The sequence below is a fragment of the Brenneria sp. g21c3 genome (genome assembly GCF_040240345.1).
Taxonomy (GTDB): domain Bacteria; phylum Pseudomonadota; class Gammaproteobacteria; order Enterobacterales; family Enterobacteriaceae; genus Brenneria.
Genome location: NZ_JBEIAB010000004.1, coordinates 403,700 through 454,331, shown reverse-complemented (window position 1 = coordinate 454,331; position 50,632 = coordinate 403,700). Strand labels below are relative to the sequence as shown.

The window sequence follows — 50,632 nt, the reverse complement described above, 5'->3', positions numbered from 1 at the left end:
GCAGCCGCGCGTAGAAATTGCCCCCTTCCGCCGTCTCGCCTGACGAATCCTCGCCGCTTTCCCCGTCCAGCGTCAGGTAGTGGTCGCCGTAACGGTACACCTGACCGTAAGCGCCCTCCCCGCCGCCGGTCACGTCCGCCTCGGTCTGCAAGCCCTCTCCCGCCTGCCGGTAGTTGTAATCCTTCACCCGCACCGACTGGCTGACCACCTGGTGCGTCGAGTTCAGCCCCCATACCGACTCCACCCCGTTGTCGTTCATCCCCGACGGGCTGCGCAGCGGCAATCGCACGTCAAACTGGTAGAACTGCTGGTCGTCGGCGAACACCACCACCTCCCGCTTCAGCCGCGCGTCCATCTCGAAGCGATACCAGATGCCCACCTCCGCCAGCAGCCGCTCGATAAACGCCCGGTCGCTCTCCTGCCACTGCATCACCTGCTCGCGTTGCGGGTAGCGGTTGCGCAGGCGGAACTCGAACTGCCAGCCTTCGAACTGATGCTGTTGGCGCAATATCTGCTCGACTATCTCCGGCACCGACTGATGCTGGTATATCGCCGGGCGGCCGGCATTGCCCAGCAGCGCCAGATGCGGCTCCAGCGTCAGCCGGTAACGCACTTCGTCCGCCGAGGCCGACAGCCGCTGAAACTGCGTCACCACCCCATGCACCGCACGCGGCGGCGTGGCGTCAGGCAGCGTGATGCCGCCCAACTGCCTGCCCGGCGGATTGAAGGTAAAGCTGGCGTCCTGCAACAGCATCTCGCCGGGGGCGATATCGCGGCCGCTGGTAAAGGTTATCTGGTAGCAGTAGGTCTGGCTCAGCCCCTCGGTGGCGGTAAAGGACTCCACGTCCAGGTCGGCGCAGCCAAAGACGGACAGTTGATAACGGGCGAGCGTGGCGGTTAACGAAGAAAAAGACGAGGGTATGGCGTAATTGCGCTCCATGCGGTTTCCTTTTTATGTCCATTGAGAAATTTTATGGCGCGCATTATGCAGAAAATATGATCAGATCGGCAAGACATTTTCGGCAGGAAAGTTTAAAAAAATTAACTTAAAATCATATTGTTATAATTAAAATAATATCATTTATCATTATTTCAAAATAAAGAATTAAATAGCGCGCCGCGTTTCCCCGTTTTAATTGCAACGCATAGCGGTATTACGATTAAACGACCGATCGGCAAAGGGGCGTCGCGAGTGGGATTCCCCATCGCGATCCGCCCGGTCGTCGAAGGTAAAAGAGATAAATCAGGCTTGATGCGACAGGGCCGGCAAATAATCAGCGGTTTCTTCGGCACGGAAGCAATGCGCCGTGAGATTCGGCAGCGGCGATCGAGGCGTTATAGCGTTCGAGGCGTTTTATTGAGAGGGCGTCGCTGGAAAGGCGTGTGGGGCGAATTCACCGGTCATGATGCCGGCGATCGCAGCATGCCGATGATTATTTTTTCGCGTCTTTGCGCGCCAACGCGCCGCTGAGAAACAGTTGGACGCCATTGTTGACCATCTGCTTGATTTTCGCGCGCGTGAAACGCGGCAGCTCGCGCTGATAGAGCAGCGCATCGGTTTCGGCTTTAACCAGCGCGGTAAACTGCATGGCCAGCAGCATCGGATCGCCGTCAATCAACTCTCCTTTTTGCACCGCCTCGGCCATCGTCTGGGCCAGCTGTTCCATACTTTGCCGAATGCCGGATTCGCGAAACAGGATCCCGATGTCCGAATGGCCGGCCTCGCCCACCACCACGCGGTAAATTTGCAGCGCCTGATTATCGCCGGTCAGAACCTGGAGCATGCGCTCGCCGAATCGGGTGAGTTTTTGTTCGATGGAAAGATCTTCACTGCCCGGTTTGGTCAGTTCGGCGGCGGCGTCCGCCAGAAAGCTGGCGCTGTAAGTACGCACCACTGTTTCAAATAATTCTTCTTTCGAGCTGAAATAGTTGTAAAGCGTCGCCTTGGAGCCGCCGACCCGCTTCGCCACTTCGTTCATTGACGCGCGCTCATACCCTATTTCCTGGAAAAGCTGCGAGGCCGCGGTAATGATGGCCTGTCGCCGTTCTTCTGTTAATGTTCTCATGCCGCCTCTTCGGGGTTGCCAAAATTCCTGTAGCGCAGAAAAATGGAATGTTAATAACTAAACAGTATGGTTTCCTGACCAAGTATGCCACAGTTGCCCTGCCAAGGCTAAGACGCCCTTCACACTACGGCGCGGCCGGCCCGCCGGCATTGTCGCCAAGGCGCTTCTCCCCGGCTGATGAATCGCATGCGCAATACGATAGTCTGGAAAAATACCCAGCAGCGTCTACACTAAATTGCAATGGTGTTCACAGTCAGGTTGAGGTTATTGGGTTATACATGCTCGTTTGCAGAGCGAATTATCAACGATTTTAGTTAACAAAAACGGTGTTACCCCGCTCATTCGCCGCCTGTTTTGTTATGCGGCGAATTTCCTCCTCTACCGTGGCATCAGACACTCCTCGCGCGATTGCGATTCATGAACTTTACGGGTGACGCGCCCACCGCGGCGGCGTGACGACAGCTCACGCAGATCATGCGGTTTGCGCGCCCGTGCAGTGAGAACACTAAGCAGACAGGAGAACGCGTTTGACCACCATTGCAACGGACAACACGACGCCGCACGCACGCCCTCTGCCCGTTCCCGACGGCAGACGCTGCGCTTTCTTTTTCGATGTCGACGGCACGCTGGCGGAAATCCGGCCGCAGCCGGACGCCGTTACACTTCTTTCCTCGGTTCGCGCCGATTTGCAGGCGCTCTCCGCAGTCTGCCGCGGCGCGCTGGCGCTGGTATCGGGCCGCCCCATCGAACAGCTCGACAAACTGACCGCGCCGCTCAAACTGCCGCTGGCCGGCGTACATGGCGCCGAACGACGCGACGGCGCGGGCAACCTGCACCGCGTCGCGCTGCCGCTGGACGTGGCGGTTCCCCTGCGACACATGCTGGAGCATGGAATGCGCGCGATGCCGGGCGCCTTGCTGGAAGCCAAAGGCATGGCTTTCGCCCTGCACTATCGCCAGGCGATGCCGTATCGGCAACGGATATTAGCGCTGGCGGAATCCGCCGTGGCGCGCTTTCCTCTACTTACGCTGCAACCCGGCAAATGCGTGGTGGAGATAAAACCGCGCGGCGCGGATAAAGGCGCGGCGATTCACGCTTTTATGCGGGAAGCGCCCTTCAGCGGCCGCATGCCGGTTTTTGTCGGCGACGACCTGACGGATGAGCAAGGATTTCAGGCGGTAAACGCCATGCAGGGCATTTCCGTCAAGGTCGGAGACGGTTCAGGCCATGCCCGCTACCGTCTCGCACAGGTAGCGGACGTTCACCGCTGGCTTGAACAGATCCTATTACAACGACAGCAAGATAACGTCGGTAAGGAGTTAAGGTGATGAGTCGTCTGATTGTCGTATCTAACCGTATCGCTAATCCCGATAAATCGAAGTCCAGCGCCGGCGGGTTGGCCGTAGGCATTCTGGATGCGCTGAAAACCACCGGGGGATTGTGGTTTGGCTGGAATGGAGAAATAAGTGAAATATCCGGCGAAGATGAGGATGATCTGAATTTGCAGGAAATGGACGGCATCACTTATGCCTCGGTTCCGCTTAATCAAAACGATTACGATCTTTATTACTGTCAGTTTTCCAACGCCGTCATCTGGCCGGCATTCCATTATCGTATCGATCTGGTGCAATTTCAGCGTGAAGCCTGGGAGGGTTACTGTCGGGTCAATGCGCTGCTGGCGAAGCGGCTACAGCCGTTGATTAAGCCAGACGATACTCTGTGGATCCATGACTATCATTTACTGCCGTTCGCCGCCGCGCTGCGCAAACTCGGCGTGAATAACCGCATCGGCTTCTTCCTGCATATCCCTTTTCCTACCCCGGAAATTTTCAATGCGCTGCCCACCCATCAGGATCTGCTGAAAATGTTGTGCGCATACGATCTGCTCGGATTCCAAACGGAAAACGACCGGATGGCGTTCCTCGACAACCTCGGCCAGTTGACGGCATTGCAGCCGATCGGGGCAAAGACCCATCGCGCTTTCGACCATACGTTTATGACGGAAGTCTATCCGATAGGCATCGCGCCGGACAGCATTCAGGAAATGGCGGCCGGCCCGCTGCCGCCTAAAATCGCCGTGATGAAAAACGAGCTGGGCGATGCGCAAAACATCATTTCCTGCGAACGGCTGGATTACACCAAAGGCCTGCCGGAACGTTTCCTGGCGTATGAAGCCTTGCTGGAGCACTACCCGCAGCATCGCGGCAAGGTTCGCTATTCGCAAATCGCCCCGACCTCGCGCGGGGATGTGCCGGCCTATCAGGATCTCCGCCATCAGTTGGAGATGGAGGTCGGCAGAATCAACGGCAAATACGGCTCGCTGAACAGCACGCCGCTCTATTACCTCAACCAGCATTTCGATCGCCGGCTGCTGATGAAAATATTTCGTCTGGCGGATGTCGGGCTGGTCACGCCGCTGCGCGACGGCATGAACCTGGTGGCGAAAGAGTATGTGGCAGCGCAGGACCCGGACGATCCCGGCGTGCTGGTGCTGTCGCGCTTTGCCGGCGCGGCCAATGAGATGACCGCCGCGTTCATCGTCAACCCGTACGATCGCGACGACGTCGCGGCGGCGCTGAATAAGGCGCTGACCATGCCGCGCGCCGAGCGGATCTCCCGTTACAACGACCTGATGGCGCTGCTGCGCAAAAACGATATCGCGAATTGGTGCGAAAGTTATCTGAAAGATCTGCGCGCCATCGCGCCGCATAGCGCCGGGTCCGACGCTATCGCCAATGAGACGACGTTATAACGACGACCTGGTGTCAGCCGGCGTCATAGATAATCTATGCTGAGGTTTGTCGCACATGTTCAACTCGAAATCACAGGCTGCCGAACCCGTGGAATCCGGCAGCGACGAAAATCGCATCTCAGAAATCGAACCTTTTGAATTAATACTGGATAAAATGCTCGAGGCGGAGCCGGAACCGGAAATGATCGAAGGCTTGCCGCCTTCCGATGCGTTAACGCCCGCCGATCGTTATCTGGAGTTGTTCGCACACGTTCAGTCTTCGCGTATTTTCGCGGACAGCAAAACCTTTCCCGACTGCGCGCCCAAAATCGATCCGCTGGATATTCTCATCCGCTATCGCCGGGTGAGAAAGCACCCCGCCTTCGACCTGAAGCAGTTCATCAAGGCGCATTTCTGGCTGCCGGAAAGCCAGGGCAACGACTACATCTCCGATCCGCGGCACTCTCTCAAAGAGCATATCGATAATCTGTGGAGCGTGTTGACGCGCGAACCGCAGGACCACATTCCCTGGTCGTCGTTGTTGCCGCTGCCGCAGGCCTATATCGTGCCGGGCGGACGCTTCGGCGAGACCTACTACTGGGACTCCTATTTCACCATGCTGGGGTTGGCGGAGAGCGGACGCAACGATCTGCTGCGTTGTATGGCGGATAATTTCGCCTGGATGATTGAAACCTACGGACACATCCCCAACGGCAACCGCACTTATTATCTCAGCCGCTCGCAACCGCCGGTATTCGCGCTGATGGTGGAACTGTTCGAAGAAGACGGCGTGCGCGGCGCTCGCCGTTATCTGACGCACCTGTTGCAGGAGTACGCTTTCTGGATGGACGGCGCCGAATCGCTGGCGCTGAATCAGGCCTATCGCCACGTAGTGCGGATGCCGGACGGCACGCTGCTGAACCGCTATTGGGACGACAGAGACACCCCGCGCGACGAATCCTGGCTGGAGGATGTGGAAACCGCGCGACATTCCGGCCGTCCGGCGAATGAGGTTTACCGGGATCTGCGGGCAGGCGCCGCCTCCGGGTGGGACTACTCCTCGCGCTGGCTGCGTGATGCGCATCGTCTCGCCAGTATTCGCACCACCCAGTTTATCCCGGTGGATCTCAACGCGTTTCTTTACAAGCTGGAGAGCGTCATCGCCAATATCTCCGTTCTGCAAGGAGACAAAGAGACGGAGGCGCTATTTCGCCGGAAAGCGGAAGCGCGGCGCGCGGCCGTGACCCGCTACCTGTGGGATGAAGAAGCCGGCGGTTTTCGCGATTACGACTGGCATCGCCAGCAGATGGCGCTCTTTTCCGCCGCCAGCATCGTGCCGCTTTATGTGGGGCTCGCCACCCATGAACAGGCCGCCAGGCTGGCGGAGACGGTGCGCGCGCGGCTGCTCACGCCGGGCGGGCTGATGACCACCGAGTACGAAACCAATGAACAGTGGGATAAACCCAACGGCTGGGCGCCGCTGCAATGGATGGCCATTCAAGGTTTTAAAATGTACGGCCATGACGCGCTGGGCGATGAAATCGCCCGTAACTGGCTAAAAACGGTGAATATCTTTTACCGGCAGCACCACAAGCTGATTGAAAAATATCATATCGCCGACGGCACGCCGCTCGAAGGCCGCGGGGGCGAATACCCGCTTCAGGATGGCTTCGGCTGGACCAACGGCGTGGTGCGTCGGCTGATCGGCCTGTACGGCGAGACGTTCGAATAACGCGGCGCGTCGCCTGGCGCGGCTTTCGCGCCGGGCTAAATTCCGCCGGGCTTCCCTGCGCGGCATGGGTGACATAAAATACCCCTTCGTCGCTGGTTCCACGCCCATATCGTACACCCCTGAAACCGCTTTTCCGGCCGGATGGATGTTTCGCTAATGGAGAAACCGGCAAGAAGCGCAAAAGCGTTAAGGTGAAAATGGTATGAGGGGAACATGGTAAAATCGCTTTTCGCCGTGATTATCGGCGGCTCCGCAGGGTGCGTTATCCGCTGGCTACTGTCCGTTCGCTTAAACAGCCTGTTTCCGAACCTGCCGCCCGGGACGCTGATCGTCAATCTGCTGGGCGGTTTGATCATCGGCGCCGCGCTGGCCTATTTCCTGCGGCAACCGCAACTCGATCCCGCCTGGAAACTGCTGATCACCACGGGACTGTGCGGCGGAATGACCACCTTTTCCACCTTCTCCGCCGAGCTATTTTCCCTGCTGCAATCCGGCAACTATGCGTGGGCCGTGACCTCGGTTTTAGTGCATGTTCTGGGCTCGCTGCTGATGACCGCCGTCGGTTTCTTTCTCGTCACGCTGCTTTAGCGGCGCCGACGCCAAAGCGCATAAATTTGGCGCAGCGCCTGACATAGGCTGATGGTGCGAAAAATATCGCGCATCATTGACACATCGGCGCGCAGGCCGCGCAGCCATCCCATTTTCGTCGCTTTATAGGGACTGCTGACGCGGGGCCACCTCACCACCTTCAGCCGGATATCCTCGTCGATCCAAAGAGTATTGAGCCAGACCTCAAGCCCGAAATGCGGCAAATCCCGTAATGCCTGTAAACGGGTCTCGACCAGCGCACGGGCGAAAACGCGCTCGCCGGAAATGTAATCCAGGCCGATCGCCCGCCAGACCAGCGGACTGTTGCCGCGTAAACTGAGGGTGGCGTCGGCCTGCCCCAATTTAACCGGTTGTATCAGCGCGGTGATATCGTGAGCCGTCAGCCCGACAAGGTCGGCGTCGAGCAACAGCAAATGGCTGCCGGCGGCGGCGGCCACGCCTTCGGCGACGGCGCGGCTTTTGCCCTGATTATGCGGCAGCCGGATGACTTGCACGCCGTCACGCTGCGCCACGCCGGCGGTATCGTCGCCGGAGTGATCGTCGACGACGATAATTTCGGCCAGCAACGGATGCCCGGCGACCGCATCAAGCACGGCGCCGATACGCCGGGCCTCGTTATAGGCGGGGATGATGCAACTGAACGTCGCCGCTATTTGCTCCGCTTCAGCCACACCATCCCTCCGGCAAGCAGCAACACCAGCAAGACTAACGAGGTCACGGCGATCCAGTCGTCCACCTGCGCGGCGAAATGGCCGAAAGCGTAGCCGATGGCGACAAAGAAAAGGCTTTTCGGAATGGTGGCCAGCGTGTTGTAAAACAGGAACGGGCGCAGGCGCATGCGGGCCATCCCGGCCGCCAGCAGGACGGCGGCGCCGGCGGAATGGGTGAGCTTGCCGAACGCCAGTATTTTCCCGCCCCGGGTTTCAAAATTGCTGCCCATTTTCTGCAATCTGGCCTGACTAAGTCCGAAGCGGCTTAACCAGCGCGGCGGGACGCCATCCGCCTTGATGGCCCAGCGTCCCAGCGCATAAAACCCGAGATCGCCCACCAGATCGGCCAGGATGACGACGATGCAGACCGCCGTCAGATTAAAATAGTCAAGACGCGCCAGATAAGCGGCGATCACCGTGACGATCGGCCCCTCCAGCACGGCCAGCGGCGTCAGCAACAGCAGGCCGTGTTGGGCTATCAACCCTTCGATAGTTTGCAACTCAAACATCAGATTACCGTCTCTTTACTTATCACGCGGCTGCTGCTCCACTCACGATTGCCCGCTGCTTACCACGTTGCCTCGCCAGACGATACTGCGCCCGAACCAGCACCCTAACCACAGCGCGGGCAACAGGATATCGCGAATCAACATCGCCAGCACATCGCGCGGCCGATGCGGCCAGCCCAGCAAACGCGCCATGCCCCACTCCGCGCCGTACCACAACACTAGCAGAACAGGCGGCCAAATCCAGGATATTATCCCCGCGGCGGCCAGCCAGAGGGCGCAGCCTAACGCCGGCAGCGAGCCCAGCACTATCTCCGGAATAAATAACGCCAAAAAGCCGAAACGCCGGATACGCGCCCAGCGCAACTGCCGGTCCCAAACCGCGGCGAAGCTGCGCCGGCCAATCGGTTGAGGATAAGGCCGGGGCGGCAGGCGAACCTTCAGCCCCGCGCCGCGCACCAGTTTGGTTGATGCCACATCCTCGGCCAGTTCGTTCCCCAGCGCGATCAAACCGCCGCCTTTTTCCAGCACATCGCGCCGCCAGAATAACGTCTTGCCCTGAGCGAAGCCCTGTCCGGCGATGTCGGCCAGGAACTGCCAGCGCGCCTGATGCGTATTCAGCATGGCCGCCTCGACCGCCCCCCACAGGTTTTCCGGCCGGATCCCGACCGCGGGCGAGCTGACGAGCCCGGTTCGGTCGTCGGCGGAGGAAATCAGCGAACGCAGATAATCGGCGGGCAGCAACAGATTGCTGTCCGACATCGCCACCCAACTGGCGCTGCTGGCCTGCCAGGCCTTGTACAGATTGTTAATCTTCGGATTGCCGCTCACTTTGTCATCGCCGATGAGCAATCGCGCCGACCGTTCGGGGTATTCGCCGATCAGTTTTTCCACCAGCGGGATCACCGGGTCTTGCCGGGAAGCCACGCAAAAGAGGATTTCGTAATCGGGGTAATCTTGCAGAAAACAAGAGCGCAGCGTCTCTTCTTCAAACCGATCCTGTCCGCACAGCGGACGGGCCAGCGTAATAAACGGATAGGCGCGGACGGATGTTTTCACCGGACGCCGCAATCGCCACAGCGCCAGACAGAGGGAGATAAACTGAATGGCCGTCAGAATGGAGCAAATTGCGACAAGCGTAACGTTTATCACTGTCATGCAAGGCTATTCCCACTCAGTTTGGCGCCGAACGGCCGACGGTATCGCAGCCGCGGGAAAAGGTGCGAGAGCACAAAACCTCGGTATCGCCGATCAATTTCTAGACAAACACAGGGTGACATAGCGTCCTCCGGAAAATAGCGCCAATTTACAGGCAGTAACCTTTGTGCCGATAACAACCGTGTGGCTTGCCGGGCATAATTGCCGATTCAGGTCTGTCTTTAAGCTTAGCCGCTCTACAGCCTTTACACGTTATATACCCGACATCTTTCAATTTTTTGACTTAATTGGCCGCCGATCGCCGCCATCCGTCGGCGATTTATTCTGGAGAATTTTTCTTAACAGAATCTTAAGACGCTGAGCGGGCCGAGGTTCCTCGTAGTGCGGAGGTCGACGTCCGCAATCAAGGCGCAAGCGGATGTTCAGGGAAGCATCACTTTAATTTGAACTGACGCTCTTTCGCCCACTTCCTTAATCTGCCGCAGGCATTGGCGTAAGGCGACGAGGTATTAAATGAAATCATTCGGCCCATGGTCCACTTGCCGTACCATGATTTTCCATACAGCTCTTCATCGCTACGCGCCGCGATAAGTTCGACGATGCGGTTTTTTTCCGCTTTCAGGGCTTCGATGCGCTGCGCGTAATCTGATTTTTCGAAGTCCGCATAAAACTTTTGCGCCAGCAGACCGAGCTGATTCCACTTGTAGCCTGTTTCGGGGAAGTCTACCGGTTGGCCGCTTTCGTCTCGCGTAATCCACTTTACAACCAGTTTATTCCAGCCCAGTAAATAGGAAACGAGATCGCCGACGCTCATTATGGTGTCTTTAGCGTGTCCCGGCATTGACTTACCCTCCGCGAGCGCCGGCGGAATAATATCGAGATAGCCGATTAATTTATTGAAAGTTTTATCAATTTCAGAAAGCAATTCAGTTTTGGTTTGCGGTACGGCCACAAGAACTCCCTCTCAGTTGATGAAAAGAGGCGCCTGACCGGCACCCCCAAGGTTATTATAATGAGAAACCATTATATACCCGCCGGAAAGTCTCGGCGTCGCATCGCGACGGCAAGCGTCATTAAAACGGTCAGACAGGCCGCAGCGAGAAAACAGGCGGCATAGCCAAACTGCTGAGCTATCATGCCGCCGACGCTCCCCGCCAGGATGGCGATACCGGCATCCGCACACTGAAACAACGTGAAATCCACGCCGGCCTGCAAAGAGGAAGATAAACGCATCAACACGGAATAAACGCAAACCAGCGCGCATGCGGTGACCATAAACTGCGCCACCGTCAACCCCATTAACAGACCCAGCGTTATATCAGACGGCGCGAGCCATAAGCTAAGCGCGACAAGCGACAGCATCACGCCTTGCAACGTATAAGCGATCCACAGCGCCCGCCACAGCCCCCAGTAGTGAATCAAGAGGCCGCCGCCCAGCGTTCCCGCCGCCCCAGCGGCGATACTGCCGCCTCCCAGCAGCCAGCCCAGAGAAGTCATACTCAGGCCGTGATCGAGCAGCAACGGCGCGGACAGCGGCATCACCACGCGCAATCCGGCATTGAGGCATACGATCAGCAGCAGGCCGAAGCGGGTGGCGTCGCGCGTCAGGGCATAACGCAAGCTGGGACGATGGCAAGCGTTATCGGGACGATCCGGTTCGCGCACACGCCAAAGCGGCGCGGTCAACGCCAGGATCATCAGCGCCAGCAGCATCGCGGCCGCCGGCCAGCCGTAACGCCCGGTCAGCAGCAAGAACACGCCGCCGCCCAGCATCATTCCCACGTAACTGCCGCCGACCTGCGCCACATTTCCCCAACCATATCCGCTGCCGGCCAGTTGATCCACGCAGAAACCGTCACAGGCGATATCAATGGTCGCCGCCACCAGCCCGGCCATCATAAACAGCGCAAAGAGCCAGATAATCTCCGTCGTCTGAAAAGGATGCGAACGATTCAAATAACCAGACAACGCGGCAAGCAGCAACAGTAATACCAGCGCGGTTTGTCCGCCGAGAATAAGCGAACGGGAACGGCGTCGCGCAAGCCCGATCGGCAAACGCCGGCGCTCGATTAACGGCGCCCAGATAAACTTTAGCGCCCACGGCAACATAAACAGCGTAGAGGCGCCGATTAACGTGAGGGAACCGCCAGTTGAACGCACCAATGCGGGAATGGATTGCATCGCCAGCGTCGAAACCAGCGTTTGCGTGACGTAAATGCCGACGATGGCAAACACGACGCCGCCAGTCGTTAACCTATTTTCTTTGAGATCGTGACGTTGTCCGACACGCATATTACCGGCTCCTTATTTCTTCTTCACGCTGAGCCATTCCTGGCGCACGCCGGTTTGCGACGCGGCGGCATGCCGGAAATAAACTCGACGCTGACATGGATGGGTGTTAATAATAATTATTCTCAACATCATCTCTACCCAATTTGGTTTGCTTTCTGCCCGCATTGGTGCGCGCTAAAGGAAATAACGTCATGCACAATTCGATAAACCTCCCTGTCGCGCCGGAAATATCGGTACGCAACCTATTGGCCGGGCCGCCAGAGCCGCAGTTCACCACGGCAGCGGAATACGATCTATTGCGCTACCCGCTCCATGAAGGCATCGACATCTTGCTCTGGCGGGTGAATTTTTCACGTCCGCTCTCCATGAGGCTGCACGACGATTTGGGCAGAATCGACTTCTCCTGCGTACTTAAGGGAACATCACGCTATTTACTGAGCGACGCTCGCGCGGAAAGCGAATATCTGCTGCGACAGGGCAGTAATTGCATCAGTCATCTTCCTGATTGCCATGGAATATCTTCGTACATGGATAAATTCGAAAGCGTCAGTATTTCCTTTCAACCCGATGTACTGGCGAATTGGGTGCCGGAGATGGATCGCGCTTTGCGGCGGCAAATCGATACTCAGCGTTGTTGCCAGCGGCGTGCTTGCAATGCGGAAATGCAGGCCACAGCGCACATGTTGGCGGAAGCGCTGAACCGAATGCGATCCTCGCCCGCCGGCGACAACGCGCGCGCCCCGCTCTGGCTGCTGGGGCAAAGCATGGTGTTGCTCAGTTTGATCCTGGATGCACATCGCGAAAAAGGGCGAAATGACTGCCGATTGAGCCATTGCGACCGCCAGAAACTGATGCGGGCGAAAGATCTGTTGCTCGCCGACTTAGCCCAGGCGCCGACCATCGCCGAACTGGCGCGCGAAACCGGACTTAGCCTCTTAAAAATCAAGCGGGGTTTTCGATTACTGTTCAACAACAGCGTTTACGGCCTCTTCCAGGCCGAACGCATGCAGGAGGCCAAACGTCGCCTGTCTGCCGGCGATATACCGGTAATGATCGTGGCGGCCGATCTGGGCTACACCAACGCCAGCCATTTCACCGCCGCCTTTCAAAAACAATTCGGCGTCAACCCTTCCGCCTTTAAACGCCGTTTTTAAGCGCGTCATACCCTGATGGAAACCGAAGCGGGTTGAAATAAACCCGTTTCGGGTAGCGGCTCACTTGCAAATAATTATCATTTAAAGCCCGGCTTAAGCCCCGTTTTCCGCGGGCTTTTCTTATTTCTCGCGCTTTCAGGGATATACCATGCAAATCAAACGACTCTATCCACTTGCTCTCGGCGGATTGTTGATCGCCCCCTGGGCGCTGGCGCAAACGGCGTCCGATGGCGACGATATTCTGGTCGTCGCCGCCAGCAAGCAGTCGCCCTATTCCGCTTCGGCGCGGAATGTCTCTTCCACGGCGGCGACGGCCGCGGAATTAAAAGACGCCAACGTCACCGGCACCAGGAAACTCGGTCGAGTGCTGCCCGGCCTGAACGTGGAAAACAGCGGCACGCTGTTGTTTCCTATTATTACCTTGCGCGGCGTATCCTCGGCGCAGGACTTTTATAACCCGGCGGTAACGCTGTACGTGGACGGCATTCCGCAACTCGCCACCAATACCATACAGGCGTTGACCGATGTGCAGAATGTTGAAATGCTGCGCGGCCCGCAGGGTACGTTGTACGGCAAAAGCGCGCAAGGCGGGATCGTCAATATCGTCACCCAGCAACCCGATAGTACGCCTCGCGGCTATATCGAAGGCGGCATCGGCAGCCGGGATAGCTACCGCGGCAAGATCAATCTCAGCGGCCCGATTCAGGACGGCTTGTTGTACGGCGGCGTTACGCTGCTGCGGCAGGCGGACAACGGCGCGCTCATTAATCCGTCAACCGGCAGCGACGATTTAGGCGGCGCGCGCACCCGCGCAGGCAACGTTCGTCTGCGGCTCGCCCCGGACGGCCAGCCGTGGGAAGCGGGCGTCTCAGTGACGGAAGACTGTACGCGCGCCACGCAGGATAGCTACCTGTCGTTCAACGACGTGAAAGGACGTACGTTGAATATCGCCGACGGCATGCCCGACCCTTATTTGCGCCGCTGTACCCACAGTCAGGCGCTGAGCGGCAAATACGCCGCCGATAACTGGCTATTCAGCCTGGTTGGCGCCTGGCAACAGCAAAACTATGACCGGACGTTTCCCAACGGCACGCTCATCGCCAATATGCCGGAGCGCTGGAATCAAGATGTGCAGGAACTCAGGGCCGCTACGCAAGGCGACGAACGCGCCGTAGACATGGTGTTCGGTCTCTACCGCCAGAATACCCGGCAGAAAATCGACCTGGCATACGACATGCCGACCACGAACTATATGCGGACCCATTCCTACACGGCATCCGAAACGCTGGCGGCGTACGGCGATTTGACCTGGCATATGACCGAGCGCGTCGATCTGGGCGGCGGACTGCGCGTTTCCCACGACAAATCCAGCACCCGATACCACGGCGTGGTGATGGGTTCCGCCTTCGGCGACGGCAATGACGCAGATGACGACCGGGTACTGGGGCAGATCTCCGCCGGTTATCTGCTGGCCGACGGCTGGCGCGTCTATACCCGCATCGCGCAGGGCTATAAGCCGACAGGCTTCAATATCATTCCAACGGCCAAGCTGGCGGCGCAGCCCTATGCGGCGGAAAAATCCATCAACTATGAGCTCGGATCCCGCTATGAAACGGGCGACCTTCAGCTACAAGGCGCGGTGTTTTATACGCGTACCCGGAATATGCAACTCTATTCCGGCGCTATAGGTATGCAGACGATCGACAACGCCGGCAGCGCCGATGCCGGCGGCATCGAACTGAGCGCCAAATGGCGGTTTATTCCGGGATGGTCATGGGATATCGACGGCAACTTGATTCGCTCCGAATTCACCGGCGATAGCGAACTCTATCAGGATAAGAAAGTGCCGTTCGTACCGCGTTACGGCGCCGGAACCAGCATCAACGGCATTATCGATACCCAATACGGCGCGCTGATGCCACGCCTCGCCGTCAAGCTGACCGGGCCGCATTACTTCGACGGCGATAATCTTCTGCGTCAAGGCGCCTACGCCACCACGGATTTGCGGCTGGGTTGGCAGGCCACCGATCGGCTGAACATCGCCATGTATGTCGATAACCTCTTCGATCGCCGTTATCGCACCTACGCCTACGCCAGCAGCGGCACAGGCTTTGCGCAGGTGAATGAAGGCCGCACCGTCGGCGTGGACGTACGCGTCGATCTATTCTGACAGGCGAAAACAGGGAGTGATTAAATCTTCGCTCAATGGGTTGGTCGGTTTATAAACGGCTGTGCAAACGCGCGCCGATGTCGCCGACCTGACGTCCGGCCGTTTATGTTGAGAACACAATATAGTAGCGAAAAATGTTATTAGCCTGCCTGTCATCACGATGTTATTACTCAGAAATAGGAGTACGAACTCATTGATACAGGAGAAATACCATGTCACACGCAGAAGACGGCGCCATCGGATTACCCGCGCTCGAAGCCCGACTAAAACAAGATCTTGAATGGCTGGAGCAACCGGGGAAACGCTGGCTGCCGGCGAAGGAACACGCCGGAAAGCCGGTAAAGGATGTGGTGATTATCGGCGCCGGGATGTCGGGGCTGGCCGCGGCATTCGCACTGCGGTTGCAAGGCATTGATGCGGTGCTGTACGACAAAGCGCCGGAAGATTACGAAGGGCCGTGGGCGACCACCGCCCGCATGGAAACGCTGCGTTCACCCAAACATTTGACCGGGCCGGCGCTGGATCTGCCGGCGCTGACGTTCCGCGCCTGGTATGAAGCGCAATTCGGCCTGCGCGCCTGGAATGAACTGGACAAAATTCCGCGTCTGCAATGGGCGGACTACCTGCGCTGGTATCGCCGCGTGCTGGCGTTGGACGTGCGCAATGATCATACGCTGACGGACCTGAACCTGCAAAACGGCCGCCAGGTTGAACTCACCTTTCAACATCAGGGACAGCAGGATACGGTCGCCGCGCGTAAAGTCATTCTGGCCACCGGCATGGATGCGTTCGGCGGCCCGTCTATCCCTGATTTTGTCGCTGAGTTGCCCAAACGTTATTGGGCGCACTCGGAGGAACCCATCGATTTCGCCGCGCTGGCCGGACGCCGGGTTGCGGTGGTCGGCGGCAGCGCGACAGCCATGGACGTCTCCGCCACCGCGTTGGAAGCGGGCGCCGCCGGCGTGGAGATCTTGATTCGCCGTCCCGACTTTCCGCGCTACAACCGTTCAAAAGCGTTGGGCAATCCCGGCCTGGAAAACGGCTACTTCAACCTGCCGGATGCCTGGAAGTGGCGGGTAGCGCACGCTATCGCCAGTGAGCAGATCGCGCCGCCGCACGGCAGCACGCTGCGCGTGTCGCGCCATCCCAACGCCTGGTTCAATTTCAACTCGCCGGTACAACGCGTCGAGCCGCAAGGCGACGGGATCGTGGTTCACACGCCGCAAGGCGAAGTGCCGGCGGATTTTCTCATCCTGGCGACGGGCTACCGGCTGGACTGGGGCGCGCGTCCCGAATTCCACTCATTAGTCGGTCAGATAAAAACCTGGCGGGATGTCTGGCAGCCGCCGGCCGATCAGCAAAACGAGCAATTGGCCGGCTATCCCTATTTAAGCGCCGACCTCGCCTTTCAGCCGAAGCATGCCGATGCGCCGCCGGCGCTGACGCGCCTGCACTGCTTCAGTTATCCGGCCCACTTGAGCCACGGGCATGTGGTCGGGCTGATCCCCGGCATCAGCCGCGGCGCTCAGATACTGGCGCGGGAGATTGCCGGACAACTGTACGCTGAAGATAGCGAATACCATTATCAGGCCATCCTCGACTACAACGATCCCGAACTGCTTGGCGATGAATGGCAGCCCGCCATTCCCTATGCCTGGCGCCAACGCTGACGGAGGGTAGGATGGCGAAAGAGCAAGGCCGGCGGCCGATCGCCCTGGTCACCGGCGGCACCAGCGGCATCGGGCTGGCGATCGTCGGCGATCTGGCGCGCGATCATCAGGTTTACGCAATAGGCCGCCGCCGGGCGGAAACGGCGCCGCTGGCCGGCCACCCGAACGTAATTTCGGTCAGTCTGGATTTACGCGACGGCGCGGCGGTCGCCGCCTGGGTCGCCACCCTGCCCCGGCTGGATACGCTGGTGCATTCCGCCGCCGTTGCACGACCATTTTCCGTCGCGACGGCCACGCCGGAGATCTGGCGCCAGCATTTCGATATCAATCTGTTCGGCCCGGCCGAGCTGACGCGCCTGACCCTGCCCGCGCTGCGCGCCAGTCAGGGGCGCATCATCTTTATCAACTCCGGTTCCGGCACGCGCCCGCAGGCCGGAAACAGCGTCTATTCCGCCAGCAAATTCGCGCTGCATGCGCTGGCGGAAGCGCTGCGCAACGAGGAGCGCGCCCATGGGGTCAGGGTCGCGACCCTGTATCCGGGGCCGACGGACACGCCGATGAACCGCCCCGAAGACGGCGACGACCCGCTGGCGCGAAGTTCGCCGCATTCCGTCGCCAAAGCGGTGCGTCTGGTTATCGATACCGATGAAGATTCGCAAATCACCGAAATCGTGGTGCGCCCGCGCCGCGATCCGGCCGGTCGTTAAATCAAAAGGGGCGACGCCCGGCCGTTGCCCCTGATCACACCGATGTGTTGCGGTTCGATCCGTTCGTCAACATTTGGTTATCTCGTTGATTGAAATCGCATAACCTAACCTGTTTTTATTATTTCCGCCTCGCAAACGGTACGCCGACAATCATGGTCATCCCAACAGGCGCTTAACAGAAAGGAGCCCACAGATGACCGCAGCATCACGCATCAAAGCCCTGCTGGCGGGAGAACGATTGGCGCGCCCCGCCATATCCGGCTGGCGGCATCTGCCGCTGGTCGATCGCGATCCCGCCGCGTTTATCCGCAAAACAATTTCCCTTACCGACGAAAACCGCTGGGATTTCATCAAGGTGATGTCGAACGGCCACTATCTGGCCGAGGCTTACGGCGCCGATATCCTTTTCCCCGACGACCCCACCCAGTGGTCCGGCGTATTTCGCCGCTATCCGATAGCGCACGCCGACGACCTGGCGACGCTGCCGGTGCTGGATCGGCATAACCCGGTATTGGCGCGGGAAGTCGATATCGTCCGTGGTCTGGCCCGACACTATCAGGGCAGCGTTCCGCTGCTGCCCACCCTGTTCACGCCGCTGACCTGGATACAGGAAATGACGCAATCCACGCAGCCTGGCCCCACCCTGGCGTTTATCCGCCGCCACCCGGCGGCCTTGCGCCGGGCGCTGGACGCCTTGCTGCAAACCAACCTGAACTTTCTTGACGCGCTGTTGCAAGTCGGCATCGACGGTGTTTTTCTCGCCACCCAGTACGCCCGCGCCGATCTGCTGTCCGAGGCGGAATACCAGACGTTCTGCCGCTCCTACGACGAAGCCATCCTTAAGCATATCAAGGGCAAAACCTGGTTCAACATCCTGCATATCCACGGCGAAAGCCAGCTGTTGTTCGAGCCGTGCCTCGACTACGACGTCCAGGCGTTCAACTGGGAGAACGTGCCGGAATCCGTGGAGCCTGCCGGGCGCGTCGGCGTGGCGCAGATACGCGCCTTGACCGATAAAATCCTGATCGCCGGCATCGATCAACATCGGGATTTTCATTACGGCAACGGCGAGCGGCCGGCCGTCAAAGCGCGTTTGCAGCAGCGCCTGCGCCAGATCCGCGCAGAGAGCGGCGATCGCGGTTTCATTTTCGCGCCCGGCTGCGCACTGCCGCTTGACGTAGACGACAGTCTGTTCACTCTGCTCGCCGAGATCGGCCGGGAGCAGGAGGCGCGCTGAAATATCGCGCCCGCGCTTCCGCCGGCAGGCATCGTATTGCCAGCGCCGGCGCAGGCGCCCTGTTTTCTAACAAAAATTTCGCATAATCAATATCACTATTGTTCTTTGCTGTTTACGTTCTCCTGTGAAAATATCACCGATAGGTTTTGGACGGCTAGCCGTCCGCCTGATTACGCCTTTCATATGCTGACCGCATGATTCGCCAACAATAACGACAGGAAAAAATACCGATGCTGATTTCTTATCCCAGGCAGACGATACGCACCCTGGTCTCACTGGCATTACTGGGACTCAGCGGCGCCGCGCTTGCCGCCGACGGTACGCCGAAAACCGGCGGTACATTGATTTATCTTGAACAACAGGCTCACACCAATCTTTATCCGCCCGCCGGGGGATTCTATCCCAACGGGGGGATACTGAACCAAATCACCGACAAGCTGACATGGCAGAATCCCGAGACGCTACAGATAGAGCCCTGGATTGCGCAATCCTGGACCGTCAACGACGATAACACCGAATACACCTTCAAAATTCGTCCCGGCGTCACCTTCTCCGACGGTACGCCGCTGGACGCCAATGCGGTGGCGAAAAACTTCGATACCTACGGACTCGGCAATAAAACGCTTAACCATCCGATTTCGGAAGTCATCAATAACTACCTGAAAAGCGAGGTTATCGATCCGCTGACGGTCAAGTTTTACTTTAAAAAACCGTCGCCCGGCTTCCTGCAAGGCACGTCCGCCATCGGCTCCGGGCTGGTCTCGCTCAGTACGCTGGAACACAACTTCAATCAGCTTGGCAACGGGCGCAACATTATCGGCTCCGGCCCGTTCGTGGTGGCCAGCGACCGCCCGGGCCGCGAAGTCAAACTGACGGCGCGCAAAGATTACAACTGGGCGCCGCCGAGTTTCGCCCATCAGGGACGTCCCTATCTGGACGGCATCAATATCCTGGTGACGCCGGAAGACAGCGTGCGCATCGGCGCGTTGCTTTCCGGTCAGGCCGACGCCATTCGCCAAATTCAGGCTTATGATGAGAAACGCGTGCAGGATCAGGGATTCCCGGTTTACGCGTCCGCCACGCGCGGCGTCAACAACAGCATCAACTTCCGCCCGGATAACCCGCTGGTCGCCGACCTGAAGGTTCGTCAGGCGTTGCTGCACGCCACCAACGCCAAAGAGATTGTGCAAACCCTGTTCTCGGACAACTATCCGCAGGCCACCTCCGTGCTGGCGAAAACGGCGGCGGGCTATGTGGATTTATCCGACAAACTGGCTTTCGATCCGGAAAAATCCGCGCGTCTGCTGGATGAAGCCGGCTGGAAAACCGGCGCGCAGGGCGTACGGCAAAAGGACGGACAAACATTAACGCTGACCGCCTATGAATCCCCGCCGCAGCCGCAGAACAAGGAGACGCTGCAACTGGTGGCGCAGCAGTGGGCGAAACTCGGCGTCAAGCTGAATATTCAGGCCGGCGACGCGGGCAGCAAGACCGTGGACAACCTCGATCCGGCCAAAACCGGCGTCTATCCCACGATGGTCGGCCGCGCCGATCCGGACGTGCTGAAAAGTCAGTATTACCCGACGCTGCGCAACGTTCTGCTGCAAAAAGGCGGCGCCAGCGACAAGGTGAAAAACTTTGAAGATACCCGGCTAAACGCCCTGCTGGACAATATCGCTTCCGAAACCGATCGTGAAAAACGCCTGGCGCTGGTCGGCGACGTACAGCGTTATCTGATCGATCAGGCCTATGTGATCCCTATCTTTGAAGAGCCTCAGGTCTATGCCGGCGCGCCCACGACAAAAGGCATCGGCTTCGAGGCCGTCGGCCGCCCCAGCTTCTATAACACCTGGTTGGACAAATAATCGAATCCCCTTGTCTCGCGGCGGCAAGGGGGCGAGATAAAAGAGGAACGATCATGAACAGATATCTGACGGTGCGTTTGGGCCAGGCGCTGATTGTACTGTGGGCCGCCTTTACGCTCTCCTTCATTCTGTTGCAGGCATTGCCCGGCGACTCGGTGCTGATCAAATTCCAGAACCCGGAATTGGGTCTCAGCGCGGACCAGATCGCGCAGTTGCGTCTGGCCTACGGCAGCGATGTTCCGGTGCTGACGCAGTACTTTCACGCCATCAACAGCCTGCTGCACGGCGATTTCGGCATTTCTCTCCAGTCCGGCGTGCCGGTAGGGGAATTATTGGCGGAAAATGTGCCGTCCACGCTGCTGCTGGCGTCCCTGGGGCTGCTCGCGGCCATCCTATTGGCCTTCCTGATTGCCGGACTCAGTTTTCTCAGTCCGTTTCAACGCCTGCGCGCGACGCTGCAATCGCTGCCGTCGCTGTTTATTTCCGTTCCGACATTCTGGCTCGGTATCGTGCTGATTCAGGTCTTTTCCTTCAAGCTGGGACTGATTCCGGTCATCAATCCCGGCGAATGGGAAGGCTTGATTCTGCCGACGCTGACGCTGGCCTTGCCGATTTCCGCGCCGCTGGCGCAGATCCTGATGCGCAGCATCGAGCACGTGCAAACGCAGCCGTTCGTCGCCGTGGCGCGCGCCAAAGGCGCCAGCCGCCTGGGCGTGCTGTGGCGACATGTGATCGGCAACGCGCTGCTGCCGACCATTACCGTCGCCGGTCTGCTGCTGGGAGAACTGCTCGCCGGCGCGCTCGTCACGGAAACCGTCTTCGGTCGCAGCGGCCTGGGGCAACTCACCCAGGAAGCGGTCAATACCCAGGACAGCAGCGTCTTGCAGGCGATCGTGGTGATTTCCGCCGCCGCGTTCGTCATCATCAATCTGCTGATTGATCTGTTGTATCCCCTGCTTGACCCGCGGCTGAAAAACACCACAGGAGCCGTATCATGACGATGGTTCATCAGGGAAAAATCGCTTTCCCGCTACGACAAAAATATCCCGGCCTTTTCCGCTATCGCCTGCAACCGGGGCTGATCGCCGCCTGGCTGGTGCTGCTCACCGTCGTCCTGTGGGCGCTCTTTCCGGGCTGGTTTACCGCGTATAGCCCGATAGACGGCGTCGCGGGCGCGCAGCGCCTGCCGCCGGGCGGAGAATACAGTCTGGGGACCGATCAACTGGGGCGCGACCTCTATACCCGTATTGTCTATGGTTCCGTACACTCGCTGTCCGGCGCGGCGATCGCCGTCGGGCTGGGATTGGTGCTGGGTACCCTGCTCGGTCTGCTGGCCGGCGCGGTCGGCGGCTGGGCGGATAGCGTGATCATGCGCTTCATCGATATCCTGCTCGCGATCCCCAGCCTACTGCTGGCGCTGAGCATCATCATTCTGCTGGGATTCGGGACGATCAATGCCGCCATTGCCGTCGGCATCACCTCCATCGCCAGCTTCACCCGACTGGTGAGAGCCGAAACGCTGCGCGTACGGCGCAGCGACTACGTCGAAGCGGCTTACGGCAGCGGCGGTTCGTTCTTCAGCGTGCTGCGGCGGCATATTTTGCCGAACACCTTGCATACCGTGTTCGCCTTCGCCGCCTTGCAGTTCGGCAGCGCTATTCTGGCGATTTCCACCTTAAGTTTTCTGGGTTACGGCGCGCCGCCGCCTACCCCTGAATGGGGCTTGCTGATCGCCGAAGGGCGCAACTATCTCTCGACCGCCTGGTGGCTGACCACCTTCCCCGGCCTGGTCGTCGTTCTGGTGGTGCTGTCCGCCAACCGCATCAGCCAATCACTGCGCAAGGAACCGTCATGAGTCTATCGATAAGTCTGCAACAAGCCGGCATCGCGCCGCCGGTGCTGGAATTAGCCGACGTGACCATCGGCTACCGCGCGCGCGGCGCGGAGCGCACGGTGGTGGAAGGCGTTTCTTTTCACATCAATCCCGGCGAAGTCGTGGCGCTGGTCGGCGAATCCGGCTCGGGAAAAACCACCACCGCGCAGGCGGTGATCGGGCTTCTGGCCGAGAACGGCCGCCTGATACGCGGCGCAATCCGCCTTAACGGCACCGACATCAGCCGCTGGTCGCAAAAGCAGTTGGACGGCATTCGCGGCGCCCGCATCAGTTTGATCCCGCAGGATCCGACCTGTTCGCTCAATCCGGTCAAAACCATCGGCGAACAGGTGGATGAAATTCTGCGTTTACATCAGCGCGCCTCAAAACGCGTCATACGGGAAAAGACGCTGTCCCTGCTGGCGCGCGTCGGGTTAACGCGGCCGGAACTGCGGGTAAAACAGTATCCGCACGAACTGTCCGGCGGCATGAAGCAGCGGGTGCTGATCGCCATCGCCATCGCGCTGAAACCGGCGCTGATTATCGCCGACGAGCCGACCAGCGCGCTGGACGTCACGGTACAAAAACGCGTCCTCGATCTGCTGGATGAGCTGCGGCGGGAAAACGGCACGGCGGTGCTGTTCGTGACCCATGATTTGGGCGTAGCGGCGGAACGCGCCGATCGTCTGCTGGTTTTCCAGAAGGGCTACATTCAGGAGCAAGGCCCGACGCATGAGGTTCTCAATGCGCCGCGCAGCCAATATGCGCGGGCGCTGCTGGCCGATGTGCCGTCGCTCAATCGGTCGCCGCGCCCTTCCCGCGCGGGAACCGGCGAGGCGGCGATCCGCGTCGAGAATCTGGTGCAGGAATACCGGCTGGCGGGACGGCATGCCGCGCCTTTCCGCGCCGTCGACGACCTGTCGTTCACCGTGGAACGCGGCACCACGCACGCCATCGTCGGCGAATCCGGTTCGGGGAAAACCACCACGGCGCGCAGCCTGCTTGGTTTTCATCGCCCGACCGCCGGCCGCATTCTGATCGGCGATACGGACATCACCCGCCTGAAAGGCGAAGCGCTGCGCCAGTTCCGGCAAAAAATTCAGTTGGTTTACCAGAACCCGTACAGCTCGCTCGACCCTTCGCAGAGCCTGTTCGATATCGTCGAAGAGCCGTTACGCAATTTTAATCGCTATAGCCGGGCGCAGCGCAGCGGCAAAGTCCACGAGATATTCGAACGGGTCGCGCTGCCGAATACGCTGCTGGGCAGAAAACCGCACGAACTCTCCGGCGGACAGCGTCAGCGGGTCGCCATTGCGCGCGCGTTGGTGCTGGAGCCGCAGGTGCTGGTGCTGGACGAAGCCGTATCGGCGCTGGATGTCACCGTTCAGGCGCAAATTCTGCGCCTGCTGGAGGAACTTCAGCGCTCGCTCGGCTTGACCTACGTATTTATTTCCCACGATCTGGCCGTCGTACGCCAAATCGCCGATACCGTGACCGTATTGCATCACGGCAAACAGGTGGAGTCCGGGCCGGTTGAGCACATCTTCACGCATGCGGCCCACAGCTATACGCGCGAACTGATTGAGGCCATTCCCGGCCGGTTGCCGCCGCCATCATTTACGTTACAGGAGACTGTATGACCCGTTATGACCATGACATTCTGAACACGCTGGCGGAAATTTCCCCGGACAGCGAGCTGGCGCAGGCGCGCCTCACTCGCGATGCCGCCACCCAATACACGGAAGGCAGCTATCGGGCGCTGTTCGCCGATGTCGACGAGAACGCGACGCTGTCGCCGTCGCTGCGTTTATGGTTGGCGGAGAACATCAGCGCCTGGCATCAGGACAGCCTGCTGCAACAGTTCTACGCCCAACAGAGAAAAGGCCGGCCCGAGCCGCCGCAAACGCCGGCAATCACGGCGGCGTTGCGGCACGCCGAGCGCCTGACGCGCGAACCGATCGCCAGCGGCCCCGATGATTTACAGGCGCTGCTCTCGGTCGGATGGACGCCCGACGACATTGTTACCTTGTCACAAATAGCCGCCTTCGTCAGTTTTCAAAGCCGATTGCTGCGCAGCTATCGGCTGCTGGCGGGACACGATGTCGATACGCCGCCGCCGCGGGACGCCACGGCCGGACGCTGGCATACGCAGTCGCACACGCGCAGCGGCCGACGCGCGCCGCAGGCGTTCACGCAGGAAGAGCTCGACTGGGAACCCTGGATAGCGGCCAAACCGCTCAATGAATTTAACGCTGATGAACAGGCGATCCTTAAGCGTTTCGGCCACACCGACTCCGACTATTTCCGTCTGCTGGGCCGCAATCTGCCGGTGCTGGAACAGCGCACGCTGACGGATAAAGGGATTTTTTATACTTCCGGCGGCCTGCCGCGCGCGGAACGCGAACTGGCGGCGGCGGTCGCCAGCAAGGTCAACGGTTGCATTTACTGCGCGTCGGTTCATGCGCGCAAGGCCGGTCAGCTATCCAAACAGCCCGATGCGCTGCAACATCTGCTGGATGTGCCGCCGGGCGGCGATCTGGCGCAGGATCAGCCCGCGCGCTGGCAGGCGATCATCACTTTCGCCGCCAGACTTTCCGCCACGCCGGCGCAGCTCGACGCGCAAGATCTGAAACGCCTGCGCGAACATGGGCTGAATACGCTGGAAATTCTGGATTTGGCGCAGTCGGCGGCGTTCTTTGCCTGGGCCAACCGACTGATGCTGACGCTGGGAGAACCCTTCTGGCCTGAAGCGTAAGGGGGAACGTTTGCCGTTCTATTGCTCGCTTCTCGGTACAGAACCGTACTGGCTCTATCAACCAAAGCTGCGCTGCAACCGACCGATCGCCTCGGCCAGTTGCCGGCGCGGCAAGGCAAAATTCAAGCGCATAAAACCGGCCCCCGCCGCGCCGAAGTGCAGGCCGCTCTCCAGCAATAATCCCGCGTCATGCCGCAATCGCTGCTCCAGCGCCGGTTGAGAGAGTCCGGTTTTTCTGAAATCCAGCCAGGCGAGATGGCTGCCCTGCGTGTCGAACATATCGATATCGGCAATCCGGTCTACCCCTGCGCGCAACAGCGCATGGTTGTGCTTTAAATAGTCGATCAGGGCATCCAGCCACTCCGCCGCATGGCGATAAGCCGCATCCGCCGCGTAAAGCGCGAACAGATTGGGTTTATGTATGCTGAGTTGACGAAAAGCCGCGCTGATTTTTTCCCTGATCGCCGCATTGCGGATAACCAGGTTGCCGATTTGTATGCCTTCGATATTGAAGGTTTTTCCCGGCGAGGTGAAGGTCACGGTGAAATCGGCGACTTGATCGTCGAGAGCGGCCACCGGCGTGTAGGGAACATCGCCGATGATCAGATCATGATGCACATCGTCCGACAGCAGCAGCAAATGATGCCGCCGGCAGAACCGAGCGATTTCCCGCAGTTCATCCGCCCGCCAGACCTTGCCGATGGGATTATGCGGGTTACACAAAATCAGGAGGCGGGTTTTATCGGTGAGCTGGCGCTCAAGCCGGGAAATATCCAGCCAGTAACCGCTATCGCCCGTCTCCAGAATCACTTCGCGGGTATGCCGCCCGGTCTGGTCGATGACGCGGGCAAAGGCGCCGAACCCCGGCGAGAGGATCACGATATCGTCCTGCGGTTCGGTCAAGGCGCGCACCGCCACATCCATCGCGGTTTCCACCGAATTAACCGGCACCACCCACTCCGGTTGAATGCGCCAGCCGTGTCTCGACGCCAGCCAGTTTCGCAGCGGTTCGATAAGCAGACCGGCGTAGTCGGTATAGCCGAAAACGCCGTGCTCGAGCACATCATGCAGCGCTTGCAAGACCGCCGGCGGCGCGGCGAAATCCATATCGGCGATCCATAACGGGATCGCCGGCTCCCCGGCCGCATTGACCCGGTTTGCCGCCGCGCGCCATTTGGTGGAATTTCTGTTACGCCGGTCAATGATGCGATCGAAGTCATAATGCACGGTTTCGTCCTCCTCAATCATCGCGTTTCACGGCGGGAATAAGCGCCGGCCCTGCGCTGGCCTTATCAATCCCGCCGCGGCAGGCTAGCGGGACACATCCTCGCCAAAATATTGCTGAGAAATTTTCAGATAGGTGCCATCGGCCTTGATATCCGTTAACGCCTGGTTGATCGCCGCCTGCAACGCCGGATTGTTTTTTCTAATCAGGACGCCCAACTGCTCCGCATCAGAAAGGGTATAGACGATTTTTACCGGCGCGGTCGGTCGGTGTTTTTTAAAGTCCAGAAACGACAGATTGTCGTTAATCGTGGCGTCGGCGCGCCCGGTCGCCACCAGATCGACGGACTGATTAAAGCCGTCCGTGCCGACGATTTCCGCGCCGTGCTTGCGGGCCAGTTGCGCATAGCTGCTGGTCAGCGTATGCGCCGATTTTTTCCCCTGCAAATCATCGAACGTCTTGATGGTGTTGTTGCTGTCGTTCACGATCAGCACGGCCTTGGAGACGATATAGGGATCGGAAAAATCATATTTCGCTTTCCGTTCCGGCGTGATGGAGACCTGATTGATCACCGCGTCATAGCGCCTGACATCCAGCCCGGCAATCAGTCCGTCCCATTTACCTTCGATGAATTCGGCTTTTACATTGAGGCGTTTAGCGATTTCACGCCCGATATCGACGTCAAAACCGACTAACGCCCCGGAGGCGTCGTGGTAGGTGAAGGGAGGAAAGGTTCCTTCCGTGCCGATTTTAAAAACGCCCGCCGACTGGATTTGCGCCAGATCGGACGCGGCGAAAGCGGCGTGCGTCGCGCCGAACTGAACGATACCGGCCAATAATACCGTGGCGATAAGTTTCATACCTGTTCTCCTGCATAGCGGTGGCTAACGTTAAAGGAATTGTCGTCAAATTTCCCATGAGTCGGGAAACAGTTCGGTCAGCGTCGAGACATACTCGGCTGTCCTGGTCTTTTTGGGTCGGGTGAAAATATTTTGCGAGGTATCCGTCTCGATGATTTTTCCTGATTCCAGGAACGCCACGTTGTTGGCGATATTGGAAGCCAGCCGCAGATCGTGCGTCGCCATCAGCATCGTCATCCCTTCTTTCGCCAGTTGTTTCAATACCGCGACCACTTCAAGGGATAATTCGGGATCCAGCGCCGAAGTGGGTTCATCGCACAATAACACCTTGGGCGACGGCGCCAGGGCGCGCGCAATCGCGACCCGCTGCTGCTGTCCGCCCGACAGGGTCGCCGGCCAGGCGTCGCTTTTATGCAGCATCCCCACTTTCTTCAGCAATTCGTTGGCGCGCGCCCTGGCCCGGTCGCGCGGCCAGCGATGCACCGTGATTAAACTTTCCATGATATTTTCGATCGCCGTGAGGTGGGGAAATAACTGAAAATTCTGGAAGACCATGCCGGTTTGCTGGCAAATACGCCGAATATCGTTTCTGCCGGGACGCGATTTCTCCGTAAATGAAACGCGCTCGTTACCGATGCGCAATTGTCCCGACTGCGGGATTTCCAGCAGGTTAATGCAGCGCAGCAGCGTGCTCTTGCCGCTGCCGGAAGGCCCGATTAACGCGGTGACGCTATTTTCGTTTATTTTAAGATCGATGTTCTTTAATACCTCATGACCGTCAAAACGCTTATATATCCTGGATAGCTCAATCATTGGCGCCTTCCTTCACAACGGTGTTTCCGGCCAGTTTCTTTTCCAGGCGCGCCTGTAGCGAAGATAAAAAAGAACTGAATATCAAATAAACCACGGCGGCTTCGGTATAAAGAATCAATGGCTGATAAGTCACCGCGGCAATACGTTGAGCGGCCAGAAATAATTCAGGTACGGTAATCACGGACGCCAGCGAGGTATCTTTCACCAGCGAGATAAAGGTGTTCGACAACGGCGGGATGGCGATACGCGCGGCCTGCGGCAATATAATCTTACGTAACGACTGCGCCCAACTCATGCTGATGGAGTGCGCCGCCTCCCACTGCCCTTTAGGCACCGCCAGCAGCGCGGCGCGGATCGTTTCTGAGGTATAAGCGCCGACATTGAGCGTAAAGCCGATAACCGCCGCCGGGAATGCGTCAATCGTCACGCCGGCATTCGGTAAGGCGTAGAAGATAATAAACAGTTGCACCAGAAGCGGCGTGCCGCGAATAAACCACACATAAAATCTTACCAGGTTGCGTAAATACCCCGGGCCATATAAACGAACCAATGCAATGACAAAACCTAAGGTTAAACCCAGCGCAAAAGAAATTAATGTTAACGGAATAGTAAATATTAATCCTGCATGCAACATCGGCCAAAAAGAATCCACCGCCAAATCAAACCATGCCGGCATCCAGCACCTTCCTGTTAAATTGAATAATTAATGTTTTCTAATCAAGCCATTATCAGCCTAACATAGCCTTGATGCCGCCGATATATATCTTAATCTCACATAATATGTCTTTTAACTCATTGCGCATATTGACTATCAAAAGCACTTATCCGCATAAATAACGACGAATAATAAAAACCTTATCCCTTTCTGCTAAATAGCCATAGGTATATGCCTTGATCGCGGCTTAAGATAAATAACGGTTATCCTCAGCGAGGATTGTTATTTGACTGTCATAGTCGTTAGTCGATTTAGTATTAGCACGCAAACTAAATGACGGTAAGAAAGATGACGCAGATTTTGCATGAACCTGATGGCGCTAAAGCCAAACGCAATAAAGTGGCTTTTGCAGCTTTTATCGGCACCACCGTGGAATGGTACGATTTTTACATTTATAGCACCGCCGCGGCGCTGATTTTCAGCCATACCTTTTTCCCGCCGTCAACCAATCCGCTGGCCGGCCTGTTGGGCGCCTTCGCCGCCTATGGGGTGGGATTTTTCGCCCGTCCGCTGGGCGGCATTATTGCCGGACATTTCGGCGATCGCATCGGCCGCAAGCGGGTGCTGGTCTCCTCGCTGATATTGATGGGCGTCGCGACCCTGCTGACCGGTCTGCTGCCGACCTATGCCGTCGCGGGTCTGTGGGCGACCGTGCTGCTGGTATTCCCGCGTCTGTTGCAAGGCATCGCGACGGGCGCGGAATGGGGCGGCGCCTCCCTGCTCTCCGTCGAGCACGCCACGCCCAAAAACCGGGGCTTCCTGGGCTCTTTTACCCAAATCGGCTCAGCGGCCGGCATGCTGCTGGCGTCGGCGACGTTCCTGATTGTCAGAGCGTCGATGAGCGCCGAGGCTTTCGACGACTGGGGCTGGCGGCTGCCGTTTTTATTCAGCATCGTACTGATTGGCATCGGTATTTTTGTCCGATTGCGCATTGATGAGCCGGAGGCTTTTTTACGGGCCAAAGCCGAAGGCAAGATCCAGCGTTTTCCGGTGGCGCAGGTCATTCGCCATCATCCGCGCGGATTGCTGGTCACTATCGGACTCAGGCTGGCGCAGCCGGCGATGTACGCCATCCTGACCACCTACGCGCTGAGTTACCTGGTATTAAAGCGCGGCGACGCAACCATGGCGCTGACCGCCGTGCTGGTAGGCTCCGCGGTGGCGATCGTCACCACCCCTTTGTGGGCGCTGCTTTCGGATAAAATCGGCCGCCGCGCGCCGGCGGTGTTCGGCATTCTGGGCATTGGTATCCTGGTGTGGCCGTTCTTCCTGTTTCTGGACTATGGCGATCTGGCGTACCTGCCGCTGGTGGTGGCCGTGGCGCTGGGTGTGTTCGACGCCTCGGTGTATGGACCGGGCGCGGCCTGGTTCTCCGAGCAATTTCCCATTGAGGTGCGCTACAGCGGGGTCTCCATCGGCTACCAGGTCGGCACGTTGATATCCGGCGGCCTGACGCCGTTTATCGCCACCTGGCTGTTTTCGGTGGGCGACGGATCGCCGTGGCTGATCTGCGCCTATATCTCTTTCTATGCCGTATTGAGTCTGATCGCCGCTTATGCCGCGAAAGACCCGGTGCGGGAAAGCCGCGCCGCCGCTTTCGCCCCGTTAAATGCCAGGGATCCCGCATGAGCCATCAGCACGATGTCGATATTTTAACCGCGCTGGAGGCCGGCAGTCCCCATGCCGCCGCCTTCAGGAACCTGTCCCGCCGCCATTGGAACAACGGGGCGCTAAGCAGCCGCGACAAACATCTGCTGGCGGTGGCGGCCGCGCAGGTGACGCGCTGCACGTACTGTATCGAACACCACGCGCAGATAGCTCGCCAGTTAGGCGCGACGCGTAATGAGGTGCTGGCCGCCGCCTATATCACCGCGGCGCTGGAAACCCTGCTGAACGACGCTATCGATATCGGCGCGGACGGCGCGATTGCCGTACGCGCGTCGGCGCTGGAGGGATTGCCGGTGGAGAATGACCGCGACCGCTTCGTCAATACCCTCCTCGGCGAGCCGACCCTGCCCTTGCCTCTGCGTTACGTGATAGCGGCGGCGGTCGGGCTGGCGAAAGAGCGGGAAGGATTGCGGCTGGCGTTTCATCAGGCGGCGCTGCGGGCCGGGACGTCGCCGCAGGCGCTGGAGGAAGGGTATGCGGTGGCGCTGATTATCCGGGCGGGCGCGGTATACGCGCATACGCTTGGCATCGCCAGGGCGTTTGCATAATCTCGCCTGTGCGATGCCACTGAACCGCTCTGCCCGACGCTCCTGCGGCGCGGCGATATTGCGGCGACTAGCGCTATCCCGCGGTTATCAATCAGCCAGAATTGAGGCGGTAAAGGCGCGGATTTTTTGATACTGCTCAGCGCTATAGCCGCAGTCGCCGGGTTCGATTTCCGGTTTATTTTTACCATGAAAATCGCTGCCGCAGGTGACGAAGACATCCTTAGCACAGGCGTAGTCATATAACAGGCCGGATAATGCCGGCGCGTGATAGCTGGAAAACGCTTCTACCCCCAGCACGCCCACGGATAACATCTGATCGAGCGCTTGCGCATAGCCGCTGTTAATATTGGCGCCGAGATGAGCAATGATCGGTATGCCGTTATTTGACCTGATGATTTCCACAATCCGTTGCAGCGGCGGGTAATTCGCGTTGACGTAACAAGGCCTGCCGTGACCGAAAAAATCCCAATAAAAATTTATCAAGGGCATATTGGCCCGCTCGCCGCCGTCCCGGTAGGGCGTAAGCAGGGCATTATTTTTATTTCTTTCATCCTGAAGAATCAGTTCGGCCATCTGTTCTTCCTGAGGAATTCTCCCGTCGGCCAACCGATAAAGCGCGTCCTGGTCGAGGAAAAATCCAAGCGTTTTCAACTTTTCAAGTTTTACCGGCACTAAATCAAGCTGTAGCTTAATAAAGTTTTTTTCAATCAGTTCAAAATCAGAAAAGTCATCATCAAACCCATAGCCGAGCAAATGGAAGTTTTTATCCTGAAAAGCGCAGTCGACTTCAATTCCCGGTATCGCCGTGATTCGTTTGTCGGCGAGTTTATTCACATCATTAACCGAGTGGATCGAGTTGTGATCGGTAATGGAGATAATATCGATATTTTTCGCGACGCAGCGTTCGATTAAATCCTTAACAGAAAAATCCGCGTCATCGCTGTAATGTGAATGCATATGCAAATCTACTTTTTCCATGGTCACATCCGGTTATCGTTTAATCTGCCCGCATAACGTCAAGCCGCCTCGGCATGGCCTGCCATCACCCATAAAATTGTTTTTTTTAATGAGATAGAATCATAAAGAGAAGATTGATTTATGCTGATTTAACCCTATGCCATACTGCCTGTATAATGAAAAAAAGTTTTTTGGTGATAGGAGATTGGAATGGAGTTCAGGCAACTACGCGCTTTTGTGACGCTGGCCGAATGTCTCAGCTACCGGGAAGCCGCCGATAAGCTGTGGCTGACTCAACCAACGCTCACGAAACAGATCAAGCTGTTTGAACAAGAATTAGCGCTAACGCTCTTTATTCGGGATAACCATGGGACGCAGCTTAGCCCACAAGGACAGGCGTTGTATGACCGCGCCAAAAATTTACTGATGGAAATCGATAAATTTAAAGCGCACTGTAAAAACATAAAACTCGGCCAGGAAGGCAACCTGTCGATTGGATTTATTAATGCCGTATCAAAACTGATGCCGGGCATTATTTCCTCTTTCCTCGAAAGCCACCCCAGCGTTAACATTCAACTCACCGACAACTCCTCTCCCCTGCAAAAGGAATTAATCATCGCAGGGAAAATGCACGCCGGCTTTATGCGCTTGCCCGTTGAACCGCCGCTGGAATACAAAAAAATAAGCGAAGATGGTCTGGCCCTCATCTACAGTAAACAACTAGATTCGGCTTATCAGGATATGAAAAGCCTTGTTAAAAAATATCCGTTGTTACTGGTGGACACAAAAACATGCCCCGGCTCCGCCCATCAAATACACAACTTCATATTACATAATCAACTCAATAAGATACCCACTTACATCGTCAACAACGCCAGTAGCCTGCTGGCTATGGCGGAAGCGAAAATAGGTTTAGGCATCTTGCCCCAAAGCAGCATACCGCCAGAAAACCCCGACCTTGTCTGCGAAAGACTGACCGGCGATTACGCTAACTGGGATATCGGTCTGGTCTGGAACCCTGACATCAATGACCCGGTGCGGGACAGCTTCATTCACAAGACTATTGAGGAATTCAGTTTAAGCAATCAGCGCTAACGAATCCGCGGCAACCGCACCGCGCAGTCCTCCCTTTTCGTCGGTCATGGTTACGGGCAACCCGCAGGGGTTAATAGCCCGCAAGACAATTAATTATTACGACAACCAGCCTAAAAACAGTTCAAACGGCAAAGTTTTTTACCTGTTCTGGTATATTCGACGCGAATACTTTAGCTTTACTTATCATCTGCATGGGGAAGAATTAGGCTTTTCTGTTCTCTACAAGGATCGTCAGGTAATCAACTTGAGCAAACGTGAAGATATACTGGACTCTTCGAAGTACTGGTCTGAATCAGGAATCAGGGGTGGCCTTTTGTACTCTGAAGTCTTGGGTTGGCTTGATATGGGGGACGGCTCCCTCGGTTTATGACGCAGGTTACGCCATACAAACTGACCTTAAGTGATGATATCGTACGGCCTATCAGCCGTAAGGCGTTCATCCTGAGCGCAATAGAGTAACTAACGAATGAAAAAGCTGAAAAAGATAGCAGTGGTCATTCCGATCGCCATCATCGGCTTTATGCTGATTGATTGCAGTATGCAAAAGGTTGCTGAGCGCCATGAAGGCTATATCCACTCAAATCTCTGGGCATACTATCTTTACACAGATAGAGAGATACGGAATGCACCGAAACTCTCAGAGAATTATCACTTTACCTTTACTGCACAGGATGGCTCTCAGCCTCAGGATAGCAGTATTGTTTACGGCTCCGGCGCTAACATTACGGCGCTCAGGGATTACCTATCCTCCCTGGAATATGTCAGCGTTAAACGGGAGGGGCTGACTGAGAGGTGGCAACGTGCGGAAAAACTCACGCCGTATTACTTAATCTCCAGGGATCCGGAACGAGGCACTCTGACGCTCACTCGTTCAAGTTTCAACTAAGTGACCTCAGCAACCAGGTGTCGCTGGGGATTACAGAATGCGAATTAAACGTCTAAATTGAAATAAAAGGATTTTAACCCACAAGAAGCCTGCTCACTAACCGCCAGTCAATCCCCCTTTTCCCAGAGAAACATACCCGCTTTCGCTAACGGACGGGCCTGCCGACGGTTATTTGCAAATTTCAAATATCAACAGTTATAAATCATATTTCTTCTGTTATTCGTCAGGTAATAGAGTAATTATCCATCTGTGAACCGCACTAAGCAGGATATTATTTCAGGAGACAACATGAACGTTATTACCCTGGCCGGTAGTCCGCGTTTTCCATCCCGCTCCACCGCGATCCTCATCTTTGCCCAACGCTGGCTTGAACAAAAAGGGATTAATGTTCTTCCCTGGAACTTATTTAATTTTAATCCGGAGGATTTGTTTTATGCCAAATTCGACAGCCCCGGCCTGCGAGTTTTCATCGATCAGTTGGCCGATGCAGACGGACTGGTGGTCGGTACGCCGATCTATAAGGCCTCCTTTACCGGCGCATTGAAAACCCTGCTCGATCTGCTGCCGGAGCGCGCGTTCGCCAATAAGGTTATTTTGCCGGTGGCCAGCGGCGGTTCTTCCTGTCATATGCTGGCGCTGGATTATGCGCTTAAACCAGTGCTGAATGCATTGAAAGCGCAGGAGATTTTACACGGCGTTTTCGCCGAAGACAGTCAGATTACCCACTACGATCACACGCCGGTATTCAGCGCTGCGCTGGAAGCGCGCCTGATCGCTTCGCTCAAGGACTTTACCCGCGCGCTGGAACGACAAAGCAACGTTAGCGCACTGCCTTTTGCCTAGCTGGCCGACGCGTCGCCAGCAGCGCGGCGGCCAGATGTTCCTCGTCCACGGCGAAGGGCAAACGCGCCTTCACCTCCGGCTTGATGTTAACGCCGGCGGCAATCTGTTGCAGCAGCGCCGCATCGTCGCCGATGCCCAAATCCTGCGGCGAAAGCGGCATATCCAGCCGTTCCAGCCAGCCCAACAGCGGTAAACTTTCAGCGGCGGCATCGTGTTGCAATATCGCCTGTACGCCAAGCGCATAGCCGACTTTTTCGCCGTGCAGCCAGCCATGCAGCGCCGGATGATGGGTCATACTGTTATGAATGGCATGGGCCACGCCAATGCGCTGGCTATCGTCGCGTACGCTATTCGCCAACCCGGCCAGGGCGATCACGCCGTCAATGGTTCGGGCCAGCGCGGGGCTGGCGACGTTGCGCCGGTTATCCGACAACGCTTGTCCGGCATCGCGCTCGAAGGTGTCCAGCGCCATTTTCGCCGCCTGAATTTGCAGGGATAACCCCAGATCCGGTTCTCCCTGACTGAGATAAGGAGTAAATTCAAACCACTTGGCCAGCGCGTCGACAATCCCTGCCTTAAGAAAACGCACGGGCGTTGCAGCGATCACCTCGGTATCGACCAGAATCCAGACCGGATAGCGATGCAGCGGCAGGCTGCCGCTATGCGCCCCCTGTGAATCATATAGCACGCTAAATGGCGACCAGGCGGCGCAGGTGGCGGCCACGGTCGGCACCTGAATCAGCGGCAGACGTCCCGCCAGTTCACCAACGCCTTTAGCCGTATCCATCACCACCCCGCCGCCAATGCCGATAATCCCCTCCGCGCGGCCCTCCCCGGCTTGCCGCGCCAACTGCCGGATAGACGCCAGCGTACACTTGTCCTGCTGGTACGCCACGTCGAAGCGCACGTCATGGCGCTGCAAACTTTGCGCTATCGCCTCTCCCGTCTCACGCCAGGCGGTGTGACCGGTAATAATCAGGATGCGGCTCGCCAACGGCGCGACATACTCGCCCACCCGGCGCGCCACGCCGACCTGCTGTAAATAATTTTCCGGGGTTTTAATCGCTATCACCAATCTGGCACTCCATAAATAGCATGTCATTCAGGGGGGAAATGATGTTCAGCCGCTATGAAAAAGCATTTTTCGAGTGTAAACAGCCCCGATAACCTGTCAAAAGGCATTTTTATCTTTGCTTAGCCACTAAGGTTATTAAGATCGGGCATAGCAATTTATTGGCTATAGAAAGTTAATTTATGTCGTTATATTAAAAAAACGCCGGCGGTATAGTTTTCGGGCTTAAATTTGCTATTTCTGGTCTGGAGAATAAGGGAATGCCGGTATTCAGCCACATCTATCTGCGCAGTTATCTGCGCCAACACCTGACCGCCGTGGGCGTGGACGAGCCGGTGGCGGGCGAGGTAGCCGATAATCTGGTGGAGTCGTCGTTAAAGGGTCACGATTCGCACGGCGTGACGTTACTGCCGCGCTACGTGCAGGCTATCGCCGCCGGCGATCTCAATCCGCGCGCCGAATTGCGGCAGGTACGCGATGCGGGCGCGATGCTGTCGTTTCATGGCGGCAACGGTTTTGGTCAGGTCATGGGCCGGCTGGCGATGGAACAGGCCATCGAACGGGCGCAACAATTCGGCGTCGCGGTCATCGGGCTGGCTCACACTCATCATTTAGGCCGCATCGGCGCCTGGGCTGAACAGGCCGCGGCCGCCGGTCTGGTATCGCTGAGTTTCGCCAATGTGGGCTCGCGTTCCAACGTTATGCCGTTTCAGGGACAACGTCCCCGTTTCGGCACCAATCCGTTTTGCGTCGGCATTCCGGTCGCCGACAATCCGCCGCTGGTGCTGGATTTCGCCACCAGCATGATCGCCGGCAATAAGGCGCGTATCGCCTGGAACGAGGGACGCGATCTGCCGCCGGGCTGCGCCGTGGATAACCAGGGGCAGCCCACCATCGATCCGCGCTGGCTGATGGAAGCGCCGTTCGGCGCGCTGCTGGCGTTCGGCGGACATAAAGGCTCCGGGCTGGCGCTGGTATGCAGCCTGCTGGGCGCGGCGTTGACCGGCGGCGATACCGAAAGCGCGCCGCCGCCGACCGGCCCCGGCATCATCAACAATATGTTATCGGTGGTGTTCGACCCCGCCCGTTTGGGAGCGGGCGACGATTACGCGCAGGCGGTGACGGAGATGCTGGACTGGACCCGCGCCTCCCGCGACGATCACGAACTTCTGCTGCCCGGCGACGCCGAGCTGCGCCACTATCAGACACGACTGCGAGAGGGCATCGCGATTGACGACGTTAGCTGGCGTCAGTTCCAGGCCCTGGAGAAAGCCCCCCTGTCCGCCCCCCTATTGACCTAAAGAGGCATTTGTTATGCATTTATCCCGTTTTCCCCGATTACACTTCGGCCATTTTCCTACGCCGCTGGAACCGTTGGATAACCTGAGCCGTTATCTGGGCGGCCCGCGGTTGTGGATCAAGCGCGACGACTGCACGGGATTGGCGACCGGCGGCAACAAGACCCGTAAGCTGGAATTCCTGCTGGCCGACGCCCAGCGCCAAAACGCGGACGTCATCATTACACAGGGCGCGACCCAGTCGAATCATGTGCGTCAGACCATTGCCGCGGCGGCCAAAATCGGCCTGCCTACGCGGGCGTTTCTCGAACGACGCGTAACGGATTTCGGCGAAGACTATCAGCGTTCCGGCAACATATTGCTCGATGAACTACTGGGGGGCGAGATTGAAGCCCATCTGCCGGCCGGGGCCGATATGCAGGCGGCGATGGAACAACTGGCCGAACAGCTGCGCGCCGAGGGCCGCACGCCCTATGTGATCCCGGGCGGCGGTTCAAATGAGATAGGCGCGCTCGGCTATGTGGCCTGCGCCGAAGAGTTGTTATGGCAATCCAGCCAGCAGCGGCTACGCATCGATCTGGTGGTACACGCCACCGGCAGCACCGGCACGCAGGCCGGTTTGCTGGCGGGACTGAATGCCACCAACAGCGGCATTCCGGTGCTCGGCATCAGCGTCCGGGCGCCGCGGGAACGCCAGATAGAGAACGTTTATCAGTTGGCGAATCGTACCTGGCGACTGCTTGAGGCAAACGGCGAGCTGCCGCGCGACAAAGTGCAGGTCAATAGCGACTATGTCGGCGACGGCTACGGCCTCCCCACCGCCGGCACGCTGGAGGCGCTGCGCCTGCTGGCGCGTCTGGAGGGCATCCTGCTGGATCCGGTTTATTCCGGCAAAGGCATGGCCGGACTGATCGATCTGATTCGCCAGGGTCAGTACGCCCCCGATCAGAATATCGTGTTTATCCATACCGGCGGCGCGGCCGGGCTGTTCGGCTACCGCCAGTTGCTGGAGCAGAGCGTTGAGTGAGTCGTGGCGTTTAGGCATTCTGGGCGGCATGGGGCCGCTGGCGACGCTGGATCTACAGCAGAAAATCCTGTCCGCCACCCCGGCTCAGCGCGATCAGGATCATGTGCCTACGGTGGTATGGAATGTGCCGCAAATCGCCGATCGTCAGCGGGCGCTGGCGGGCGACGGCCCGTCGCCCCTGCCGCAGCTATTAAGCGCGGTGGCGGGACTGAACCGGGCCGGCGTGGATCATATCGTCATCCCCTGCAATACCGCCCACCATTGGTATGATGAATTGGCGGCCGCCAGCCAGGCGCCGCTGCTGCATATCGCCGATATCACCGCGCAGGCGGTGGCCGAACTGCCGTCACGCCCGGCGACAGTAGGACTTATCGCCACGCGCGGCACGCTGGACGCGGGCTGGTTTCAGGCCCGCTTCGCCGCGCTCGGCATTGAAACCGTGACGCCGACCGAGGACGAACTGCAAAAGTGGTTCGTACCGGGTTGCTATGCGGTCAAACGCGGCGAATTACAAGGCGGCGGCGCGCTGTTGCACCAGTTGGCCGATCGGCTGACGGCGCGCGGCGCCGACCGGCTGGTACTGGCCTGCACCGAGGTGCCGCCGGCGCTGGCCGCGGCGGCGTCGGCGCATTTATCCCTCGCCGTCGATCCTACCGACGCGCTGGCCCAGGCCTGCGTCAGGCTATGGCGGCGCGCTCGCGCCTGACGCGCGTTCAAATCGTTATTTCTCCCCGGCCGCAAGACAACCCGCGCTTTGCGGCCGCTATTATGTGTGAATAAAAAAACGGCCCCGCTGATTTAAACCTGTTTCCTATATTAACTTATCCAAAATAAGCCTTTGACCGGTAATAGGGCGATTGTTAATTTAACTTTCTTGTTTTATTAATAAAAAATCGCTATATGACCGATATTCTGGCTGAAAAACTCATCGCATGGCGCCGGGAATTGCACCAATATCCGGAGCTTTCCAATCATGAATTCCGCACTACCGAAAAAATTACCGCCTGGTTACGCGCCGCCGGCATCGATATCCTGCCGCTGCCGCTGAAAACCGGCGTCGTGGCGCAAATCGGCCGTCATGACGGCCCCACCATCGCGCTACGGGCGGATATTGATGCCCTGCCGATAGATGAACAGACCACGCAGCCGTTTATTTCGCGCCATAAAGGCGTGATGCATGCCTGCGGACACGATACCCATACGTCGATTATGCTGGGGGCCGCCCTGCTGCTGAAAGCGCGCGAAGCGCAGTTGGCGGGCAACGTCCGCATTCTGTTCCAGCCGGCGGAAGAGACCTTCAATGGCGCAAGCCAGCTGATTGCCGCCGGCGCGCTGCAAGACGTCAGCGTGATATTCGGCGCGCATAACGCCCCCGCGCTGCCGGTGGGTACCTTTTCCACCCGCAGCGGGCCGATGCATGCCAATGTCGATCGTTTCGAAATTCTGGTGAATGGCAAGGGGGCGCACGCCGCTTATCCCGAACAGGGCGTGGATAGCATCGTGGTGGCCGCGCATATCATCACCGCGCTGCAAACGCTGCCAAGCCGCAGCTTCAGGGCGCTGGACTCGGTGTTGATCAGCGTGACGCGCATCGGCGGCGGCAACACCTGGAACGTACTGCCGGAACGGGTGGAGCTGGAAGGCACCGTGCGTACCCACAGCGCGGAAATCAGGGAGGCCGTCCCGCAAAAGCTGCGCGCGTTGATCGAAAACGTCGCCGCCGGATTTGGCGCGCGGGCGGAGCTGCGCTGGTATGCCGGCCCGCCCACGCTTATCAATAGCGCGGAATGGGCGGATTTCACTCAGGCGGTGGCGCGCGAAGCGGGCTATCGGGTACAGGATCAACCGCAGCAAATGGGCGGCGAGGATTTTGCTTTTTATCTGCACCATGTCCCCGGCGCTTTTGTCAATATCGGCTCCGCCAGCGAATTCGGCTTGCACCATCCGCGCTTTAATCCCGACGAAGAGGCCATCCTGCCGGCGGCGCGTTATTTCGACCTGCTGGCCGGCAAAACATTGCAAAAGCTGACTGAACAGTAGCCGCTGCGGGGGATCCGTCCCCCACCGACCCACACTATCCTGTCGCCGTTAATCTCCCCCGGCCGTTGCGCCGGGGGGCATTACCCGCCGATCAGGCCGCGCGGAAAAGCAGCGCGACGTCAAAGCCTTCCTGCGCCGTGACCAAAAAGCTGTCGGGCGAACGCGCCTGAGGCGCAATCCCCTGCTGTTGCAGGTAGCGGGCGCTATTAGCCGGCGACGCGACGGCGAACTCCAGCGCCACCATGCGCTCGGTGCCGTTTTCACCCACCGCGACCTCGCCGTACAAGGCGCGGGCGCGTTGCGGCGTGATAAACGACACCGTGGTTTGCCCCGCCGGCAGCCGGTAGCCGCCCTCGCCGTCCGACTCGATAAGCGCGGGATCAAATAATCTGCCGTACAGATCGGCGACGGCGCGCGGATCGTCGGCCGCGATCACAAAGCCGATAATATCGGTCACGCCGTTGGGATGAGATTGCCATTCCGGCCGCCAGACCAGCTCCGGGGTTTCATGCTGGCAAAAGAAACTGCGTCCATTGCGTACCCGCTCCGCCGCCAGACGAACGGTACGAAAACGGGCCTCTGGACGGCTGCCGTCGGGCAACTCGACCGGACGATAAAACGAGGCGGGCGGATCGCCGGCCAGTCCGGTCGCCACCAGATGTTGGAAAACCGCATCGCTATCCTGAGTTTTCCACACCAGCCCGGCAAGACCTAACGGCGTATCCTTCAAATCCATGCGATTATTCGCGTTATGCGGCTCATAGCCCAAAAGTTCGAGATAGTTTTGTTTAAAAATCGCCAAATGATTGCTGGAACCGAGGGAATGATGCCCCCGCGGCGTTAACTGAAACCCCAGACGTTGAAACTGGGTGCGCGCCTCATCAAGATGTTGCGCGACGTTGATCACTACATGATCGACTACCGGACTTAAACTACTCATCATATTATCTCTTATTCATCGCCCTTAGACAGACGACTAACCTAACGAACATCCCGCATAATCCCAAACGATAATTAGTAAATAGTTTGTGCGTCAATCGCATATCTCTGTGTGAGAGATCAAAGAGAAAGCGGAGGACGGCGGGTCGCCCGTCCCGTTATTGCGCATGGCCGAGCGTATGCATCAGGCGATTGGCCCAGCCGAAAATCGCCGCCGAATGCAGCAGATCGACGATCTCCGCCTTGCTGAACCCCTGCGCCAGCAACGCCTGAACGTGGTGCGCCGCCACGGCGATCGGCGTTTGCGACAGCGCCCGGCAAAAATCGACGATCGCCTGCGTGCGCTCGTCAAACTTAACGTTCACGCCCTGCGTGTAGATCGTGCTGACCACATCATTGCGCTCGGAAAGCGCCTCATAGCGCCGGGCATGCACCGAGCCGCAGTAGGCGCAGCCGTTGACCGCCGACGCCACCAGCGCGCCCAGTTCCCGCTCCGCGCGACCCAGCCCGCCGCGGCTGTACATAATGGCGTTAAACAGCGTGGTGCGGGCGACGTAAGAGTCGGGGTCGTGCGCCAGCGTCCTCACATAGGGGGAGATTTTGCCGCTGGAAGGCGTCACCTGCATGGCCGTCAGTTGCGCCGGCGTGGCCTCATGGAGCTCGACCGGCGCCAGATACGGCGACCAGGTCAACGCCCGGACTTTAACTTTCACCGGAGCGCGGATCATGGCATGGCTTCCAGCAACGTCAACCCGGCCGCCACCCGCGCTTCAAAATTGACAAAGGCGATCAGCTCCGAGAGCGCCACAATCTGCGGCGTGGTCAATCCGGCGGCCAGCAGGCGTTCAATGTCCTGGCGTCGGCTTTGCGCCGGCGAACAGGTGACCCTGTCACAATGTTCGACCACGGCCTGAATCCAGCCCGCCGCGCCGACCGGCGCGTTCCCCGCCGCGATATCCCGCAGCCAGGATCCGGGGTCATAGCTCGCCAGCCGCTGCTGATAATGCGTTTGCAGGGACAGCGCGCCCGACGCGCGCGCCATTCTGACCGCCAGCGCCGTTCTGAGCGCGGCGGGAAGCCGCCGCTCATCATGCGGCGTCAACACGCTGTCGCGGCACTGTTCAATGCCGGCGACATACTCAGGCCGCTCGCGGCGTATGGCGAAGAGTTCGCCCCGCTCATCCAGCCCGGCCACCCGGTCCAACGTATCCATCGCACTCGCGTTCATAACAAGTTTCCTTCAATATCTGACTGTTGCTGACAACGGCGTAACGCCACCAGGCAGGAGTTCGGCGCCGCCGCCTGGGAAAATGAAGAGGTCGGCAGGATGGCGGTCAGCGTATTCGGATTGCCGCCCACGTCGCACCCCTGACTATCAAGCCGAAAACCGGATCCTGTCGGCAATACCGCCACGCCGGCCAGCAGTCGGCGATCGATCCGCGCGCAGACCCGCACGCGCCCGCGGGCGTTATACAGTTCGACGATATCCCCGTCGGCTACGCCCTCCCGCGCGGCGTCCGCCGGGGAGAGGCTGACCACCTCATAGCCGCGGCGCTTGCCCTGCGCGCTTTCTCCCACCGCGTCCAGTTGGCCGTGCAGACGGGTCGCCGGCTGGGGCGAAAGCAAATGCAGCGGATAGCGCGCCGCCAACGGCGCCAGCAGCCACTCTTCCGGCGCGCGCCAGTGCGGAAAGGATCCCAGATCGTCATGGCCGAACGCCTGTAGCCGCCGGGAACTAATCTCGATTTTCCCGGACGGCGTACTTAACGGATGCGCCTGCGGATCGGCGGCGAAACGCATAAAATGGTTGGCCGGATGCGGCGCCTCGTCCCCCTCGTCCAGCGCCGCGAAACCGCGCCGGCGGAAGGTTCGCCAGTCGGGCAACTCGGCAAAACGCTGCCGATAGCCCTGATACAGCCGTTCCAGCCACTGCGCTTCGCTTAATCCCTCGGTGAATGCCTCCGCCACGCCCAGGTGCCGCGCGACGCGGGTTAACGCCTGATGGTCGGTCAACACCTGCGGCGGCGGCGCGCACACTTTACGGCTGTAGATCAGCCAGTTATCCCGTGACGACGCCGCCACGTCGTCGCGCTCGAACGGCAAGGCGGCGGGCAACACAATGTCGGCCATGCGGGCGGTTGCCGTCCATGTCTGTTCCGAGACGATGATGGTTTCCGGTCGTCGGAACGCCTGAGCCAGCCGGTGCAAATCCTGATGGTGATGGAAAGGGTTGCCCCCCGCCCACCAAATCAGGCGGATATCGGGCAACGGCAGCGTCGTGCCGTTATAACGCAGCGTGCCGCCGGGGTTTTCCAGCAGTTCGGTAATGCGCGCCACGGGGATAAAGCGTTTCACCGGATTTTCGCCCTGCGCCAGCGCCGGCGCGCGCAAGCGGCGTACCGGCTGGCCGACGGAATTCACCGCGCCAAGGCCAAAGGCGAAACCGCAGCCGGGACGCCCGACGCCGCCGGTCATACAGGCCAGCGCGATCGCGGCCCAGTAGGGCTGCTCGCCGAAACGCGCCCGTTGCAGCGACCAGGCCACGTTAATCAGGCTGGGTTGTTCGGTCAGCTCATGGGCCAGACGATGCAATCTGGCGCGCGGGATGCCGGAAATGGCTTCGCCCCAGGCGAGATCTTTCACGCTGCCGTCGCGCCGCCCGTCAAGATAGGCTTCGAACTCGGCGAATCCTTCGCAGCAGCGGGCGACGAATGTGCGATCGACCCGTTCTTCCGCCAACAGCGTATGCGCCAGCGCCAGCATAACGGCGGTATCGGTATTCGGCCGCACGGCAATGTGTTCCACGTTGCGGCCCGCGGGCGCGTCGCGCCCGGATGGACTCAGGATCGCCAGCCGCATGCCGTTCGCCTGCGCGCGCTCAAGCCATTGCTCAACCCGATGCGCGCCGGTGCCGCCCGCCTCAACCTGCGCATTGCTCAGGCGCAGTCCGCCGAAACTCACCAGCAGACGGCAATGGCCGGCGATGTCGTTCCATGAGGGCGCGGTGTCGCAGGCGTCCTGATATTCCTTGCCCAGAACGTGAGGCAGCAGCACCGCGGCGGCGCCGTAGGAATAGGTATTGACCGATGAGGTAAAGCCGCCGGCCAGATTCAGCAAGCGCTTAAGCTGGCTTTGCGCATGGTGGAAACGGCCGGCGCTGGCCCAGCCGTAAGATCCGCCGAAAATGGCTTCATTGCCGTAGCGCTCCCTGACGCGGATGATCTCATCGGCGATACGCCGGCTGATCGTTTGCCAGTCGACCGCGACGAACGCCTCCTTGCCGCGCTGCGACCGGTCGGACGCCAGCGCGCCCTGCTCCAGCCAACTGCGCCGCGCCATCGGCGCCGTGATGCGCGCCTTGCTGCGCGCCAGCGCCAGATAATGCAACCCCACGGGCGATGGCCGCGGATCGTGACGAAACGGCCGTAAAACCGGCTGGCCCTGCGCGTCCCGTTCAACCTCATAGGTGCCGAAATGGCTGGCGAAAAGATGCATCGCGCGCCCTTATTCCGCCGTCGGCGTCATGTCAAAAGCGCGTACCCAGTCATCGCCGCGCGGCTGCCAGTGTACCGACTTGGCGACGCCATAGGTGGCCGGCTGGGTATACAGGAAAATAGCCGGCGCCTCGTCGCACATAATCTGCGTCGCCTTACGGTATGCCGCCAGCCGAACCGCCGGGTCGACGCTGGCGCGGCCTTCCGTCAGCGCCTGTCCGAACGCCGGGTTATTCCAGTAAGCGTAATTGTTGCCGGGAGCGAACAGGGTCAACAGTCCGTCCGCATCCAGCGTCGGCCAGGCCTGCGCCAACAGCGACGTCTGCGCCAGGTCGTGGGTTTTGAGATACTTGTTCATATAGTTGCTGAACTCCATCTCATTAATCGACACCTTCAACCCCACCTCGGACAGTTGGGCCGCCACCACCTGCGCCACCTCGTTGCCTTGCAGATAGGTGCCGGTCGGCACATCCAGCGCGATCGATTTGCTCAGATCGGCGCCGGAGCTTTTCAACAGTTGCCGCGCTTTCTCAGGGTCATAGGCATACCCTTTCAGCTCAGGGTTATAGCCAAAATAGGACGGCGTTAGCACCTGGCACTGCGAGACCGCCGCCTGACCGTTGAACAGCGCCTGCGAAATGCCTTCTTTATCAATGGCGTAATTGAGCGCCTGTCGCACGGCTTTATTATCCAGCGGCGCTTTTTCGGTATTGAATTTAATCATCACGCTGCGCATCGAGGGTACCGAACCGGCTTCGGCTTTACCGCTCTTGTTCACCCGCGCCAGTTCGGACGGCGGTATCGAGGTGATCAGCGAGGCCTCGCCGGCCAACAGCGCGGCGATCCGGCTGGCGGACTCCGGAATAATGCGGAACACCACGGTGTCAAAGGCCGGTTTGCGGCCGAAATAAGCGGGGTTTTCCTGTAGCGTGATATGATCGCCCGGCACATTTTCCTTCAGGATATAGCGGCCGCCGGACAGGGTTTCCGTGGCGGGATTGTGACTGCCGGCCCACTTGGGCGGCAACAGCAGAAACATCGATATCTGATCGACCAGGCTGGGGTAAGGCGACGAGGTGATTATCTCCAGCTCGGTGGGCGAAATCACCTTCACGTCGGCAATCTGGGCAAACCAGGCTTTGATGCGCGCGTTCACTTTAGGGTCCCGCACCCGATCCAGATTCCACTTCACCGCTTCGGCGTCCAGCGGCTCGCCGTTGCTAAAGGCGGCGCCCGACACCAGTTTGAAGCGCCAGGTGTTTTCGTCGACCGCCTGCCAGGAGGTCGCCAGTTCGGGATGCAGTTTCAGGTCGGGGCCGCGCAGCACCAGCGCAGGATAGATATGGCTGAGTACGCTCAGATCGCTGCCGACGGAAGCGGTCATATGCGGATCGAAAGTGTTTACCGTGGTGTTTAAAACAATATTGGCGGTCGCCGCATAGCTCAATCCCGGCGCGGCCAACGCGGCGCTGACCACGGAGGCCAGCAGTAAGCGAGTCAATTTTTTAGTCATAATTACTCCACAACGTGGTTTTCATGATTGGCCCAGAACGAAATGTTGCGGACCGACGGCCTGTAATACCGCCTGCTCCGACGGTAAATGGCTATTTACATCAAATGTCAGCGGACGACGGTGACGTTCAATCCGCGGATCCGGCACCGGGATCGCCGACAGCAGCGCCTGGGTATAAGGGTGGCGGGGATGATTGAAAATCGCTTCCGTCGGGCCGATCTCCACAATACGGCCGCGCAGCATCACCGCGACCCGATGACACAGATAGCGCACCATCGACAGATCGTGGGCGATGAACAGATAAGTCAGCCCCAGTTGTTGCTGCAAATCCTGAAACAGGTTGACGATTTGCGCCTGAATAGACACATCCAGCGCGGTAATGGGTTCATCCGCCACGATAAAGCGCGGGTTGAGCGCCAGCGCGCGGGCAATACTCACCCGCTGCCGCTGTCCGCCGGAAAACTGGTGCGGGAAACGCCGCATCATGGCCGGCTCAAGACCGACCTGCCGGAACAGTTGCGCCACCCGCTCTTCGCGCTGTCGTTTCGACGGCAGCAACCGATGCACAATCAACGGCTCCGCGACAAAATCGCCGACCGTCATGCGCGGGTTAAGCGAGGAATAGGGATCCTGAAAAATAATCTGCATCTCGCGCCGGTAGGGTTTGAGCTGACGCGGCGACAGACCGGCAAGGTTGACGCCCTGAAAAAAGATATCGCCGCGCGTCGGCGACTCCAGTTGCAGCAGCGTGCGCCCGGTGGTGCTTTTCCCCGACCCCGATTCGCCCACCAGCCCCAGCGTCTCGCCCTCATCAATGGCGAAACTGACGTTATTGACCGCCTTCAGCGGTACGCCGCCGCGCCCCAGCAGCCGGCGCTCGTCGCCGTAGGTTTTGCATAAGTTGTCGACCTGAATCAGCGGGGTTTTGTCCACGACGGCGCTCATACCCTATCCTCCCGCCGCGCCAACAGCGCGGGCAAATCATACCAGGCGGCCACCTGATGGCCGGGCGCGCTATCCGCCACCGCGCGCAGCGGCGGCGCCTGCTCGAAACAGCGCGGCGTGGCGAAGGGATTACGCGGCGCAAAAGGGTCGCCGACCGGCGGCTCGGTGGGATCGGGCGGGTTGCCGGGAATTTGATACAGGCGTCCGGCGCCTTGCCGCGCATGGGTCGGCAGCGATTTAAGCAGTCCCCAGGTGTAGGCGCTGCGCGGCGAGCTGAAAATCGCTTCCACCGGGCCGCGCTCCATAATGCGGCCGCCGTACATCACCTGCACGCTATCCGCCAGCCCGGCGACCACGCCCATGTCATGGGTGATCCAGATAACGGTGGTGCCGATCTGTTTTTTCAGGTTGCGCACCATATCCAGGATTTGCGCCTGAATGGTCACATCCAGCGCGGTGGTCGCCTCGTCGGCGATCAACAGTTTGGGATTACAGGCGACGCCGATGGCGATCATCACGCGCTGGCGCATACCGCCGGAGAATTCGTGCGGATAATGGTCAAGGCGCTTGTGCGGCTCGACGATGCCGACCAAATCCAGCAGTTCGACCACCCGATTGCGCGCCTGCCTTGCCGACAAGCCTAAGTGACGCCGTAACGGCTCGGCGATCTGCCGTTCAACGGTCAGTACCGGATTCAGCGAAGTCATCGGATCCTGAAACACAAAGCCGATTTCCTTGCCGCGCAAATCCAGCATTTGCCGCTTCGACAGCGTCAGCAGGTTGCGGCCGTCAAACCACACCTCGCCGCTCACCACCCGTCCGGGCGGCGAGGCGATAAGGCCGGTCATCGCCAGCGCATGCACGCTTTTGCCTGAACCGGACTCGCCGACGATGCCCAGCGTTTCGCCGGCTTGCAGCGCGTAGGACACCTCATTCACCGCGTGTACCGGCCCGGCGGGGGTATCGAACACCACGGTCAGGTTTTTCACTTCCAGTAGCGTCGCCACGGTTTACACCTCGATATAGCCGCCGGTGGATTGCGTCAGGTACTCGCGCCCGGTGTCGGTGATCAGAATGGTGTCGGAGATCTGGGTGCCGCCCACGCCGGGGATACGCAGATTGGGTTCAAACGTAAAGATCATCCCCGGCTCCAGCGTCAGCGGCGAACGGGCATCCAGCGACGAATGTTCATGCGCCCCCAGACCGATGCCGTGACCGATGCGGCCGGGAATGTATTTCCCATAACCGCGCGCTTCAAGCTTGGCCTTCACCTGATTGAACAACTCGGCGTAAGGCGTGCCGGGGCGGATCAGCGCGTCCACTTCCTCGCGGATAGCCAGAATGGCGTCGAGGGCGCGCCGGCGCTCGGCGGACAGCGGCCCGTAGGCGATGGTGCGCTCATTCTCCGCATGAATGCCGTTGGCGATGCTCCAGATAAATACCGCCACCGTTTCCCCGCGCAGCGGCTTGCGCGCCGTCGGGTTATCGCAGTTATAAAACAGGCGTTCGCCCGCCAGCGCCCAGGTCCAGAGGCCGTTCTGCACGCCCCCTTCCAGCGAACCGAAATCGCACACTTCCACCTGCGGATAACGCTGCGCCCAGAACTGGTTCATCGCCGCCATCGAGGCGATGCTGATCTCGCGTTCGCTGCCGCCGCCGGCAATCGCGTCAATCGCGGCCTCCATTCCCCGATCGGCGATACGCGCGGCGATGCGCGCGTGCGCGATTTCATCGGCGTCTTTAATCAGCCGCGCCCGCTCAAGCAGCGCCGAAACGTCGGTAAACGCGGCCTGCGGCAACGCCTTTTGCAACTGGGCGAAACGCCGCAACGGCAGGAAATCCTCTTCGATGCCGACGCGGCCCGCCGCCACGCCCAGTTCCTGCAATATCGACGCCAGCGCCGCCAGCCAGTCCGGCCCCATGGTGACTTTGGTCGACCAGGCGCCGTACAGGCGGATATCCGTCACCCAGGCGCTGGCCCGGCCGTGATCGTCGCGCAGCGCATGCACCAGCATGATGGGATCCCGTCCGGCGGCCACAATGCTGATAACCGGATGCGAATAGATAATCGGATTGAATCCGCTGAGATAAAAACTGTTTTCCGGTTTAAAACACACCGCCACGTCAATCTGCCGCTCCGCCAGCATGCGTTTGACGCGGCTCAGCCGGGCGGGCGGCGCGGAAGATGTTCCTGAAGGGTTTAGCGCTGAACTCATCGTTGCGTCCTCAATTTCGGGTCAAAGTAGTCACGCAGCCAGTCTCCCAGGAGATTGACGCTCAAGACGGTAAACAGAATGGCCAGACCGGGAAAGGTGACGATCCACCAGGCGGAAGAGATATACACCCGCCCGTCGGCCAGCATGCGTCCCCAGCTCGGATTGGGGGGTTGAACGCCCAGCCCCAGAAACGACAGCGCCGCGTCCATGATAATCAGGCGCGCCAGTTCCAGCGTCGCCACCACCAGCGCCGGCGTCAGCACGTTGGGTAAAATATGCCGCCACATGATGCGCCAGCCGCTGGCGCCGATGGCGTGGGCGGACAGAATAAATTCCTGCTCGCGCAGCGATAGCACCTGACCGCGAATAATGCGCGCATAGCGGATCCAACTGGTCAGCGCCAGCACCAGAATCAGGTTCTGGATCGAGGGGCCGAACGCGGCGACGATCAGTAACGCCAGCAGCATCAGCGGCAGCGCCAGTTGGATATCGACCACCCGCATCAACAGCCGGTCCACCATGCCGCCGCGATAGCCCGCCACAATGCCGAACAGCACGCCCACCATGCCCCCCAGCACCACGGCGATAAAAGCGATCGTCAGGGTGATGCGGCTGCCATAGATAATGCGCGACAGCACGTCGCGCCCCAGTTCGTCGGTGCCGAACGGATGAGGGCCGGGAGAAAACAGCCCGCTCCAGGTCGGCGGCTGCATCCGCATCAGCAAATTGGATTTGGTCGGCGGCATCAGGCCGAGCCAGGGGCCGAACAGCGCCAGCAGCAGCAGGACAACCAGCAGAATAAAACCCGCCATCCCGCTACGGTTTCGGCTCAGCGCGCAGAAAAAAGATCGCATCACAAGGTTTCCTTAGCGTCGCCGGGAAATACGGGGATCGAGCACGCCGTAGAGCAAATCCACGATGAAATTGATCGCCACAAAAATGACCGCCACCAGCACCACGCCGGCCTGAATCACCGGAAAATCGTGTACCTGTATGGCCTGCACAATCAGCCGCCCCACGCCCGGCCAGGCAAAGACCGTCTCCGTCACCACCGAGCCGCCCAGCAGTTCGCCGGCGATAATGCCGATCATCGTCACCACCGGGATCAACGCATTGCGCGCGACATGCCAGATGAACACCGTATGGGGCAACAGCCCTTTGGCGCGCGCCGTGCGCACATAGTCTTCGCGCAGGATGTCCAGTAAGGAAGAGCGCAGCAGACGCGCAATCGACGCGGTGACGA

46 protein-coding genes (1 of these 46 only partly in view) are annotated in these 50,632 nt (G+C 59.0%); 23 read left to right on the top strand and 23 right to left on the bottom strand.

Translation table 11 applies throughout. From position 1 onward, the window contains the following. Both ABRZ28_RS09385 and ABRZ28_RS09380 read right to left on the bottom strand, forming a co-directional pair. On the bottom strand, positions 1-940 hold a 940-nt coding region (locus ABRZ28_RS09385; RefSeq protein WP_330520113.1), incomplete at its 3' end, for a type VI secretion system Vgr family protein. A 493-nt stretch (positions 941-1,433) separates the two neighbouring features. Next, complete coding sequence (locus tag ABRZ28_RS09380; protein ID WP_319602961.1) at positions 1,434-2,066, bottom strand: TetR/AcrR family transcriptional regulator; 633 nt, start codon at positions 2,064-2,066, stop codon at positions 1,434-1,436. A 527-nt stretch (positions 2,067-2,593) separates the two neighbouring features. Here ABRZ28_RS09380 and otsB point away from each other — a divergent pair. The 4 genes from otsB (at position 2,594) to crcB (ending at position 7,117) form a co-directional block, all read left to right on the top strand. Then, positions 2,594-3,394, top strand: coding sequence for a trehalose-phosphatase (otsB, locus tag ABRZ28_RS09375; protein ID WP_442878682.1), 801 nt, complete (start codon positions 2,594-2,596; stop codon positions 3,392-3,394). Continuing rightward, positions 3,394-4,818, top strand: a complete 1,425-nt coding sequence (gene otsA, locus ABRZ28_RS09370) for an alpha,alpha-trehalose-phosphate synthase (protein WP_330520112.1) — start codon at positions 3,394-3,396, stop codon at positions 4,816-4,818. The genes otsB and otsA overlap by 1 nt, the downstream gene beginning before the upstream one ends. Before the next feature lie 55 nt (positions 4,819-4,873). After that, the gene (locus tag ABRZ28_RS09365; RefSeq protein WP_319602963.1) at positions 4,874-6,529 is read left to right on the top strand and encodes an alpha,alpha-trehalase; all 1,656 of its coding nucleotides are present in this window, start codon (positions 4,874-4,876) and stop codon (positions 6,527-6,529) included. Between the two features lie 213 nt (positions 6,530-6,742). Beyond that, a complete protein-coding gene (gene crcB / locus ABRZ28_RS09360; protein WP_319602964.1) occupies positions 6,743-7,117 on the top strand; it encodes a fluoride efflux transporter CrcB in 375 nt (124 codons plus the stop codon). Here the strand turns inward: crcB and ABRZ28_RS09355 are convergent. From ABRZ28_RS09355 to ABRZ28_RS09335, 5 genes are all read right to left on the bottom strand, one after another. Further along, positions 7,114-7,809 carry a glycosyltransferase family 2 protein gene (locus tag ABRZ28_RS09355; protein ID WP_330520111.1) on the bottom strand — a complete coding sequence of 232 codons (696 nt, stop codon included), beginning with the start codon at positions 7,807-7,809 and terminating at the stop codon, positions 7,114-7,116. The two genes, crcB and ABRZ28_RS09355, sit on opposite strands and share 4 nt — an antisense overlap. Next, positions 7,788-8,357 carry a DedA family protein gene (locus ABRZ28_RS09350; RefSeq protein ID WP_319602966.1) on the bottom strand — a complete coding sequence of 190 codons (570 nt, stop codon included), beginning with the start codon at positions 8,355-8,357 and terminating at the stop codon, positions 7,788-7,790. The genes ABRZ28_RS09355 and ABRZ28_RS09350 overlap by 22 nt, the downstream gene beginning before the upstream one ends. A 42-nt stretch (positions 8,358-8,399) precedes the next feature. After that, positions 8,400-9,512 carry a ceramide glucosyltransferase gene (locus tag ABRZ28_RS09345; RefSeq protein ID WP_330520110.1) on the bottom strand — a complete coding sequence of 371 codons (1,113 nt, stop codon included), beginning with the start codon at positions 9,510-9,512 and terminating at the stop codon, positions 8,400-8,402. A gap of 433 nt (positions 9,513-9,945) precedes the next feature. Next, positions 9,946-10,464 (bottom strand): ClbS/DfsB family four-helix bundle protein, encoded by a 519-nt coding sequence (locus tag ABRZ28_RS09340; RefSeq protein ID WP_319602968.1) that lies wholly within the window; start codon positions 10,462-10,464, stop codon positions 9,946-9,948. A 71-nt stretch (positions 10,465-10,535) separates the two neighbouring features. Further along, a complete protein-coding gene (locus ABRZ28_RS09335; RefSeq protein ID WP_330520109.1) occupies positions 10,536-11,804 on the bottom strand; it encodes an MFS transporter in 1,269 nt (422 codons plus the stop codon). A gap of 191 nt (positions 11,805-11,995) precedes the next feature. Here ABRZ28_RS09335 and ABRZ28_RS09330 point away from each other — a divergent pair, with 191 nt between their 5' ends. The 10 genes from ABRZ28_RS09330 (at position 11,996) to ABRZ28_RS09285 (ending at position 25,235) form a co-directional block, all read left to right on the top strand. Further along, positions 11,996-12,958, top strand: a complete 963-nt coding sequence (locus tag ABRZ28_RS09330; RefSeq protein WP_330520108.1) for a helix-turn-helix domain-containing protein — start codon at positions 11,996-11,998, stop codon at positions 12,956-12,958. Positions 12,959-13,106: 148 nt separating this feature from the next. Next, positions 13,107-15,128 carry a TonB-dependent siderophore receptor gene (locus ABRZ28_RS09325; protein WP_330520107.1) on the top strand — a complete coding sequence of 674 codons (2,022 nt, stop codon included), beginning with the start codon at positions 13,107-13,109 and terminating at the stop codon, positions 15,126-15,128. Between the two features lie 212 nt (positions 15,129-15,340). After that, positions 15,341-16,798 (top strand): NAD(P)-binding domain-containing protein, encoded by a 1,458-nt coding sequence (locus ABRZ28_RS09320; protein WP_330520106.1) that lies wholly within the window; start codon positions 15,341-15,343, stop codon positions 16,796-16,798. A gap of 11 nt (positions 16,799-16,809) precedes the next feature. Next, entirely contained in the window at positions 16,810-17,505 is a 696-nt protein-coding gene (locus tag ABRZ28_RS09315) for an SDR family oxidoreductase (RefSeq protein ID WP_330520105.1), read from the top strand. Between the two features lie 193 nt (positions 17,506-17,698). Then, positions 17,699-18,742, top strand: coding sequence for a uroporphyrinogen decarboxylase family protein (locus ABRZ28_RS09310; protein WP_330520104.1), 1,044 nt, complete (start codon positions 17,699-17,701; stop codon positions 18,740-18,742). Positions 18,743-18,972: 230 nt separating this feature from the next. Then, complete coding sequence (locus tag ABRZ28_RS09305; RefSeq protein WP_319602975.1) at positions 18,973-20,607, top strand: TIGR04028 family ABC transporter substrate-binding protein; 1,635 nt, start codon at positions 18,973-18,975, stop codon at positions 20,605-20,607. Between the two features lie 53 nt (positions 20,608-20,660). Further along, a complete protein-coding gene (locus ABRZ28_RS09300) occupies positions 20,661-21,605 on the top strand; it encodes an ABC transporter permease (protein ID WP_319602976.1) in 945 nt (314 codons plus the stop codon). Then, complete coding sequence (locus ABRZ28_RS09295; RefSeq protein ID WP_319602977.1) at positions 21,602-22,462, top strand: ABC transporter permease; 861 nt, start codon at positions 21,602-21,604, stop codon at positions 22,460-22,462. The genes ABRZ28_RS09300 and ABRZ28_RS09295 overlap by 4 nt, the downstream gene beginning before the upstream one ends. Continuing rightward, positions 22,459-24,120 carry a dipeptide ABC transporter ATP-binding protein gene (locus tag ABRZ28_RS09290; protein WP_330520103.1) on the top strand — a complete coding sequence of 554 codons (1,662 nt, stop codon included), beginning with the start codon at positions 22,459-22,461 and terminating at the stop codon, positions 24,118-24,120. The genes ABRZ28_RS09295 and ABRZ28_RS09290 overlap by 4 nt, the downstream gene beginning before the upstream one ends. After that, positions 24,117-25,235, top strand: a complete 1,119-nt coding sequence (locus ABRZ28_RS09285) for an alkylhydroperoxidase domain protein (protein ID WP_330520102.1) — start codon at positions 24,117-24,119, stop codon at positions 25,233-25,235. The genes ABRZ28_RS09290 and ABRZ28_RS09285 overlap by 4 nt, the downstream gene beginning before the upstream one ends. 57 nt (positions 25,236-25,292) lie before the next feature. On the opposite strand, the gene ABRZ28_RS09280 is transcribed toward ABRZ28_RS09285, so the two are convergent. The 4 genes from ABRZ28_RS09280 to ABRZ28_RS09265 all read right to left on the bottom strand — a co-directional run bounded on the left by ABRZ28_RS09280 (position 25,293) and on the right by ABRZ28_RS09265 (position 28,809). Further along, complete coding sequence (locus ABRZ28_RS09280) at positions 25,293-26,483, bottom strand: MalY/PatB family protein (protein WP_330520101.1); 1,191 nt, start codon at positions 26,481-26,483, stop codon at positions 25,293-25,295. 63 nt (positions 26,484-26,546) lie between these two features. After that, positions 26,547-27,320: an amino acid ABC transporter substrate-binding protein gene (locus ABRZ28_RS09275; protein ID WP_330520100.1), complete on the bottom strand. Its 774-nt coding sequence runs from the start codon at positions 27,318-27,320 to the stop codon at positions 26,547-26,549. A gap of 45 nt (positions 27,321-27,365) precedes the next feature. Continuing rightward, complete coding sequence (locus tag ABRZ28_RS09270; RefSeq protein WP_319602982.1) at positions 27,366-28,133, bottom strand: amino acid ABC transporter ATP-binding protein; 768 nt, start codon at positions 28,131-28,133, stop codon at positions 27,366-27,368. Beyond that, complete coding sequence (locus tag ABRZ28_RS09265; protein WP_319602983.1) at positions 28,126-28,809, bottom strand: amino acid ABC transporter permease; 684 nt, start codon at positions 28,807-28,809, stop codon at positions 28,126-28,128. Before ABRZ28_RS09265 ends, ABRZ28_RS09270 begins: the two co-directional genes overlap by 8 nt. A gap of 327 nt (positions 28,810-29,136) precedes the next feature. On the opposite strand from ABRZ28_RS09265, the gene ABRZ28_RS09260 reads away from it, so the two are divergent. Continuing rightward, positions 29,137-30,477, top strand: a complete 1,341-nt coding sequence (locus tag ABRZ28_RS09260; RefSeq protein WP_330520099.1) for an MFS transporter — start codon at positions 29,137-29,139, stop codon at positions 30,475-30,477. Further along, on the top strand, positions 30,474-31,064 hold the full coding sequence (locus tag ABRZ28_RS09255) for a carboxymuconolactone decarboxylase family protein (RefSeq protein WP_319602985.1): 591 nt from the start codon (positions 30,474-30,476) through the stop codon (positions 31,062-31,064). The genes ABRZ28_RS09260 and ABRZ28_RS09255 overlap by 4 nt, the downstream gene beginning before the upstream one ends. An 87-nt stretch (positions 31,065-31,151) precedes the next feature. Here ABRZ28_RS09255 and ABRZ28_RS09250 read toward each other — a convergent pair whose 3' ends face one another. Further along, positions 31,152-32,042: a PHP domain-containing protein gene (locus tag ABRZ28_RS09250; protein WP_330520098.1), complete on the bottom strand. Its 891-nt coding sequence runs from the start codon at positions 32,040-32,042 to the stop codon at positions 31,152-31,154. Positions 32,043-32,231: 189 nt separating this feature from the next. Here ABRZ28_RS09250 and ABRZ28_RS09245 point away from each other — a divergent pair, with 189 nt between their 5' ends. From ABRZ28_RS09245 to ssuE, 3 genes are all read left to right on the top strand, one after another. After that, positions 32,232-33,116, top strand: coding sequence for a LysR family transcriptional regulator (locus ABRZ28_RS09245; protein ID WP_319602987.1), 885 nt, complete (start codon positions 32,232-32,234; stop codon positions 33,114-33,116). 466 nt (positions 33,117-33,582) lie between these two features. Next, positions 33,583-34,002 carry a hypothetical protein gene (locus tag ABRZ28_RS09240; RefSeq protein WP_330520097.1) on the top strand — a complete coding sequence of 140 codons (420 nt, stop codon included), beginning with the start codon at positions 33,583-33,585 and terminating at the stop codon, positions 34,000-34,002. A gap of 288 nt (positions 34,003-34,290) precedes the next feature. Next, entirely contained in the window at positions 34,291-34,845 is a 555-nt protein-coding gene (gene ssuE, locus ABRZ28_RS09235; protein WP_319602988.1) for an NADPH-dependent FMN reductase, read from the top strand. Here ssuE and ABRZ28_RS09230 read toward each other — a convergent pair. Beyond that, positions 34,823-35,917: an iron-containing alcohol dehydrogenase family protein gene (locus ABRZ28_RS09230; RefSeq protein WP_319602989.1), complete on the bottom strand. Its 1,095-nt coding sequence runs from the start codon at positions 35,915-35,917 to the stop codon at positions 34,823-34,825. The genes ssuE and ABRZ28_RS09230 overlap by 23 nt on opposite strands. 260 nt (positions 35,918-36,177) lie before the next feature. Between ABRZ28_RS09230 and ABRZ28_RS09225 the strand changes: the two genes are divergently transcribed. The 4 genes from ABRZ28_RS09225 to ABRZ28_RS09210 all read left to right on the top strand — a co-directional run bounded on the left by ABRZ28_RS09225 (position 36,178) and on the right by ABRZ28_RS09210 (position 40,282). Continuing rightward, a complete protein-coding gene (locus ABRZ28_RS09225; RefSeq protein ID WP_319602990.1) occupies positions 36,178-37,218 on the top strand; it encodes a malate/lactate/ureidoglycolate dehydrogenase in 1,041 nt (346 codons plus the stop codon). A gap of 13 nt (positions 37,219-37,231) precedes the next feature. Beyond that, complete coding sequence (cuyA, locus tag ABRZ28_RS09220) at positions 37,232-38,242, top strand: D-cysteate sulfo-lyase (RefSeq protein WP_319602991.1); 1,011 nt, start codon at positions 37,232-37,234, stop codon at positions 38,240-38,242. Then, positions 38,235-38,948, top strand: coding sequence for a cysteate racemase (gene cuyB, locus ABRZ28_RS09215; protein WP_319602992.1), 714 nt, complete (start codon positions 38,235-38,237; stop codon positions 38,946-38,948). Before cuyA ends, cuyB begins: the two co-directional genes overlap by 8 nt. A gap of 194 nt (positions 38,949-39,142) precedes the next feature. Beyond that, positions 39,143-40,282: an amidohydrolase gene (locus ABRZ28_RS09210; protein ID WP_319602993.1), complete on the top strand. Its 1,140-nt coding sequence runs from the start codon at positions 39,143-39,145 to the stop codon at positions 40,280-40,282. Between the two features lie 91 nt (positions 40,283-40,373). On the opposite strand, the gene ABRZ28_RS09205 is transcribed toward ABRZ28_RS09210, so the two are convergent. The 10 genes from ABRZ28_RS09205 to ABRZ28_RS09160 form a co-directional block, all read right to left on the bottom strand. Then, the gene (locus ABRZ28_RS09205; RefSeq protein ID WP_442878681.1) at positions 40,374-41,225 is read right to left on the bottom strand and encodes a VOC family protein; all 852 of its coding nucleotides are present in this window, start codon (positions 41,223-41,225) and stop codon (positions 40,374-40,376) included. 154 nt (positions 41,226-41,379) lie between these two features. Then, positions 41,380-41,949 carry a peroxidase-related enzyme gene (locus ABRZ28_RS09200; RefSeq protein WP_319602994.1) on the bottom strand — a complete coding sequence of 190 codons (570 nt, stop codon included), beginning with the start codon at positions 41,947-41,949 and terminating at the stop codon, positions 41,380-41,382. Continuing rightward, positions 41,946-42,449: a CMD domain-containing protein gene (locus tag ABRZ28_RS09195; protein WP_330520096.1), complete on the bottom strand. Its 504-nt coding sequence runs from the start codon at positions 42,447-42,449 to the stop codon at positions 41,946-41,948. The genes ABRZ28_RS09200 and ABRZ28_RS09195 overlap by 4 nt, the downstream gene beginning before the upstream one ends. Continuing rightward, complete coding sequence (locus ABRZ28_RS09190; protein ID WP_330520095.1) at positions 42,446-44,716, bottom strand: molybdopterin-dependent oxidoreductase; 2,271 nt, start codon at positions 44,714-44,716, stop codon at positions 42,446-42,448. Before ABRZ28_RS09190 ends, ABRZ28_RS09195 begins: the two co-directional genes overlap by 4 nt. A 9-nt stretch (positions 44,717-44,725) precedes the next feature. Continuing rightward, positions 44,726-46,228, bottom strand: coding sequence for an ABC transporter substrate-binding protein (locus ABRZ28_RS09185; protein WP_330520094.1), 1,503 nt, complete (start codon positions 46,226-46,228; stop codon positions 44,726-44,728). A 21-nt stretch (positions 46,229-46,249) separates the two neighbouring features. Continuing rightward, a complete protein-coding gene (locus ABRZ28_RS09180) occupies positions 46,250-47,173 on the bottom strand; it encodes an ABC transporter ATP-binding protein (RefSeq protein WP_319602998.1) in 924 nt (307 codons plus the stop codon). Beyond that, positions 47,170-48,180 carry an ABC transporter ATP-binding protein gene (locus ABRZ28_RS09175; protein WP_319602999.1) on the bottom strand — a complete coding sequence of 337 codons (1,011 nt, stop codon included), beginning with the start codon at positions 48,178-48,180 and terminating at the stop codon, positions 47,170-47,172. The genes ABRZ28_RS09180 and ABRZ28_RS09175 overlap by 4 nt, the downstream gene beginning before the upstream one ends. Positions 48,181-48,183: 3 nt before the next feature. Continuing rightward, positions 48,184-49,389 (bottom strand): M24 family metallopeptidase, encoded by a 1,206-nt coding sequence (locus ABRZ28_RS09170; RefSeq protein ID WP_319603000.1) that lies wholly within the window; start codon positions 49,387-49,389, stop codon positions 48,184-48,186. Next, positions 49,386-50,243 (bottom strand): ABC transporter permease, encoded by an 858-nt coding sequence (locus ABRZ28_RS09165; RefSeq protein ID WP_319603373.1) that lies wholly within the window; start codon positions 50,241-50,243, stop codon positions 49,386-49,388. Before ABRZ28_RS09165 ends, ABRZ28_RS09170 begins: the two co-directional genes overlap by 4 nt. Positions 50,244-50,255: 12 nt before the next feature. Continuing rightward, positions 50,256-50,632, bottom strand: partial view of an ABC transporter permease gene (locus ABRZ28_RS09160; protein ID WP_330520093.1) — the 3' end only. 544 nt of this gene lie beyond the right edge of the window; only the last 377 of its 921 coding nucleotides appear in the window; its start codon lies off the right edge, out of view; its stop codon occupies positions 50,256-50,258.

Bases quoted from the DNA above. Each gene is read 5' to 3' on its own strand.
- ABRZ28_RS09345 (WP_330520110.1), bottom strand. From the start codon at position 9,512: ATGACAGTGATAAACGTTACGCTTGTCGCAATTTGCTCCATTCTGACG.
- ABRZ28_RS09380 (WP_319602961.1), bottom strand. From the start codon at position 2,066: ATGAGAACATTAACAGAAGAACGGCGACAGGCCATCATTACCGCGGCC.
- ABRZ28_RS09265 (WP_319602983.1), bottom strand. From the start codon at position 28,809: ATGCCGGCATGGTTTGATTTGGCGGTGGATTCTTTTTGGCCGATGTTG.
- ABRZ28_RS09225 (WP_319602990.1), top strand. From the start codon at position 36,178: ATGCCGGTATTCAGCCACATCTATCTGCGCAGTTATCTGCGCCAACAC.
- cuyA (WP_319602991.1), top strand. From the start codon at position 37,232: ATGCATTTATCCCGTTTTCCCCGATTACACTTCGGCCATTTTCCTACG.
- otsA (WP_330520112.1), top strand. From the start codon at position 3,394: ATGAGTCGTCTGATTGTCGTATCTAACCGTATCGCTAATCCCGATAAA.
- ABRZ28_RS09285 (WP_330520102.1), top strand. From the start codon at position 24,117: ATGACCCGTTATGACCATGACATTCTGAACACGCTGGCGGAAATTTCC.
- ABRZ28_RS09325 (WP_330520107.1), top strand. From the start codon at position 13,107: ATGCAAATCAAACGACTCTATCCACTTGCTCTCGGCGGATTGTTGATC.
- ABRZ28_RS09165 (WP_319603373.1), bottom strand. From the start codon at position 50,243: ATGCGATCTTTTTTCTGCGCGCTGAGCCGAAACCGTAGCGGGATGGCG.
- ABRZ28_RS09295 (WP_319602977.1), top strand. From the start codon at position 21,602: ATGACGATGGTTCATCAGGGAAAAATCGCTTTCCCGCTACGACAAAAA.
- ABRZ28_RS09290 (WP_330520103.1), top strand. From the start codon at position 22,459: ATGAGTCTATCGATAAGTCTGCAACAAGCCGGCATCGCGCCGCCGGTG.
- ABRZ28_RS09245 (WP_319602987.1), top strand. From the start codon at position 32,232: ATGGAGTTCAGGCAACTACGCGCTTTTGTGACGCTGGCCGAATGTCTC.
- crcB (WP_319602964.1), top strand. From the start codon at position 6,743: ATGGTAAAATCGCTTTTCGCCGTGATTATCGGCGGCTCCGCAGGGTGC.
- ABRZ28_RS09315 (WP_330520105.1), top strand. From the start codon at position 16,810: ATGGCGAAAGAGCAAGGCCGGCGGCCGATCGCCCTGGTCACCGGCGGC.
- ABRZ28_RS09200 (WP_319602994.1), bottom strand. From the start codon at position 41,949: ATGATCCGCGCTCCGGTGAAAGTTAAAGTCCGGGCGTTGACCTGGTCG.
- ABRZ28_RS09305 (WP_319602975.1), top strand. From the start codon at position 18,973: ATGCTGATTTCTTATCCCAGGCAGACGATACGCACCCTGGTCTCACTG.
- ABRZ28_RS09365 (WP_319602963.1), top strand. From the start codon at position 4,874: ATGTTCAACTCGAAATCACAGGCTGCCGAACCCGTGGAATCCGGCAGC.
- ABRZ28_RS09210 (WP_319602993.1), top strand. From the start codon at position 39,143: ATGACCGATATTCTGGCTGAAAAACTCATCGCATGGCGCCGGGAATTG.
- ABRZ28_RS09240 (WP_330520097.1), top strand. From the start codon at position 33,583: ATGAAAAAGCTGAAAAAGATAGCAGTGGTCATTCCGATCGCCATCATC.
- ABRZ28_RS09260 (WP_330520099.1), top strand. From the start codon at position 29,137: ATGACGCAGATTTTGCATGAACCTGATGGCGCTAAAGCCAAACGCAAT.
- ABRZ28_RS09320 (WP_330520106.1), top strand. From the start codon at position 15,341: ATGTCACACGCAGAAGACGGCGCCATCGGATTACCCGCGCTCGAAGCC.
- ABRZ28_RS09180 (WP_319602998.1), bottom strand. From the start codon at position 47,173: ATGAGCGCCGTCGTGGACAAAACCCCGCTGATTCAGGTCGACAACTTA.
- ABRZ28_RS09270 (WP_319602982.1), bottom strand. From the start codon at position 28,133: ATGATTGAGCTATCCAGGATATATAAGCGTTTTGACGGTCATGAGGTA.
- ABRZ28_RS09170 (WP_319603000.1), bottom strand. From the start codon at position 49,389: ATGAGTTCAGCGCTAAACCCTTCAGGAACATCTTCCGCGCCGCCCGCC.
- ssuE (WP_319602988.1), top strand. From the start codon at position 34,291: ATGAACGTTATTACCCTGGCCGGTAGTCCGCGTTTTCCATCCCGCTCC.
- ABRZ28_RS09350 (WP_319602966.1), bottom strand. From the start codon at position 8,357: ATGTTTGAGTTGCAAACTATCGAAGGGTTGATAGCCCAACACGGCCTG.
- ABRZ28_RS09310 (WP_330520104.1), top strand. From the start codon at position 17,699: ATGACCGCAGCATCACGCATCAAAGCCCTGCTGGCGGGAGAACGATTG.
- ABRZ28_RS09330 (WP_330520108.1), top strand. From the start codon at position 11,996: ATGCACAATTCGATAAACCTCCCTGTCGCGCCGGAAATATCGGTACGC.
- ABRZ28_RS09195 (WP_330520096.1), bottom strand. From the start codon at position 42,449: ATGAACGCGAGTGCGATGGATACGTTGGACCGGGTGGCCGGGCTGGAT.
- ABRZ28_RS09205 (WP_442878681.1), bottom strand. From the start codon at position 41,225: ATGATGAGTAGTTTAAGTCCGGTAGTCGATCATGTAGTGATCAACGTC.
- ABRZ28_RS09250 (WP_330520098.1), bottom strand. From the start codon at position 32,042: ATGGAAAAAGTAGATTTGCATATGCATTCACATTACAGCGATGACGCG.
- ABRZ28_RS09275 (WP_330520100.1), bottom strand. From the start codon at position 27,320: ATGAAACTTATCGCCACGGTATTATTGGCCGGTATCGTTCAGTTCGGC.
- ABRZ28_RS09300 (WP_319602976.1), top strand. From the start codon at position 20,661: ATGAACAGATATCTGACGGTGCGTTTGGGCCAGGCGCTGATTGTACTG.
- ABRZ28_RS09190 (WP_330520095.1), bottom strand. From the start codon at position 44,716: ATGCATCTTTTCGCCAGCCATTTCGGCACCTATGAGGTTGAACGGGAC.
- ABRZ28_RS09335 (WP_330520109.1), bottom strand. From the start codon at position 11,804: ATGCGTGTCGGACAACGTCACGATCTCAAAGAAAATAGGTTAACGACT.
- ABRZ28_RS09280 (WP_330520101.1), bottom strand. From the start codon at position 26,483: ATGATTGAGGAGGACGAAACCGTGCATTATGACTTCGATCGCATCATT.
- ABRZ28_RS09185 (WP_330520094.1), bottom strand. From the start codon at position 46,228: ATGACTAAAAAATTGACTCGCTTACTGCTGGCCTCCGTGGTCAGCGCC.
- ABRZ28_RS09255 (WP_319602985.1), top strand. From the start codon at position 30,474: ATGAGCCATCAGCACGATGTCGATATTTTAACCGCGCTGGAGGCCGGC.